Here is a 57,671-nt window from a genome sequence, read left to right on the forward strand (position 1 = left end):
TGCGGGAGGTGATGTGGGGCGGGGAGCCGGAGGTGCTGGATCGGACCGGGTTTGCGCAGCCCGCGTTGTTCGCGGTGGAGGTGGCGCTGTTCCGGTTGGTCGAGTCGTGGGGTGTGGTGCCGGATTATGTGGCCGGGCATTCGATCGGCGAGGTCGCGGCGGCGCATGTGGCGGGGGTGTTCTCGCTGGGGGATGCCTGCCGTCTGGTGGCGGCTCGGGCGCGGTTGATGGATGTGCTGCCGGTCGGTGGGGCGATGGTGGCGGTCGAGGCGGCCGAGGATGAGGTGGCGCCGCTGCTGACCGGACGGGTGTCGGTCGCGGCGGTGAACGGTCCGGGGTCGGTGGTGGTGTCCGGGGATGAGGGTGCCGTCCTCGAAATCGGGGCCCATTTCTCGGAGCTGGGCAGGCGGACGAGCCGTTTGCGGGTGTCGCATGCGTTCCACTCGCCTTTGATGGACCCGATGTTGGACGAGTTCCGCCGGGTGGCCGGGGAGCTGGAGTTCCGTGAGCCGCGGCTGGCGGTGGTGTCGAACCTGACCGGCACGCTCGCCACGGCCGGTGAGCTGTGCTCGCCGGAGTACTGGGTCCGGCACGTCCGGGAGACGGTCCGCTTCGCCGACGGTGTCCGGGCCCTGCACGACGCGGGCGTGGGCGCGTACGTCGAACTCGGCCCCGACGGGGGGCTCTCCGCCGCGACGGGGCAGCTGGTCGAAGGCCCGCTGGTGGTGCCGGTGCTGCGCCGCGACCACGGTGAGGAAACCGCGCTGGTGACCGCCCTGTCCCGGCTGCATGTGCACGGCACTTCCATCGACTGGCGCGCCTTCTTCGCCGGGACGGGTGCGGGATGCGTCAGCCTGCCGACGTACGCCTTCCAGCGTCGGCATTTCTGGCCCGAACCGGCGACGCCGAGCGCGTCGGCCGACCCGGTGGACGCCGAGTTCTGGTCGGCGGTGGAGAGCGAGGACCCGGAGGCGCTGGCCGCGACGCTCGGCCTCGACGGCGAAGCGGCGACGGCGATGGCCCCGGCGCTGTCGGCGCTCTCGTCGTGGAACCGCCGCAGGCGCGAGGTCGCGGTCGCGGATGGCTGGCAGTATCGGGTGAGCTGGGTACCGGTGCCGGTGCCGGTGCCGGACGTGGTCGCCGATCAGCCGGGTCGGTGGCTCGTGCTCGCGGAGGCGGGCGACCCTTGGGCTTCCGCCGCCGTCGATGCCCTGGGTGGTGACGCGCCGGATGCTGAGGCCGTCTGCGTGGTCCGCCGGGTGTCCGACGCCGACCGTACGGACTTCACCGGTGTGGTCTCGCTGCTTTCGTCCGAACCCGGTCCGCTGGAGCTGCTGGATGCGCTGGCGGAGGCCGGGATCGCCGCGCCGCTGTGGTGCGTTACGCGGGGCGCCGTGAAGACGGGCCCCGATGACCGTGTCGATGACGCCCGCCAGGCGGCGGTGTGGGGTGCGGGGCGGGTGGCCGCGCTCGAGCGGCCCGAACGGTGGGGTGGCGTGATCGACTTGGCCGAGGCGCCGGATGCGCGGTTCGCCGCGCTGCTCGGCTACGCCTCCGCCGGACCTCTTGCGCTGCCCGCACCGGAGGACGAGCTCGCGGTGCGGCCCTCCGGGGTGTTCGCGCGGCGCCTCGTCCGGGCCACGGCGCCCGCCGGGAGCTGGACCCCGTCCGGCACCGCGCTCGTCGTCGGCACCGGACCGATGGGCGTCCGGGTCGCCCGCTGGCTGGCCCGGGAGGGCGCCGGGCATCTCGTCCTCATCGGGCGCGACACAGCCGGCCTGACGGATGCGGATCTCGCGGCCGAGTGGGGAACCCCGGTCACCGTACTGGCCTGCGACACCGCCGATCGCGACGAGCTGGAGGCCGTACTCGCCGTCCTCCCGGCCGGTGAGCTGACCGCCGTCGTGCACGCCGAAGAACCCGTGGGTGCCACGCTCTCCGAAGCGCTCGTCGGGGTGACGAACCTCGACGATCTGCTCGCCGACCGGGAGTTGGACGCGTTCGTGCTGTTCAGCTCGGTCGCCGGAGTGTGGGGTGTACGGGGCCGAGGCGCCGAGGCGGCCACGGGGGCCGTTCTGGAAGCCATGGCGCAGCGGCGCCGCGACCGTGGCATGGCCGCGCTGTGCCTCGCGTGGGGCGCGTGGGCGGAGGTCACCGAGCGGTCGATGACCGGCCACCTCCGGGCGAGCGGGCTGCCCGTGCTGGACACGGAGGTGGCGCTCGCGGCCCTCGGCCGTGCGGTCGCGGGCGGCGAGGCATCGCTGACCGTGGCCGACGTGGAGTGGGACAGCTTCGCGCCCGCTTTCACCGCGGCTCGGCCCGGCGCGCTGCTGGCCGGCCTGCCGGAGGCGCGCGCGGCGCTCGACGCCGCGCTACGGGACCGCGAGACCGCGGACATCGCAGGGATCACAGGGATCGCGGGCACCGAGGGATCCGCCGCGACCGAGCTTCGGGGCAGGCTGCTCGGCCTGCCCGAAACCGAGCGATTCGGTGAACTGCTCGCCGTGGTGCGGGAGAAGAGCGCCCTGGTGCTGGGGCACGCCGACGCCGGTGCCGTCGAGGCCGATCTGCCGTTCCGGGACCTCGGGTTCGACTCGCTGACCGCCGTCGACCTGCGCGGCCAGCTCGCCAGGGCGACCGGACTGAGCGTTCCCGCCACCGCCGTATTCGACTTCCCGACCCCGAACGAACTGGCCGACCACCTGCTGGCCACCCTGCTCGGCGAGCGGACCGTCCCGGCAGCCCCGGCTGTCCCGGCGGCGCTGTCCGCCCGTACGGCCGACGATCCGATCGCGATCGTCGGCATGAGCTGCCGCTTCCCCGGTGGGGTGCGGTCGCCGGAAGACCTCTGGGAACTCGTCGTGGCCGGCACCGACGCCGTCGGAGACATGCCGGTGGACCGGGGCTGGGACTTCGACGCCCTTCTGAACGGCGGTACGGGAGGCAACGGCGGAAGCGTCACCCGCAGTGGCGGCTTCCTGCACGACGCGGCCGACTTCGACCCCGGCTTCTTCGGGATCTCTCCGCACGAGGCCCTGGTGATGGACCCGCAGCAGCGCCTCGTACTCGAATCGGCCTGGGAAGCCCTGGAGCGGGCGGGGATCGACCCGGCCGCGCTGCGCGGGACCGACGCCGGAGCGTTCGTCGGCGGCGGCAGCGGCGACTACCGCCTGCCCGAGCACCTCGGCCGGTGGGAGACCGCGCAGTCGGCGAGCCTCCTCTCCGGCAGGCTGGCGTACACCTTCGGGCTGCAGGGCCCCACCGTCTCGGTGGACACCGCCTGCTCGTCGTCGCTGGTCGCCCTCCACCTGGCCGCGCAGGCGCTGCGGTCGGGGGAGTGCTCGGTGGCTTTGGCCGGCGGTGTGACCGTGATGGCGACCCCGGTCGGTTTCGTGGAGTTCAGCGCACAGGGTGCGCTCTCGCCCGACGGCCGCTGCAAGGCGTTCTCCGAGGACGCCGACGGTACGGGCTGGGCCGAGGGCGTGGGCATGCTGGTGATCGAACGCCTCTCGGACGCGCGCCGCAGCGGTCACCCCGTGCTCGCCGTGCTCCGTGGCTCGGCGATCAACCAGGACGGTGCGTCCAACGGCCTCACCGCGCCGAACGGGCCGTCGCAGCAGCGGGTGATCCAGCGCGCGCTGGCCGGCGCCGGACTCTCGCCCGCCGACATCGACGCGGTGGAGGCACACGGCACGGGCACCTCGCTGGGCGATCCGATCGAGGCGCAGGCCCTGCTGGCAACCTACGGGCAGGACCGGAAGCGTCCGCTGCTGCTCGGTTCCCTGAAGTCCAACATCGGGCACACCCAGGCCGCCTCGGGCGCGGCGGGGGTGATCAAGATGGTGCAGGCGATGCGGCACGGCCTGCTGCCGAAGACCCTGCACGCGGAGACGCCTTCGTCCCATGTGGACTGGAGCGCCGGTGCGGTCCGGCTGCTGACCGAACCGGCCCAGTGGCCGGACTCCGGCCGCCCGCGCCGGGCGGGCATCTCCTCCTTCGGCGCCAGCGGAACGAACGCGCACGTGATTCTTGAGCAGGCACCGCCGGCCGAGGACCCCGTGCGACCGTCTCCCGCCGACGGTGAGATCGTTCCGGTCCTGTTGTCCGCCAGGACGCCGGACGCCCTGCGGGCGCAGGCACGACGCCTGTTCGCCCACGCCGAAGCGCGGCCCGAGCTCGGGTTCGCCGACGTGGCCTACTCGCTGGCCACCACCCGCTCGCTGTTCGAGCACCGGGCCGCGCTGCTGGCCACCGACCGAAGCGAGCTGCTGGCCGCGCTGGCCGCCCTCGCCGACGGCGAAGACGGCCCGCGCATCCTCCGCGCGGACGCGCCACGCCCCGGGAAGCTGGCGTTCCTGTTCTCCGGGCAGGGCAGCCAGCGGCTGGGTATGGGGCGGGAGTTGTACGGGCGTTTCCCGGTGTTCGCGGAGGCGCTGGACGCCGTACTGGCACGACTCGACCCCGCACTGCGGGAGGTGATGTGGGGCGGGGAGCCGGAGGTGCTGGATCGGACCGGGTTTGCGCAGCCCGCGTTGTTCGCGGTGGAGGTGGCGCTGTTCCGGTTGGTCGAGTCGTGGGGTGTGGTGCCGGATTATGTGGCCGGGCATTCGATCGGCGAGGTCGCGGCGGCGCATGTGGCGGGGGTGTTCTCGTTGGAGGATGCCTGCCGTCTGGTGGCGGCTCGGGCGCGGTTGATGGATGTGCTGCCGGTCGGTGGGGCGATGGTGGCGGTGCAGGCGGCGGAGGATGAGGTGGCGCCGCTGCTGAGTGAACGGGTGTCGGTCGCGGCGGTGAACGGTCCGGGGTCGGTGGTGGTGTCCGGGGACGAGGACGCCGTCCTGGCGATCGGAGCCCACTTCTCGGAGCGGGGCCGGCGGACTACGCGGCTGCGGGTGTCGCACGCGTTCCACTCGCCGCTGATGGATCCGATGTTGGACGAGTTCCGGCGGGTGGCCGGGGAGCTGGAATTCCGTGAGCCGCGGCTGACCGTGGTGTCGAACCTGACGGGTACGCTCGCCACCGCCGATGAGCTGTGCTCGCCGGAGTACTGGGTCCGGCACGTGCGCCAGGCCGTCCGCTTCGCCGACGGGGTACGCGCCCTGGCGGACCGCAAGGTCACGGCGCTACTGGAACTCGGCCCGGGCAACGTACTGCTGGGCATGGCCCGCGACACACTGCCCGACGATGCTGCGACGGTGCCGACGCTGCCCCCGGAGCGGCCGGAGCAGGCGTCCGTCGCGGCGGCCCTGGCCCGGTTGCGGCTGCGCGGTGTCACCGTCGACTGGCCGGCGTACTTCGCGGGCGCCGCGCGGCAGGTGGACCTGCCGACCTACGCCTTCCAACACGAACGGTTCTGGCCGGACGCCACGCCCGCGCCCGCGACCCGTACGAGCGAACGGGACGGGGCAGGCCAGGCGGACGACGCCTTCTGGTCCGCCGTCGAGGGCGAGGACTTCGCCTCGCTCGAAGCGGCGCTGAACGTCGAGGGCGACGCGCTGTCGCGGGTGCTGCCCGCGCTGCTGGACTGGCGCAGGCAGCGCCAGGAGGAGTCCACGGTGAACGGCTGGCGCCACCGCATCGTCTGGAAGCCGGTCTCCGGTGCTCCCGCCGACACCCCGACGGGGACGTGGCTCGCCGTCCTCCCTGCCGCCTACGCCGATGATCCGTGGGTCACTGCGACCCTGGACGCCCTGGGCACCGATGTGGTGCGCGTGCCGGTCACGGCGTACGACCGCGAGAAGCTGGCGGCCCGCCTCCGTGACCACGCCGACGCGCCTTCCGATGCCTACGCCGGTGTGCTCTCGCTGCTGGCACTGGACGAAGCGGATTCCGGCACCGGTGTCCCGTCCGGCACGGTCGGCACCGCGACGCTCGTGCAAGCGCTGGGCGACGCCGGTATCACCGCCCCGCTGTGGTGCGTCACGCGCGGTGCGGTGTCGGTCGGGCGCTCGGATGCCGTGACCGGGCCGGTGCAGGCGGCCGTCTGGGGCCTGGGCCGGGTCGTCGCGCTGGAGTACCCGGACCGCTGGGGTGGCCTGATCGACCTCCCGGGCGAACTCGACGAGCGGGCCGCCGCCGGATTCGCCGCCGTGCTGGCCGGATGGGACGGCGAGGACCAGGTAGCGGTCCGCAAGAGCGCGGTCTTCGGCCGCAGGCTGATCCCGTCCCCCGACGGCCGGTCCACCGAACAGCCCGACCGGCACGGCGCCGCGCCTGCCGGCACGGGGGCCTGGGAGCCGACCGGCACGGTCCTGATCACCGGTGGCACCGGTGCGCTCGGCGGGCAGGTCGCCCGGTGTCTCGCCCGCGCGGGTGCGCCGCATCTGTTGCTCGTCGGGCGACGGGGCTCGCAGGCGCCGGGGATGGGCGCATTGTGCGAGGAACTGGCCGCGCTCGGGACACGGGTCACCGTCGCCGCCTGCGATGTCGCCGACCGGGCGCAGCTGACCGCGCTGCTGGAGGGCGTTCCGGCCGAGCACCCGCTGACCGGGGTGGTGCACGCCGCCGGTGTGCTGGACGACGGCGTGCTCGACCGGTTGACCCCGGAGCGGTTCGGGACCGTGTTCCGGTCCAAGGTCACCTCCGCGTTTCTGCTCGACGAGCTGACACGAGGGGCGGACCTGTCGGTGTTCGCGCTGTTCTCCTCCGCGTCCGCCGTCGTGGGCAACCCCGGTCAGGCGAACTACGCGGCGGCGAACGCCGTGCTGGACGCCCTGGCCGAGCAGCGGCGGGCGCATGGCCTGCCCGCGACCTCGATCGCCTGGGGTGCCTGGGGCGGTGGCGGCACGGCGGGGAAGGCCGAGGCCGAAGAGGCGGCCCGCCGGGCGGGGGTCCACGCGATGGACCCGGAGCTGGCGAGCGAGGCGCTGCGCCGGCTGGTGACGGAAGCGGAGCCCACCGCGCTGGTCGCCGAGATCGCCCCGGAACGGTTCGCCCAGGCGTACAGCGGGGTCCGGCCGAGCGCGCTGCTCCGGGAACTGCCGGGCTACCAGGAACTGGTGGCCGCCCGCGGCGAACCCGCGGAATCCGCGGGCGACGCGCTGCGGGAGCGGCTGGTGAGGCTTCCCGCGGGCAGGCGCCTGGAGGCCGTGCTCGACCTGGTCCGCACCCGATCCGCGTACGTACTCGGCTACCGGGACACCGACGCGGTCGGCGCCGAGCGGCCGTTCCGGGACCTCGGGGTGGACTCCCTCGGCGCCGTCGAACTGCGCAACCAGCTCGGTGCCGCGACCGGCCTGAGCCTGGCGGCGACGCTGGTGTTCGACTACCCGACGCCCCTGGCGCTGGCCGAGCACATCACCGGACGGCTGGCGCCCGACGGCTCCGGGGCCGGGGCCTCGGCCGCCGAGGCCACCGAATCGGCCGAGGACGCGGAGATCCGGTCGGTGCTCGCCTCGGTGCCGGTCGGCCGACTCCGCGAGATCGGTCTGCTGGAGCCGCTGCTCCAGCTGGCGGGCGGCGGGACCGGGGCCGGGGCATCGGACGCCGAGCCGGATGAGGAGTCCATCGACGCGATGGCTCTGGACGACCTGGTACGAGCCGCCCTCCAAGGACAACCCGACGGTGAGTCACGCCGAGGACCCGACGACGGCGCGTTCCCCGACGACGAGTCACCCGAACGACGGAGGCAGTCATGAGCACGCCCAGCGAGCAGGTCGTCCAGGCACTGCGCGCAGCGATGAAGGAGACCGAGCGCCTCCGGCGGCAGAACAGGCATCTGGTCGCCGCGGCCACCGAACCGGTCGCCGTCGTCGGCATGGGCTGCCGCTATCCCGGCGGCGTGCGTTCCCCGGAGGACCTGTGGCGGCTGGTGGCGGCCGGCACCGACGCGATCTCCGGATTTCCCACCGACCGTGGCTGGAACCTGAGCGCCCTGCACGGCGCCCAGGTCGACGAGCGCGGCAACGAGATCAGTCGGCAGGGCGGATTCCTCGACTGCGCCACGGAGTTCGATCCCGGTTTCTTCGGGATCTCGCCGCGTGAGGCGCTGCGGATGGATCCGCAGCAGCGGCTGCTGCTGGAGACCTCGTGGGAGGCGATCGAACGGGCGGGCATCGACGCGAACCGCCTGCGCTCCAGCCGGACCGGCGTGTTCATGGGCACGAACGGCCAGGACTACGCGTACCTGATGGTGCGCTCGCTGGACGACGCGACCGGCGAGGTCGGCACCGGGATCGCGGCGAGCGCGGTGTCCGGGCGGTTGTCGTACACCCTGGGGCTGGAGGGGCCCGCGCTGACCGTCGACACGGCGTGCTCGTCCTCGCTGGTCGCCCTGCACCTCGCCACGCAGGCGCTGCGCGGCGGCGAGTGCTCGCTGGCGCTCGTCGGTGGGGTCAACGTGATGTCCACGCCGGGGCCGCTCATCGAGTTCAGCCGTCAGGGCGGCCTCGCCCGTGACGGGCGGTGCAAGGCGTTCGCCGACTCCGCCGACGGCACCGGCTGGTCCGAGGGCGTCGGCGTGCTGGTGCTGGAGAAGCTGTCCGACGCGCGGCGCAACGGGCATCCGGTGCTCGCCGTGGTGCGCGGCAGCGCGGTCAACCAGGACGGCGCGTCGAACGGGTTCACCGCGCCCAACGGCCCCGCGCAGCGGCGCGTCATCCGGCAGGCGCTGGCCGCCGCCGGACTCGCCCCGGCCGACGTGGACGTGGTGGAGGCGCATGGCACCGGCACCCCGCTGGGCGACCCGATCGAGGCGCAGAGCCTCCTGGAGACCTACGGCCAGGAACGGGATACGCCGCTGCTGCTGGGGTCGGTCAAGTCGAACCTCGGGCACGCCCAGGCCGCGGCCGGGGTCGCCGGGGTGATCAAAACGGTCATGGCGATGCGGCACGGCACCGTGCCGAAGACCCTCCACGCCGACACTCCGTCATCTCGTGTGGAGTGGTCCGCCGGAGCGGTGGACCTGCTGAGGGAGTCGCGCGAGTGGCCGGACACGGGCCGCCCCCGGCGCGCGGGAGTGTCGTCGTTCGGGGTGAGCGGCACCAACGCGCACGTCATCCTCGAACAGGCGCCGGACGCCCCCGCCGAGGAGACCCCAGGGACCCCCGGGACCTCCGGGGCCTCCACGACGGCGGAGCGGCGGCCGACCGCGCTGCCCTGGGTGCTGTCCGGAGCCACCGAGGCCGCCCTGCGGGACCAGGTCACCGCTGCGCTCTCCCTGCTGGACGAGGTATCCGGACCGCGCCCGCTCGATGTGGCGTTCTCCCTGGCGACGTCCCGGACGAGTCTCGAACACCGGGTGGCCGTCGTCGCGGACGGCCGCGAAGCGCTCCGGGACGGGCTGGTGGCCTGGGCCGAGAACGGCACGGCGCCCTCCGTGCTGGACGGCACCGTCCCCGGCCGCACGAAGCTGGCCATGCTGTTCTCCGGGCAGGGGGCGCAGCGGCTCGGCATGGGGCGGGAACTGTACGACCTGTTCCCGGCGTTCGCCGAGGCTCTGGACGCCGTCCTCGCCGCACTCGATCCGGGTCTGGACCGCCCGCTGCGCGATGTGATGTGGAGCGGACACGCCGACGAACTCGACCGGACCGGATACGCGCAGCCCGCGTTGTTCGCCATCGAGGTGGCGCTGTTCCGGCTGCTCGAATCGTGGGGGGTGCAGCCCGATTTCGTCGCCGGGCACTCGATCGGTGAGGTCGTCGCCGCGCACGTCGCCGGTGTGCTGTCGCTGACCGACGCGTGCACGCTGGTGAACGCGCGGGCGCGGCTCATGGACGACCTGCCCGCCGGCGGGGCGATGGTCGCGGTATGGGCCACCGAGGACGAGGTCACGCCCCTGTTGACCGAGCGGGTGTCGGTCGCCGCGGTGAACGGGCCGTCCACGGTGGTCGTGTCCGGCGACGAGGAGGCCGTACTGGAGATCGCGGCGCGGCTGGAGGCGCGGGGCCGCCGTACCAAGCGGCTGCGGGTGTCGCACGGCTTCCACTCGCCGCTGATGGACCCGATGCTCGCTGCCTTCCGTCAGGTCCTCGCCGGGCTGGAGTTCCACGAGCCGCGGATCGCGGTGGTGTCGAACCTGACCGGCCAGATGGCCGACGCGGGCGAACTGTGCTCACCGGAGTACTGGGTGCGGCACGTACGGGAGACCGTGCGCTTCGCCGACGGGGTACGGGCGCTGGCCGACGCCGGTGCCGGAGTGCTCGTGGAGCTCGGGCCCGACGGGGTGCTCTCGGCGGCGGCCCGCGAGTCGGTGCCGGAGAAGGCCGCGGTGCTTCCCCTGCTCCGTAAGGACCGCGGTGAAGAGGCCGCGCTGGTGACCGGGGTCGCCGGGCTGCATGTGGGCGGGGTCGCGGTGGACTGGGCGGCATTCTTCGCGGGGACCGGGGCCCGCCGGGTCGACCTGCCGACGTACGCCTTCCAGCACGAGCGGTTCTGGCCCTCGGGGACCGACCTGTCCGTGGACCTGTCCGGGACGGGGCTGGAGCCCGCCGGGCACCCGCTGCTCGGCGCGGTGATGGTCGTGGCCGGTGCGGACGAGCTGGCGCTGACCGGCGTGCTGTCCCCGGCGGCGCAGCCCTGGCTCGCCGACCACAGGGTCGGCGGCGTGATCCTTTTCCCCGGCACCGGGTTCCTGGAACTGGCCGTCCGGGCCGGCGATCAGGCGGGTTGCGACCAGGTTGAGGAACTCACCATGGTCGTACCGCTCGTGCTGGCCGAGGACAGCGGGACGCAGGTCCAGGTGCGGGTGGGCGAACCCGACGACGGGGGCCGCAGGGAGATACGGTTCTTCGCGCGCCCCGCGGAGGTGCCCGAGGCGGCCTGGACGCTGCATGCCGTCGGACGGCTCGTCCCGGGCGAGCGGGTGGCCGAATTCGACGCCACGCGGTGGCCGCCGCCCGGCGCGACAGCCATGGACATCGACGGGTTCTACGACCGGTACGCGGCATCCGGCCTGGACTTCGGGCCGACGTTCCGCTGCCTGCGGGCGGCCTGGCGACGGGGCGACGAACTCTTCGCCGAGGTGGCCCTGCCGCAGACCGCACGCGACGCCGGGGATTTCGGCGTCCACCCCGGACTGCTGGACTCGGTGCTGCACGTCGCGGCGGACTCCGGCGACGGCGAGCGGCTGGTGCCCTTCGAGTGGACCGGGGTCTCGCTGCACGCCTCCGGTGCCGACGTGCTGCGGGCCAGGGTACTCAGGACCGGCCCCGACACCGTCGTCGTCGACGGGGCCGACGTACACGGCGCGCCCGTGATCTCGGTGGACTCGCTGGTCCTGCGGGCGCCGTCGGCCGCGCCCGCCACCGTGCCCGCGGGCCCGGACCCGGCCGACTCGCTGTTCCGCCTGGACTGGGTCCCGCAGACCGCCCCGGACGCCGTGGACGGGGCCTGGGCCGTGATCGGTGCGGACGACTTCGGGCTGGGTGCGGCGCTGGACTCGGTGGGTACCGTCCGCCAAGGTGTGCCGTCCCTGGCCGAGTTGGCCGAGTTGGCCGACGTACCGCGGGTCGTCGCCGTACCGCTGGCGGGGGGCGGCGGTCCCGAGGCCGTGCACGCGCTGACGTGCCGCGTGCTGGGCCTGATCCAGGATTGGCTCGGCGAGGAACGCTTCGCCCGCTCCCGCCTGGTGTTCGTGACCCGGGGTGCGATCGCGGCGGACGGCGAGGACGTACGCGACCTGGCCGCCGCGGCGGTGTGGGGCCTGGTGCGGTCCGCGCAGTCGGAGAACCCGGGCCGGTTCCTGCTGGTGGACCTCGACGACGCGGCGGCGGCCGGGCCCGTACTGCCGGGCGTGCCCGGGTTGCTGGACCTCGACGAGCCGCAGGCGCTGATCCGGGCCGGGTGGCTGAGGGTCGGCCGGCTGGCGCGCGCGGCGTCGGGCGGCGGGCTGGTGCCGCCGGCGAACCGGCCGTGGCGACTGGACAGCCGCGCGAAGGGCAGCCTCGACGCGCTGGCCCTGACGGAGTGCCCCGAGGTTCTCGAGCCGCTGACCGGGCGCCAGGTGCGGGTGGCCGTGCGGGCCGCCGGGATCAACTTCCGCGACGTGCTGAACGCCCTGGGCATGTACCCCGGCGAGGCCGGACTGTTCGGCTCCGAGGCGGCGGGCGTGGTCGCGGCGGTCGGCCCGGAGGTGACCGGCCTGCGGCCCGGCGACCGGGTGCTGGGCATGGTGTCCGGTGGGTTCGGACCGGCCGTCGTGGTGGACGAGCGGCAGCTGACGGCCGTGCCGGAGGACTGGTCGTGGGAGACGGCCGGCTCGGTCCCGCTCGTGTTCCTCACGGCGTACCACGCGCTGGTGGACCTCGCCGCGACACGGCCGGGCGACAAGGTGCTCGTGCACGCGGGCGCGGGCGGCGTCGGCATGGCGGCGATCCAGCTGGCGCGCCATCTCGGCGCGGATGTGTTCGCCACCGCGAGCGAGGGCAAATGGGACACCCTGCGTGAACTGGGCGTCGCCGAGGACCACATCGCCTCCTCCCGCAGCACCGGCTTCGAGGCGGCCTTCGCCGCCGTCGCGGGTGACGGCGGGATCGACGTCGTACTCAACGCGCTGTCCGGTGAGTTCGTGGACGCGTCGCTGCGGCTGCTGGGCCCCGGCGGCCGGTTCCTGGAGATGGGCAAGACCGACGTACGGAACCCGGACAGAGTGCCGGAGGGCGTGCGTTATCACGCCTTCGACCTGGGCTGGGTCGCCCCCGACGGCATCCAGCGGATGCTCGCCGCGCTCATGGAGCTGTTCGGCGCGGGCGTGCTGAAGCCGCTGCCCGTACGTGCCTGGGACGCGCGGCGGGCGCCGGAGGCGTTCCGCCATATGAGCCTGGCGCGGCACGTCGGCAAGCTCGTCCTGACCCTGCCGCCCGCGTGGGACCCCGAAGGCACCGTCCTGATCACCGGTGGCACCGGCGGCCTCGGCGGGGAACTCGCCCGCCACCTGGTCGCCGAGCGCGGAATGCGGCACCTGGTGCTGGCCGCGCGCCGCGGGCCGGACGCGCCCGGCGCGCACGACCTGCGTGCCGAACTGACCGCGTACGGCGCCGAGGTCTCCGTGGTCACCTGCGATGTCGCCGACCCGGACGCCGTACGGGCACTGGTGGCCGCGATTCCCGGCGAGCATCCGCTGACCGCGGTGGTGCACACGGCGGGCGTGCTCGACGACGGCGTCGTCGGCTCGCTGACCCCGCGGCGCCTCGGCACCGTACTGCGGCCCAAGGTGGACGCGGCCTGGCACCTGCACGAGGCGACGAAGGACATCGGCCTCGCCGCGTTCGTCCTGTACTCCTCGACCGCCGGTGTGATGGGCGCCCCGGGGCAGGCGAACTACGCGGCGGGCAACGCGTTCCTGGACGCACTCGCGCACCACCGCAGGGCCGTCGGGCTGCCCGCCGTGTCGCTGGCCTGGCCCGCGTGGGAGCAGGGCGTCGGCATGACCAGCGGCCTGGAGGACCAGGACCTGCGCCGCGCCGCCGCCCTCGGCCTGCCGCTGCTCTCGACGGCGCGCGGACTGGCCCTGTTCGACGCCGCCACCGTCGGCGACGACGCGCTGGTGGTCCCGTTGCCGGTCGCCGAGGGCACGGGCGGGGGAGAACTCCCCGCGCGGGCAGAGGTCCCGGCGCTGCTGCGCGGACTGGTCCGCACCGGCCGTCGCGCCGCGGCCAGCGGCGGGGGCGGAGCGTCGCGGGCGGCCTTCGCCGAGCACCTGCGCGGGCTGCGGCCCGAGGAGCGGGCGCCCCATCTGGTGAACCTGGTGCGCGACGAGGCCGCGCGCGTGCTCGGGCACGCGTCGCCGGACTCCGGCTCGGGCGGCTCGGCCGTTTCCGCGGACAAGGACTTCCGCCGGCTGGGGATCGACTCGCTGACCGCCATCGAGCTGCGCAACCGGCTGTCCTCGGTCACCGGGCTCACCCTGCCCGCGACGCTGGTCTTCGACTACCCCACGCCGCGCGGGCTCGCGGGGTTCCTGCTGGGGGAGCTGGTGGAGGAAGGCCAGGACGCGGACGCTCCGGCCTCGCTCGTGCCGGTCGCGGTGGCCGACGACCCGATGGTCATCGTCGGAATGAGCTGCCGGTTCCCGGGCGGGCTGGACTCGCCGGAGGATCTGTGGCGGTTCGTCGAATCGGGCGGCGATGCCATCTCCGGCTTCCCCGAGGACCGGGGCTGGGAAGGGGACGCCGGGGCCGGCAGCGGGGCCATGGGCGGATTCCTGCGCGGCGCGGCCGACTTCGACGCGGGCTTCTTCGGGATCAGCCCGCGTGAGGCGCTGGCCATGGACCCGCAGCAGCGGCTGCTGCTCGAAGTGTCCTGGGAGGCCGTCGAGCGGGCGGGAATCGACCCGGTGGAGCTGCGGGGCAGCAGGACCGGAGTGTTCGTCGGACTCAGCGGCTATGACTACTCCACCCTGGTCATGCGGTCCTCCGTGGACGTCGAGGGCCACGCGACCACGGGCCTGTCGGGCAGTGTGGCGTCAGGTCGGCTGGCCTACGTCCTCGGGCTGGAAGGCCCGGCGGTCACGGTGGACACGGCGTGCTCGTCGTCGCTGGTGTCACTGCACCTGGCCACGCAGGCCCTGCGCGCCGGGGAATGCTCGCTGGCCCTCGTGGGGGCGGTGATGGTCATGGCCACCCCGGTGACCTTCGCGGGATTCTCCCGGGTCGGCGGCCTGGCGCCGGACGGCCGTTGCAAGGCGTTCGCCGAGGCCGCGGACGGCACCGGCTGGTCCGAGGGCGTGGCGACGCTGGTGGTGGAACGGATGTCCGACGCGGTGCGCAACGGGCACGCCATCCTCGCGGTGGTGCGGTCCTCGGCGGTGAACCAGGACGGTGCCTCGAACGGTCTGACCGCGCCCAACGGCCCCTCCCAGCAGCGGGTGATCCGCCAGGCGCTGGCCGGCGCCGGACTCTCCCCGGCGGAGGTCGACGCGGTGGAGGCACACGGCACCGGCACCACCCTCGGTGACCCGATCGAGGCGCAGGCGCTGCTGGCGACGTACGGGCAGGACCGGGAGCACCCGCTGTACCTGGGCTCGGTGAAGTCGAACCTCGGTCACGGGCAGGCGGCGGCAGGCGCCGCCGGGCTGATCAAGACGGTCATGGCGATCCGGCACGGGGTGCTGCCGCGAACGTTGCACGTGGACGAGCCGTCGTCCCATGTGGACTGGTCGGCGGGGGCCGTCGAGCTGCTGACGGAGAACGTCGCGTGGCCCGAGACGGACCACCCGCGCCGGGCGGGAGTGTCCTCGTTCGGGATCAGTGGCACCAACGCGCACGTGATCCTCGAACAGGGCCCCGATCCTGTGGTGGAGCCCGCCGAGGAGCCGGAGACCAGGCCGACCGTGGTGCCGTGGCCGGTGTCGGCCACGAGCGATGCGGCGCTCGACACGCAGCTGGAGCGGATCACGTCCTTCGCGGACGGACGGCCGCCGCTGGACGTCGGCTTCTCGCTGGCGACGGGCCGGTCGGTGTTCGACCATCGGGCGGTGTTGCTGTCCTCGGCGGACGGTGTGGCCGAGGCGGCCCGGGGCGTGGCGGCCGAGGGCTCGCTCGCTGTGGTGTTCTCCGGGCAGGGTGCGCAGCGGATCGGGATGGGGCGGGAGTTGTACGGCCGGTTCCCGGTGTTCGCGCAGGCGTTGGACGCGGTGCTGGCCGAGTCCGATCCCGCGCTGCGCGAGGTGATGTGGGGCGAGGACGTCGAGGCGCTGAACCGGACCGGGGCCGCTCAGCCCGCGCTGTTCGCGGTCGAGGTGGCGCTGTTCCGGCTGATCGAGTCGCTCGGTGTCGTACCGAAGTTCGTGGCCGGGCATTCGATAGGTGAGGTGGCCGCGGCGCATGTGGCGGGTGTGCTGTCGCTGGATGACGCGTGCCGGCTGGTGTCGGCGAGGGCCCGGCTGATGCAGGCGTTGCCGGTCGGCGGGGCGATGGTGGCGGTGGAGGCGACCGAGGACGAGGTCCGGCCGTTGCTGTCCGGTGAGGTGTCGGTGGCGGCGGTGAACGGGCCGTCGTCGGTGGTGCTGTCCGGTGAGGAATCGGCGGTCATGGAGGTCGCCGGGCGGTTGGAGGGCCGTCGTACGAGCCGTCTGCGGGTCTCGCACGCGTTCCACTCGCCGCTGATGGACCCGATGCTGGACGAGTTCCGTACGGTGGTCGGGGAACTCACTTTCCACCAGCCCACGATGCCGGTGGTATCGAACCTGACCGGACGCCTGGCAGACGCTTCGGAGCTGTGCTCGCCGGAGTACTGGGTGCGCCACGTCCGCGAGACCGTACGGTTCGCCGACGGGATGCGGACGCTGTCCGGCGCGGGCGCGGCGGCGTTCCTGGAACTGGGCCCGGACGGCGTGCTCTCGCCGGTGATCCGCGAGTCGGTGGCCGACGCGGCCACGGTCGTCCCGGTCCTGCGCAAGGACCGGGACGAGGAGACCACAGCCCTGACCGCCCTCGCGCGCCTGCACGTGGCCGGGGTCGACGTGGACTGGCCGGCCTTCTTCGCGGGGACCGGTGCGCGCCGGACCGACCTGCCGACGTACGCGTTCCAGCGTGAGCGGTTCTGGCCGGAGGCGGCCGAACCCGTGGCCGCGGGCGACGGCATCGACGCGGAGTTCTGGGCGGCGGTGGAGCGGGAGGACCTGGAATCCCTCGCGTCGAGCCTCGATGTGGACGCCGACACCCTCGGCGGCATCGTGCCCGCGCTGTCGTCCTGGCGCGGTCGCCGCCGGACGAGGTCGACGGTCGACTCCTGGCGCTACCGGGAGAAGTGGCGGCCCCTGGAGGGTTCCTTCCGGGCCGTACTGCCGGGCACCTGGCTGGTGGTGCTCCCCGCCGAGGGCGACGGCTGGGCGCGGGGCGTCGCCGACGCGCTGGGTCCGGACGTGATCCGCTTCGTACCGGAGGACGTCGGTCGTACGGTACTCACCGCGCAGTTGGCCGAACTCACCGCCGACGGAACCGAGTTCACAGGAGTGGTCTCACTCCTCGCCGCGTCGCCGGACGGCCTCGCGGACACGGCGGCGCTGCTACGGGCCATGGGTGACGCGGACATCGCGGCGCCCGTGTGGGCGGTGACCCGCGGTGCGGTGTCCGCGGATCCCGGCGGCACGGCGATCGATCCGGGACAGGCCGCGTTCTGGGGACTCGGCCGGGTCGCGGCACTGGAGTACCCGGACCGCTGGGGCGGCCTTGTCGACGTACCGAACGCGGAGGCACCGAACGCGGAGGCACCGAGCGCGGACGCGCTGAACGCGGACGTCGCGCGGCGGCTGATCGGCGTGCTCGCGGGAGCACTCCCCGGGGACGGTGACGGTGACGAAGACCAGGTCGCGGTGCGGGCCTCAGGGGTGTTCGGCCGGCGTCTGGTGCCCGCGCCCGCGGGGGACGCGGCACGGCGGTGGCAGCCGACCGGCACGGTGCTGATCACCGAGGGCACCGGGACGGTGGGCGCGCACATGGCGCGCTGGCTGGCCGGGCACGGCGCGGAACACCTGCTGCTGCTCGCCCGCCGGGAGCCGGACGCGTCCGGTGCGGCGGAGCTGGAGGCCGAACTGACCGCGCTCGGCGCGCGGGTCACGATCGCGGCCTGCGACGCGACGGACCGGGCCGAACTGGAAGCCGCGCTGGCGGCGATCGGGCCAGAGTTCCCGCTGACCGGTGTCGTGCACGCGGCCGGTCACCTGGAAGAGCCCACCGCGCTCGACGGTCTGCCCGCGCGGCGTTTCGAGGACGTGTTCCGGGCCAAGGTCCAGCCCGCCCTGCTGCTGGACGAGCTGACCCGCGATCTCGACTTGTCGGTATTCGCGCTGTTCTCCTCGGTGGCCGCCGCCGTCGGCAGCCCCGGCCGGGCGGACCACGCCGCCGGGAACGCGGTCCTGGACGCGCTCGCCGAGCGCCGCCGAGCCCAGGGCCTCCCGGCGACGTCGATTGCCTGGGGTGCCTGGCGAGGGGCCGGAGCGCCGGAGGCGGCCGGATCGACCGTGCTCGATCCACGGCTCGCGATGGAGGCGATGGCCGAGCTGGTGGCCGAACCGGACGCGACCGCGGTCGTCGCGGACCTCCGGCAGCCGCAGTTGCTGAAGGCCCTGCTCAGCCTCCGAACCAGTGCCGCGTTCACCGGACTGCCCGGCGCCCGCGCGGCCGCACGGGCGGCGCGGAAAGCCCGGCGCGACGGCGAGTCCACGGCGTCGAAGCTCCGTGAGCGCCTGCTCGCCGCCCCGGCGGCCGAGCAGGGGACGGTGCTGCTGGACGTCGTACGGACCCATGCCGCCGCCGTGCTCGGACACGCCGACGCGGAGGCCATCGGCGTGGACCGGGCGTTCCAGGACCACGGGTTCGACTCGCTGACCTCGATGGAACTGCGCAACCAACTGGCCCATGCCACCGGCCTGGCACTGCCCGCGAGTCTGCTCTTCGACTACCCGAGGCCGCGGGTGCTGGCCGAACACCTCGTCGCCGAGCTGCTGGGGCGGGGGGAACGGGCCGACACGCCGGTCCTCACCCCGGTTTCGGCCGGCCCCGCGGACGACCCGGTGGTGATCGTCGGCATGGCCTGCCGGTTCCCCGGCCAGGTGCGTACCCCGGAGGAGTTCTGGGACCTCGTCGCGTCCGGCCGAGACGGCATCGCCGGGTTTCCCACCGATCGCGGCTGGGACCTGGAGACCCTTGCCGGGAATCAGCCCGGCTCCAGCGCGACCTCCGAGGGCGGTTTTCTCTACGACGCGGCCGACTTCGACCCCGGCTTCTTCGGGATCAGCCCGCGCGAGGCGCTGGCCATGGACCCGCAGCAGCGGCTGCTGCTCGAAGTGTCCTGGGAGGCTATCGAGCGGGCGGGCATCGACCCGGAGGGCCTGCGCTCCAGCCGGACCGGGGTCTTCGTGGGCACCAACGGCCAGGACTACGTGCACCTGGTGACCCGCGCGCGGGAAGACCTCGGCGGCCACATCGGCACCGGGCTGGCGGCGAGTGTGCTCTCCGGTCGGCTGTCCTACGTATTCGGCCTGGAAGGCCCGGCGTCCACCGTCGACACGGCGTGCTCGTCGTCGCTGGTGTCATTGCACCTCGCCGCGCAGGCCCTGCGTGCCGGGGAGTGCTCGCTGGCGCTTGCCGGTGGCGTCACCGTGATGACGACCTCCGTGAGCTTCGCGGGGTTCAGCATCCAGGGCGGGCTGGCGCCCGACGGACGGTGCAAGCCGTTCGCCGAGGCCGCCAACGGGACCAGCTGGTCCGAGGGCGTCGGCATGCTGGTGGTCGAGCGGCAGTCCGACGCGGTGCGCAACGGGCACGACATCCTCGCGGTGGTGCGGTCCTCGGCGGTGAACCAGGACGGTGCCTCGAACGGTCTGAGCGCGCCGAACGGCCCCTCTCAGCAGCGGGTGATCCGTCAGGCGCTGGCCGGTGCCGGGCTGAGCCCGGCGGAGGTCGACGCGGTGGAGGCGCACGGCACCGGCACCGCCCTCGGCGATCCGATCGAGGCGCAGGCGCTGCTGGCGACGTACGGGCAGGACCGGGAGCATCCGCTGCTGCTGGGTTCGGTGAAGTCCAACATCGGCCACACGCAGGCCGCGGCGGGCGTCGCCGGTGTCATCAAGTCCGTACTGGCGATGCGGTACGGGGTGCTGCCGCAGACGTTGCACGTGGACGAGCCGTCGTCCCATGTGGACTGGTCGGCGGGGGCCGTTGAGCTGCTGCTGGAGAACGTCGCGTGGCCGGAGACGGACCACCCGCGCCGGGCGGGAGTGTCCTCGTTCGGGATCAGTGGCACCAACGCGCACGTGATCCTCGAACAGGGCCCCGATCCTGTGGTGGAGCCCGCCGAGGAGCCGGAGACCAGGCCGACCGTGGTGCCGTGGCCGGTATCGGCCACGAGCGATGCCGCGCTCGACGCGCAGCTGGAGCGGATCATGTCCTTCGCGGAGGGGCGGCTGCCGCTGGACGTCGGGTTCTCGCTGGCGACGGGCCGGTCGGTGTTCGACCATCGGGCGGTGTTGCTGTCCTCGGCGGATGGTGTGGTCGAGGTGGCCCGGGGTGTGGCTGCCGAAGGTCCCCTGGCTGTGGTGTTCTCGGGGCAGGGTGCGCAGCGGATCGGGATGGGGCGGGAGTTGTACGGCCGGTTCCCGGTGTTCGCGCAGGCGTTGGACGCGGTGCTGGCCGAGTCCGATCCCGCGCTGCGCGAGGTGATGTGGGGCGAGGATGCCGAGGCGCTGAACCGAACTGGGGCCGCTCAGCCTGCCCTGTTCGCCGTCGAGGTGGCCCTGTTCCGGCTGATCGAGTCGCTCGGCGTCGCGCCGAAGTTCATGGCGGGGCATTCGATAGGTGAGGTGGCCGCGGCGCATGTGGCGGGTGTGCTGTCGCTGGACGACGCGTGCCGTCTGGTGTCGGCGAGGGCCCGGCTGATGCAGGCGTTGCCGGTCGGCGGGGCGATGGTGGCGGTGGAGGCGACCGAGGACGAGGTCCGGCCGTTGCTGTCCGATCGGGTGTCGGTCGCGGCGGTGAACGGGCCGTCGTCGGTGGTGCTGTCCGGTGAGGAGACGGCGGTCGCGAAGCTCGTGGCGCGGTTCGAGGGCCGTCGTACGAGCGAACTGGCGGTCAGCCACGCGTTCCACTCGCCGTTGATGGACCCGATGCTGGCGGAGTTCCGTACGGCCCTCGGGGACCTCACCTTCCACGAGCCCACGATGCCCGTGGTGTCGAACCTGACCGGTGCGCTCGCGACGGCCGACGAGCTCTGCTCACCGGAGTACTGGGTACGCCACGTCCGCGAGACCGTACGGTTCGCGGACGGGGTACGGACCCTCTCCGAGAGCGGTGTGAAGACCTTCCTCGAGCTCGGGCCCGACGGCGTGCTCTCGGCCATGATCCAGGGTTCGGCGCCGGACGGGACCACCGTCGTTCCCGCGCTGCGGGGGGACCGGTCCGAGGAAGCCGCCATGGCCACCGCACTCGCGCGCCTGCACGTCACCGGCACCCCGGTGGATTGGCGGGTGTTCTACGCGGGCACCGGGGCACGCCGGATCGACCTGCCGACGTACGCGTTCCAGCGCGAGCGGTTCTGGCCGACGGCGTCGCTGCGCTCCGCGGACGCGGCCGGCCTCGGCCTGGCCGCAACGGAACACCCCGTGCTCGGCGCCGTGATGGCCGTCGCGGGCTCGGCGGAACTGGTCCTCACCGGCACCCTGTCGCTCGCCCTCCACCCCTGGCTCGCCGAGTACACCGTCGACGGTGCGGTGATCCTGCCGGGCACGGCCTTCCTGGAGGCCGCGATCCGCGCGGGCGACCAGGTCGAGTGCGAGCGAGTGGCGGAACTGACCCTGGCCGAGCCGCTGGTGGTGCCGGAGCGGGGCGCGGTGCGGCTTCAGGCGCGGATCGGCGAACCCGACGACGCCGGGCGCCGGGAGCTGTGGTTCCACGCGCGCCCCACCGACGACCCCGACGCCGCGTGGACGCCGCACGCCCACGGGTGGCTCGTACCGGGGGAGAGGGTGGCCGACTTCGACGCGGCACAGTGGCCGCCGGCCGGCGCGACCGGGATCGGGCTGGACGACCTCTACGAGCGCTTCGCCGACGCGGGCCTGGACTACGGGCCTGCGTTCCAGGGCCTGCGGGGGGTCTGGCGGCGCGGCAAGGACCTCTATGCCGAGGTCGCGCTGCCCGACGAGGTACGCGACGCCGACGGCTTCGGCGTGCACCCGGCACTGCTGGACTCCGCGCTGCACGCGGCGGTGTTCACCGGCGGCGAGGAGGACGGCGAACGGCTGCTCCCGGCCGAGTGGCGCGGGGTGTCGCTGCACGCCGCGTCCGCGCGGGTGCTGCGGGCCCGGCTGACCCGCGACGCGGACAGGCTTGTCCTGGCCGCGGCCGACGCGCAGGGCGCGCCGGTCCTCTCGGCGGACGCGGTGGTGCTGCGGCCGCCGACGGCCCGGCCGGACGCACCGGCCGGCCCGGACCACCGGAAGTCCCTGTTCCATCTCGAGTGGGTGGAACGGCCGGAGCCCAGGACAGCCGCCGACGACTCTGCCTGGTTCGTCCTCGGGCCCGACGAGCTCGGGCTGGCCGACGCGCTCGGTCAGGCCGCGGAACCAGTGAAGTCCCTAGCCGAAGTGCGCGATCGTGGCGGCGCGGTGGCACCGCAGATTCTCGCGGTACCCGTCGCGGGCCGTATGGATGGCGGCCCGGAGACGGTGCACGAGGTGACGCACCGGGTGCTGGCGCTGATGCAGGAGTGCCTGGCCGAGGACCGGCTGGCCCGCACCCGCCTGGTGTTCGTCACCAGGGGAGCGGCCGCGCCGGAGGGCGAGGACGTACCGGGCCTGGCCGCCGCGGCGGTGTGGGGCCTGGTGCGCTCCGCGCAGATGGAGAACCCCGGCCGGTTCCTGCTCGCCGATCTCGACGGTTCGGCCGCCTCCGCGGCCGTGCTGCCGAGCCTGCCGGGTACGGACGAGGAGCAGTTCATGGTGCGGGAAGGGACCGTTCGGGTCGCGCGCATGATGCGCGCGCCCGAACCGTCCGCGCCCGCCCGGAACGGCTCCCCATGGGGTCCCGAGGGCACGGTGCTGATCACCGGTGGCACCGGCGGCCTGGGCCGCGAGCTGGCCCGGCACCTGGTGACCGAGCGCGGGGCCCGGCATCTGGTGCTGGCGAGCCGCCGGGGCGCCGAGGCGCCGGGCGCCGCCGGACTGCGCGACGAGCTGACCGCCCACGGCGCGGAGGTGTCCCTCGCCGCCTGCGACTTCGCCGACCCCGTCGCCGTACGGGAACTCCTGGCCGCGGTTCCGGTCGCACACCCGCTGACCGCGGTGGTGCACACGGCCGGTGTGCTCGACGACGGTGTGCTCGACGCGCTGACCCCGGAGCGGGTGGACGCGGTGCTGCGGCCGAAGGTCGACGCCGCGTGGAATCTGCACGAGGCGACGCGGACGGCGGACCTCTCGGCGTTCGTCGTCTACTCCTCGGTGGCGGGCGTCATGGGCAGCCCCGGGCAGGCGAACTACGCCGCCGCCAACGCCTTCCTCGACGCACTGGCCCAGCACCGCAGGCGTGCGGGGCTGGCCGCGACCTCGCTGGCGTGGGGCCCCTGGGCGCAGGGCACCGGCATGACCAGCGGGCTGAGCGATGCCCACATCGAGCGCATGAACCGGTCCGGGACGCCGCCGCTGACCCTGGAACAGGGCCTCGCCCTCTTCGACGCCGCCACCGGCCGCGACGAGGCGAACCTGATCGTGATGCGCACGGCGGGCAAGGCCGGTCCCAGCACGACGATGTTCGCCGGCGCCGTGCCACCGATCCTGCGCGGCCTGGTCCGCGCCGGTCGCCGGACCGCCGCCGCCGACAACCGGGCTGCCGACCTGGCGGCGCGGCTGGCGGACACCCGCGAGCACGAGCGGGTGCGCTTCCTCACCGATCTGGTACGGGGCGAGGCCGCGGCCGTACTGGGGCACGGTTCGCCGGACCAGGTAGGCGCCGAGCGGGAGTTCGACCGGCTCGGGTTCGACTCGCTCACCGCGATCGAGCTGCGCAACCGGCTCACCGCCACGACAGGGCTGCGGATGCCCGCGACCCTGATCTTCGACTACCCGACACCGGCCGCTGTCGCCGACCTCCTGGCCACCCGCCTCGGCGAGCCCGCCCAGGCGGCGGGTCCCGCCCTGCCCGCCGAACTCGACCGGCTGGAAACGGCACTGTCCGCAGCGCTGTCGGCGGAAGACCTCGGCGAGGCCGCCAGGGCCGGGGCCGCGGCGCGGCTGCGGAAGATGCTCGCGCGGGTGACCGGCACCGGCCCCGGCACCGAGACCGGCGAACAGGACGTACAGCAGCGGATCGAGGCGGCGAGTGCCGACGAGGTCCTCGCCTTCATCGACAGTGAGCTCGGCCGACCGACGGACCACTGATCCCCGATCCCCGGTCGATCTCTCAAGCGGAAGCGGAAAGGCGCCTTGACCATGGCGGACGAAGAGAAGCTCGTCGAATACCTGAAGTGGGTCACCGCGGATCTGCACCAGACGCGGCGGCGGCTTGAGGAGGCCGAGTCCGGTCGGCACGAGCCGGTGGCGATCGTCGGCATGGCGTGCCGGTTCCCCGGCGGGGTGCGCTCGCCTGAGCAGCTGTGGGACCTGGTGGCCTCGGGCGATGACGCGATCTCCGGCTTCCCGACCGACCGCGGCTGGGATGCCGCGGTGCTCGGCGGGGACGGCCGCGGCCGCAGCGTCACCGGCGAAGGCGGATTCCTCTACGACGCGGCCGACTTCGATCCGGGTTTCTTCGGGATCAGCCCGCGCGAGGCGCTGGCCATGGACCCGCAGCAGCGGCTGCTGCTCGAAGTGTCCTGGGAGGCGATCGAACGCACCGGGATCGACCCGCTCTCGCTGCGCGGCAGCCAGACCGGCGTGTTCGTCGGCACCAACGGCCAGGACTACGTCCGGCTGGTGGCCGAGGCGCGGGAGGACATGGACGGCCACGGTGGGACCGGGCTCGCGGCGAGCGTGATCTCCGGGCGGCTTTCCTACGTGTTCGGCCTCGTGGGCCCCGCCGTCACCGTGGACACGGCGTGCTCGTCGTCGCTGGTGTCGCTGCACCTGGCCGCGCACGCGCTGCGCAGCGGGGAGTGTTCCCTGGCGCTCGCGGGCGGGGTCACCGTGATGACGACCCCCGCCAGCTTCGCCGGGTTCAGCCTGCAGGGAGGGCTGGCGCCCGACGGCCGCTGCAAGCCCTTCGCCGAGGCCGCGGACGGCACCGGCTGGTCCGAGGGCGTCGGCGTGCTCATGGTGGAACGGCTGTCCGACGCGATTCGCAACGGGCACGAGGTCCTCGCCGTGATACGGGGCTCCGCCGTCAACCAGGACGGCGCGTCCAACGGTCTCACCGCGCCCAACGGCCCCTCCCAGCAGCGGGTCATCCGCCAGGCCCTCGCCAGTGCCGGGCTCTCCCCGGCGGACGTGGACGCGGTGGAGGCGCACGGCACCGGCACCACCCTCGGCGACCCGATCGAGGCGCAGGCCCTGCTCGCGACGTACGGGCAGGACCGGGAGCAGCCGCTGTACCTGGGCTCGGTGAAGTCGAACCTCGGACACACGCAGGCCGCGGCGGGCGCCGCCGGACTCATCAAGACGGTGATGGCCATGCGGCACGGAGTGCTGCCGCGCACGCTGCACGTCGACGTCCCCTCGTCCCATGTGGACTGGACCGAGGGCGCGGCCGAACTGCTCACCGCCAACACCGACTGGCCCCGGACCGACCGCCCGCGCCGGGCGGGCGTGTCCTCGTTCGGGATCAGCGGCACCAACGCCCACGTCATCCTCGAACAGCACACGCCGGACGAACCGGAGGCCGCCGAGGGCCCCGCCCCGGTGCCCAGCGCGGTGCCCTGGCCCGTCGCGGGCAGGACCGAGGCCGCGCTGGCCGCGCAGGTGGAGAGCCTGAAGCGGTTCGCGGCACAGCACCCGAAGTGCTCGCCGCTCGACGTCGGTTTCTCCCTCGCCACCGCCCGGTCGGCCTTCGAGCACCGCGCCGTGCTGCTGGCCTCCGACGAGGGGCTCCTCGAAATCGCCCGGGGCGAGGCGGGGGACGCGCCGGTGGCCGTCGTCTTCTCCGGGCAGGGCGCACAGCGCCTCGGCATGGGGCGCGGCCTCTACGACCGCTTCCCGGCCTTCGCGGAGGCGCTGGACGCCGTGCTCGCGGAATTCTCCCCGCCCCCGGCCACGGCCTCGGAAAGCCTCGCCGGATCGCAGCCGGAACGGCTTCGCGAGGTGATCTGGGGCGAGGACGCGGACCTGCTGGATCGGACCGGCCACGCCCAGCCCGCCCTCTTCGCGGTCGACGTGGCGCTGTTCCGCCTGGTCGAATCGCTGGGAGTGCGCCCGCGGTTCGTAGCCGGGCACTCGATCGGCGAGGTGGCGGCTGCACACGTCGCGGGCGTACTGTCCCTCCCCGACGCCTGCCGTCTGGTCGCGGCCCGCGCCCGTCTGATGCAGGCTCTGCCCGCCGACGGCGCCATGGTGGCGGTCGAGGCCACCGAGGACGAGATCCGGCCGCTGCTCACCGACCAGGTGTCGATCGCGGCCGTCAACGGTCCCTCGTCGCTGGTCGTCTCCGGCGAGGAGGACGCCGTCGCCGAGGTGACCGCCCACCTGAAGGGGCGCCGCGCCAGCAGGCTGTCGGTCAGCCACGCCTTCCACTCGCCGCTGATGGACCCGATGCTGGAAGAGTTCCGCGCCGTCGCCGCGCGCCTGACCTTCCACCAGCCCGAGATCGACATCGTCTCCAACCTGACCGGCGCGCTCGCCACGTCCGACGAGCTGCGCTCGCCCGACTACTGGGTGCGGCACGTCCGCGAGACCGTACGGTTCGCCGACGGTGTACGGGCGCTGGCCGCCGCCGGTGCCGGTGTGCTGCTCGAGCTCGGCCCGGACGGGGTGCTCGCGCCGCTGATGCGCGAGTCCGCGCCGGAGCGCATCGCCGTGGTTCCCCTGCTGCGCAAGGACCGCGACGAGGAATCAGCGGCCGTCACCGGCCTGGCCCGGCTGCACGTGGCCGGGGTCGGTGTGGACTGGCGGGCGTTCTTCGCGGGCACCGGCGCCCACCGGACCGACCTGCCGACGTACGCCTTCCAGCGCGAGCGGTACTGGCCGGAGGCGGCCGGGTCCGTCCCGCTCTCCGGCGCGGTGGACGGGGCGGATGCCGAGTTCTGGGCCGCGGTGGAGCGCGAGGACCTGCCGTCCCTGGCGGCCCGCCTGGACATCGACACCGACGCGCTGGGCGGCGTGGTGCCCGCGCTGTCGGCCTGGCGCGGCAAGCAGCGGGCCCGTTCGCTCGCCGACTCGCTGCGGTTCCGGGAGAGCTGGCAGCCGCTGCGCGGCGCGTCCGCGGCCGCCCTGCCGGGCGTATGGCTGGTGGCGCTGCCCGCTGACGGGCCGGAGGCCGACACCCCGTGGGTGCGGTCGGTGCTGGACGGCCTCGGCCCGGACGTGGTCCCGGTGACGCTGGGGAAGCGGCCCGACCGTTCCGAACTGGCGCAGCAGCTGGGTGAGTTGAGGAAGGGCGGCATAAGGTTCGCCGGAGTGGTCTCGCTGCTGGCGGCGAACGAGGCACGCCGCTGGTCGAGTGTGCCGGTGGGGCTGGTCGACACCGCCGTACTCGTACAGGCCCTCGACGACGCCGGGATCCACAGCCGGGTATGGGCGCTGACCCGCGGCGCCGTCTCGGTGGACGAGAACGACCCCGTCGCCAGCCCGCGGCAGGCCGCGCTCTGGGGACTCGGCCGGGTCGCCGCCCTGGAGTACCCGGACCGCTGGGGCGGCGTGATCGACCTGCCGCCGGAGCCCGACGACCGTACGCTCCGGCGGCTGATCGGCATCCTCGGCGGGCCCGGCGACGAGGACCAGGTCGCCATCCGCGCCTCCGGCGTGTTCGGCAGGCGGCTGCTGCCCGCCCCCTCCCGCGACGCGGCGCCGACCTGGCAGCCCGCCGGCACGGTGCTCATCACCGGCGGCACCGGCGCGCTCGGTGCGCACTTGGCCCGCTGGCTGGCCGAGCACGGCGCGGAACACCTGCTGCTGCTCAGCCGCCGAGGTCCCCAGTCGCCGGGCGCGGCGGACCTGGAGGCGGAACTGACCGCGCTGGGCGCGCGTGTCACCATCGCCGCCTGCGACACCGCGAACCGCACCGAGCTGACGGCCGCCCTGGCGGCCATCCCCGAGGGATTCCCGCTGACCGGGGTCGTGCACGCCGCCGGTGTGCTGGACGACGCCGTGCTCAACGGGCTGACGCCGCAGCGGTTCGGCGCGGTGTTCCGGGCGAAGGTCTCCCCGGCGATGCTGCTCGACGAACTCACCCGCGACCGGGACCTGTCCGTATTCGCCCTGTTCTCCTCGGTGGCCGGTGCCGTCGGCAACCCGGGCCAGGCGAACTACGCCGCGGCCAACACGGTGCTCGACGCGCTGGCCCAGCAGCGTCGGGCGCAGGGCCTGCCCGCGACCTCCATCGCCTGGGGCGCCTGGGAGGGCGGCGGGATGGCCGCCGGCATCGAGGACGTGCTGCACGAGACCGGCACCACGGTGCTGGAACCCGGGATGGCCCTCGGTGTGCTGGCCGAACTGGTCGCCGCACCCGACCCGGTCACGGTGGTCGCCGACCTGGGGCAGCAGGACGTACTGGAGGCGCTGTTCAGCCTGCGGCCCAGCGCGTCGCTGAGCGCGCTGCCCTCCGCCCGCGAAGCGCAGCGGTCGGCCCGCGACGTCCGGCGCGAGAGCGAGTCGGCGGCCTCCGCCCTGCGGCGGCAGCTGTACGCGGCGCCGGAGTCCGAGCGTACGACGCAGCTGCTGGACCTGATCCGGACGCACGCGGCCGGGGTCCTCGGGCACGCCGGCCCGGACGCCATCAGCGTGGATCGGGTCTTCCAGGACCACGGCTTCGACTCGCTGACCTCGATGGAGCTGCGCAACCAACTGGCCCGCGTCACCGGCCTCGCGCTCCCTGCGAGCCTGCTCTTCGACTACCCGAGGCCCCAGGCACTGGCCGACCACCTCGCGGCCGAACTGATGGGCCGCCGGGCCGAGGCTGACGAAGCGGCGCTCGCCGTGGCACCCGCCGGTGTCCCCGACGACGCCGACGACCCGATCGTGATCGTCGGCATGGCCTGCCGCTTCCCCGGCGGCGTCGGCTCGCCCGACCAGCTGTGGGACCTGGTCTCCTCCGGCCGCGACGCCATCTCGGACTTCCCCACCGACCGCGGCTGGGACCTGCAGGGCGAGGGCGGATTCCTCTACGACGCCGCCGACTTCGACACGGAGTTCTTCGGCATCTCGCCGCGCGAGGCACTGGGCATGGACCCGCAGCAGCGGCTGCTGCTGGAGACCGCGTGGGAGGCGATCGAGCGGTCCGGTATCGACCCCGTCGGGCTGCGGGGCAGCAGGACCGGCGTATTCGTCGGCAGCAACGGCGTGGACTACATGCATGTGATCGCCCGCGCCCGGGACATGGAGGGCCGCGGCGTCATGCTCGGCCCCAGCGTGATGTCGGGCCGGGTGTCCTACGCGTTCGGCCTGGAAGGACCGGCGGTCACCGTCGACACGGCCTGCTCGTCGTCGCTGGTGTCGCTGCACCTGGCCGCCCAGGCGCTGCGGGGCGGTGAGTGCTCGCTGGCGCTGGCCGGTGGCGTGACGGTCATGACCACCTCGGCCAGTTTCGCCGGGTTCAAGCACCATGGCGGGCTCGCCCCGGACGGGCGGTGCAAGGCGTTCGGGGACTCCGCCGACGGCACCGGCTGGTCCGAGGGGGTCGGCGTGCTGGTCGTGGAGCGGCTGTCCGACGCGCGGCGGGGCGGCCACCCCGTCCTCGCGGTCGTGCGGGGCAGCGCGCTCAACCAGGACGGCGCGTCCAACGGACTGACGGCGCCCAACGGCCCCTCCCAGCAGCGCGTGATCCGACAGGCCCTGGCGAGCGCGGGCCTGACCCCGGCGGACGTGGACGCGGTGGAGGCGCACGGCACCGGCACCACCCTCGGCGACCCGATCGAGGCGCAGGCGCTGCTGGCGACCTACGGCCAGGACCGCGAACGCCCGCTGCTGCTGGGCACGGTGAAGTCCAACATCGGCCACACCCAGGCCGCCGCCGGCGCGGCCGGGCTGATCAAGACGGTCATGGCGATACGCCACGGCGTGCTGCCGCGCACCCTCCACGTGGACACACCGTCGTCACACGTGGATTGGTCGGCCGGCGCGGTCCGGCTGCTGACCGAGAACGCCGCATGGCCGGAGGCGGGACGCCCCCGCCGCGCCGGGGTGTCCTCGTTCGGCATCAGCGGTACCAACGCGCACGTGATCCTCGAACAGGCCCCGCAGGAGCCGGCGGAGGATGCCGAACCGCCCACCGTCACGCCCGGCGTAGTGCCGTGGGTGGTGTCGGCCAAGAGTGAGACGGCCCTCGAAGCCCAGGTGAACCGGGTGCGGTCCGCGGTCGGGACCGCGGACCGCGCTCCGCTGGACATCGGGCTCTCGCTCGCCACGGAAAGGTCGGCGTTCGACCACCGGGCGGTGCTGCTGGCCTCCGAGGACGGAGTGGCCGAGGCGGCCCGGGGCGTGGCGGCCGAGGGCTCGCTCGCTGTGGTGTTCTCCGGGCAGGGTGCGCAGCGGATCGGGATGGGGCGGGAGTTGTACGGCCGGTTCCCGGTGTTCGCGCAGGCCCTGGACGCGGTGCTGGCCGAGTCCGATCCCGCGCTGCGCGAGGTGATGTGGGGCGAGGACGTCGAGGCGCTGAACCGGACCGGGGCCGCTCAGCCCGCGCTGTTCGCGGTCGAGGTGGCGTTGTTCCGGCTGATCGGGTCGCTCGGTGTCGTACCGAAGTTCGTGGCCGGGCACTCGATCGGTGAGGTGGCCGCGGCGCATGTGGCGGGTGTGCTGTCGCTGGATGACGCGTGCCGTCTGGTGTCGGCGAGGGCCCGGCTGATGCAGGCGTTGCCGGTCGGCGGGGCGATGGTGGCGGTGGAGGCGACCGAGGACGAGGTCCGGCCGTTGCTGTCCGGTGAGGTGTCGGTGGCGGCGGTGAACGGGCCGTCGTCGGTGGTGCTGTCCGGTGAGGAATCGGCGGTCATGGAGGTCGCCGGGCGGTTGGAGGGCCGTCGTACGAGCCGTCTGCGGGTCTCGCACGCGTTCCACTCGCCGCTGATGGACCCGATGCTGGACGAGTTCCGTGCGGCAATCGACGGGCTCACCTTCCACGAGCCGCGCATCCCGGTCGTCTCGAACCTGACCGGGCGGCTCGCCACGGCCGGTGAGCTGCGCTCGCCCGACTACTGGGTGCGCCACGTCCGCGAGACCGTACGGTTCGCCGACGGCGTCCGGACACTGGCCGACGCGGACGTGCGAACGTTCCTCGAACTGGGCCCGGACGGCGTGCTGTCGGCCATGGTCCAGGAGTCGGCGCCGGACGAGGCCGTGGCCGTGGCCGTACTGCGCGCGGACCGCCCGGAGGAGACGACGGCCGTCACCGCGCTCGCGCGGCTCCACGTGAGGGGTGTGCCCGTGGACTGGCAGGCGTTCTTCGCGGGCACTGGCGCCCGGCGGGTGGACCTGCCGACCTACGCCTTCCAGCGCGAGCGGTTCTGGCCGTCGGGCTCGACCGTCCCGACGGACCTGTCCGGCGTGGGCCTCGCCCCGACCGACCACCCGCTGATCGGCGCGACGGTGAACGTGGCGGGCTCGGACGACATCGTGCTGACCGGGACCCTGTCCCAGTCCACCCACTCCTGGCTGGCCGAGCCCCGGTCCGGCGGCTCGGCGTACTTCCCCGGCACCGGCTTCCTGGAACTGGCCATCCGCGCCGGCGACCAGGCCGGCTGCGACCGGGTCGAGCAGCTCACCATCACCACGCCGCTGGTGCTCCCCGCGCAGGGCGCGACCCAGATCCAGGCACATGTGGGCGAGCCCGATGAGAGGGGCCACCGGGACACCCGGCTCTACGCACGGCCCGCCGACGCCGCGAGCGGGGACTGGCACCTGCACGCGACCGGCGTGCTCACCTCCGGTGCCTTGGGCGCCCCAGCCGCGGAGTTCGACGCGACGGTCTGGCCACCGCCCGAGTCGACCCCGGTCGACCTCGACGGGCTCTACGAGCGCCACGCCCGGGCGGGCCTGGAGTACGGACCGGCCTTCCGCGGCCTGCGGGCCGTCTGGCGCCGTGGCGAGGAGGCGTTCGCCGAAGTCGTCCTGCCGGACGAGGCAGCGGACGCGGACGGCTTCGGGATGCACCCGGCGCTGCTCGACGCGGTGCTGCACGCTGCCGCGTTCGCCGGTGAGGACAACGACGAGTGCGCCCTGCCCTTCTCGTGGAACGGCGCCGTACTGCACGCCTCCGGCGCGTCCGTACTGCGCGCCCGGCTGGTGCGCACCGGCCCGGACACCGTCACGCTGGCCGCGACCGACGTCGAGGGCACACCGGTGATCTCGGTGGACTCGCTGACGCTTCGGCCGCCGTCGGCCCAGCCGGATACGCCGGCCGGACGTGATCCGCTCGACTCGCTGTACCGGGTCGAATGGGTCCCCGCCCCGACCGAGCCCACACCCCTCGCCGGGGCACGGTGGGCCGTCATCGGAGATGACCAGCACGACCTGGGCAACGCGATGGCCCTGGGCGGCGAGACCATCGCCGCCTACGCCGCGACCCTGGCCGGCGCGATCGGCGAGAGCGGCGACAACGGACCCGTGCCGAACGGCTTCGTGGTCCCGGTCGCGGAGGGCCCCGGCCCCGAGGCCGTACACGAAGCCACACAACGCGCGCTGGCGCTGATGCAGGAGTGGCTGGCCGAGGAGAGGTTCGCCCGCTCGCGGCTCGTCTTCGTCACCCGTGGCGCGATGGCCGCGGACGGCGAGGACGTAACCGACCTGGCTGCGGCGGCGGTGTGGGGCCTGGTGCGGTCCGCACAGTCGGAGAACCCCGGCCGCTTCCTGCTGGTCGACCTCGACGACGCGCACATATCGGCCGGGGCGCTGTCCGGTCTGCTGGCCGCCGACGAGGAGCAGTGGTTGCTGCGGAAACGGACCGCACGGGTCGCCCGGCTCACGCGGGTGCCCGCACGGCCCCCGTCCGGGCGGTCCTGGAACCCCGACGGCACGGTGCTCATCACCGGCGGCACCGGCGGCCTCGGCGAGGAACTGGCCCGGCACCTGGTGGCCGAACGCGGCGTACGGCGGCTGCTGCTGGCCAGCCGCCGGGGCGCCGAGGCGCCGGACGCGGCAGAGCTGCGCGACGAACTGACCGCTCATGGCGCTCAGGTGTCCTTCGCCGCCTGCGACTTCACCGACCCCGCCGCCATAGCCCGCCTGCTGGCCGACGTGCCGGCCCAGCATCCGCTGACCGCGGTGGTGCACACCGCCGGCGTGCTCGACGACGGCGTGATCGCCTCGCTGACCCCCGAGCGCGTGGACACGGTACTGAGGCCCAAGGCCGACGCCGCCTGGCACCTGCACGAGGCGACCCGCGAACTCGACCTGTCCGCCTTCGTGCTGTACTCCTCGGTGTCCGGGGTGATGGGCAGCCAGGCCCAGGCGAGCTACGCCGCGGGCAACGCCTACCTCGACGCCCTCGCGGCCCACCGGCGCGGCCAGGGGCTGCCCGCCACCTCGCTGGCGTGGGGCTTCTGGGGCCGCCGCACAGGAATGACCGGCCACCTCACCGAGACCGACATCCAGCGTATGAGCCGGTCCGGCACGCCACCGCTGACCCCGGAGCTGGGCCTGGCCCTCTTCGACGCGGCCCTCACGCGCGACGAGGCCCAGCTGGTCCCGCTCCGGGTGGACCGGTCGAGGGCGCTCCAGCAGGTGCACCCGCTGCTGCGCAACCTCATCCCCAGCTCCCGGCCCACGGCGGCCGGGACGGCGAGGTCGCTGGCCACCGTACGGGACCGGCTCCGCGGCCTCGACCCGGACGAGCAGGAAAAGCTGCTGGTGGACTTGGTGGTCGGCACCTCGGCCGTGCTGCTCGGCCAGCGCGACGCGGACGCGATCGATCCGCAGCGCGCGTTCCTCACCATGGGCTTCGACTCGCTGATCGCGCTCGAATTGCGCAACCAGCTCGGTGAGGCGCTCGGCATGCGGGTGCCGACCTCGGTGGTGTTCGAGACCCGGACGCCCGCCGGGCTCGCCCAGTGGCTGCGCGACCGGCTCGCGCACCAGGGCGGCATGAGCGCGGCGGCCGAACCCGGAGCGCTCACCGCCGTCCGGGAGAACGCCCAGGACTCGCTGGTCGGCATGTTCTTCGACACCGTGAACTCCGGCAGGCAGCTGGAGGCGATGCGGCTGCTGATGGCCGTCGCCGCCACCCGCCCGTCCTGCGAGGTGTCCGCCGAGGTCGAAGAGCTGCCCCAGCCGGTGACCCTGGCCGTGGGCCCGGGCAAGCCCCGGCTGATCTGCATCAGCGCCCCCGGCGCGAACGGAGGCGTCCACCAGTACGCCCGGATCGCCTCCCGGTTCCGCGGCAACCGGCACGTCTCCGCGCTGCCGCTGCTCGGCTTCGCCGAGGGCGAGCCGCTGCCCGCCACCAGCGAGGTTGCGGCCCGGCTGATCGCGGAGAGCGCGCTGCTGGCCAGTGACGGCGAGCCGTTCGTCCTCGTCGGCTACTCCACCGGCGGCACCTTCGCCTACCGGGCCGCGGGCGTGCTGGAGGAGGTCTGGGGGGTCCGCCCCGAGGGCGTCATCATGCTCGACACCCTCAGCCTCCAGTACGAGGCCGGGGAGCAGGTCGACTGGGACGTGGTCCAGAGCAACTACCTCGCCGGCATCGACTCCCCGTCGGTGAAGCTGAACAGCGCCCGGCTGTCGGCGATGGCGTACTGGTTCATACGGATGACCACCGGCGGCGCGGAGCGGTACACGACCTCGGTGCCCAGCCTGCTCGTCCGGTGCGCGGAGTCGCTGCCCGGGGTCGGGCACGGGGACGAGGTGCCCGCGGTCCCGGCCTCCACCACGCGCCTGATCGACGCCGACCACCTGACGCTGATCGCCGACGACTCCGGGGAGACCGCACGCCTGATGGAGGAATGGCTCACCACCCTGGACCCCGACGGTGGCGCGTAGCGCCGTCCGCCGCAGGCGGCGCCCGGCCACGTCCACCGCAAGGTCTAAGGGAATGTAAAGATCCCGCGGCCTTAGCCTCCGGGCTGAACTCCACTCGTCCGACTTCCTCAAAGGCGGTGCGGCGTCATGACGGTCACGCCCGGCACTGAGCCCTCCGGCGATCCGGTAGTGATCGTCGGAATGGCGTGCCGATACCCAGGCGGGATCCATTCTCCCGAAGACCTGTGGAACCTCGTCGTGTCCGGGCAGGACGCGACCGGCGGCCTCCCCGCCGACCGCGGCTGGGACCTGGCCGCCCTCGCCGGCGACGGCCCGGGCCGCAGCGCGTCCCAGCGGGGCGGCTTCCTGCGCGGCGCGGCAGAGTTCGACCCCGGCTTCTTCGGGATCAGCCCGCGCGAGGCCCTGGCCATGGACCCGCAGCAGCGGTTGCTGCTCGAGGTGTCCTGGGAGGCGGTCGAACGGGCGGGAATCGACCCGCTGTCCCTGCGCGGCAGCCGCTCGGGTGCGTTCATCGGCACCAGTGGCGAGGACTACGCACTCGTCGTCCAGCGGGCGGAGGAGGACCTGGCCGGGCACGCCGTCACCGGCACCTCGCCGGGCGTGGCGACCGGCCGGCTCGCCTACTTCCTCGGCCTGGAGGGCCCGGCGATCACGGTGGACACCGCGTCGTCGTCCTCGCTGGTGGCGCTGCACTGCGCGGTGCGGGCGCTGCGGGCGGGAGAGTGCTCGCTGGCGCTGACCGGCGGCGCGACCGTCATGTCCACCCCGCGGTCTCTCGTCGGCTACTCCCGGCAGGGCGGGCTCGCGCCGGACGGCCGGTGCCGGGCCTTCTCCGACGACGCGAACGGCACCGCGTGGGCCGAAGGCGTGGGCGTACTGCTGCTGGAGCGGCTGTCCGACGCGCGGCGCCACGGCCACCCCGTGCTCGCCGTCGTGCGCGGCAGCGCGGTGAACTCCGACGGCGCCTCACGCGGGTTGACCGCGCCGAACGGCGCCTCCCAGGAACAGGTGATCCGGCAGGCACTGGAGGACGCCGCGCTGGGCACCTTTGAGGTGGACGCGGTGGAGGCGCACGGCACCGGCACCCGGGCGGGCGACCCGGTAGAGGCGCGGGCCCTGCTCGCCACGTACGGCCAGGGCCGGCCCCGCCCGCTGTACCTCGGCTCGCTGAAGCCGAACCTCGGCCACGCGCAGGCGGCGGCGGGCGTGGCGGGCGTGATCAAGACGGTGCTGTCGCTGCGGCACGGGACGCTCCCGCGCATCCTGCACCTGAACGTGCCCACATCCCAGGTGGACTGGGCGGCGGGGGCGGTCGAACCGCTGCGTGAGAACACCGCGTGGCCGGATACCGGTCGCCAGCGCCGCGCCGGGGTGTCCTCGTTCGGCATCAGCGGCACCAACGCGCACGTGATCCTCGAACAGGCGCCGCCGGTCGCCCCGGTCGACGAGCCCGAGCGGAACCCGGATATGTCTCCGGCCGTGGTGCCCTGGGTGGTGTCGGCCAGGACCGAGGCCGCGCTGGACGTCCAGCTGGACCGGATCCGGTCCACTCCGGTGTCCACGACGGATCCCCACTCCGCCGTCGATGTCGGATTCTCCTTGGCCACCGGCCGTTCGGCGTTCGACCACCGGGCGGTCCTGCTCGCCGCCGGCGGGAGCCGGTCCGAAGTGGCGCGCGGCGTCGCCGGGAAGAGCCGGACGGCGGTGGTGTTCTCGGGGCAGGGCACTCAACGGCTCGGCATGGGAAGGGAGTTGTACGGCCGTTTCCCGGTGTTCGCCGAGCGGCTGGACGCGGTGCTGGCGGAGTTCGAGCGCCAGACGGACCTGCCGCGGATGAACGTGCCGCTGCGGGACGCGCTGTGGGGCGAGGACCCGGACCTGCTCGACCGCACCGGGTTCGCCCAACCCGCGCTGTTCGCCGTCGAGGTTGCTCTGTACGGGCTCGTGGAGTCTCTGGGCGTGACGCCGGACCTCCTGGCCGGGCATTCGATCGGCGAGGTGACGGCGGCGCACGTGGCCGGGGTGTTCTCGTGCGCCGACGCCTGCCGCCTGGTGGCCGCGCGCGCTGGGTTGATGCAGGCGCTGCCGGACGGCGGAGCCATGGTCGCGGTGCGGGCCACCGAGGAAGAAGTGCAGCCCTTACTGACCGACCGCGTGTCGATCGCCGCGGTCAACGGCCGGTCGCGGGTGGTGCTCGCCGGAGTGGAGCGCGAGGTTTTGAGGATCGCCGGTACGCTGGCGGCCGAAGGGCGCAGGACCACCCGGCTGTCCGTGTCGCACGCCTTCCACTCGCCGCTGATGGACCCGATGCTCGCGGAGTTCCGGCGCATAGTGGAGCGCCTGGAGTTCCAGGAGCCGCGCGTCCCCGTGGTGTCGAACCTGACCGGGCGGCTCGCGACGGACGGGGAGCTGTGCTCGCCGGAGTACTGGGTGCGCCACATCCGCGACACCGTCCGCTTCGGCGACGGCCTCGCCACCCTCCGCGCGGCGGGCGCCACCGTCCTGTTGGAACTGGGTCCGGACGGCGCGCTGTCCGCCATGGCCGGGGACAGCCTGGCCGGTACGCGGGTGACCGTGGTGCCCGCCCTGCGCAAGGACCGCGGTGAGGAGACCGCACTGGTGACCGCACTGAGCCGGCTGCACGTGGCCGGGGTGCCGGTGGCGTGGCGCGCGTTCTTCGCGGGCACGGGCGCACGCCGGGTGGACCTGCCGACCTACGCCTTCCAGCACGAACGCTTCTGGCCGACCGTCCCGGCGGACGGCAGCGGCACGTACCGGAACGGCTCGGGACACCCGCTGCTGGGCACGGTCGTGGAACTCGCCGAGGACGCCGGCCTGGTGTGCGGTGGCCGCGTCTCGGTGGCCGCGCAGCCATGGCTGGCCGACCACCACGTGTGCGGCCGGGTCGTGCTGCCCGGCACGGCCCTGGCGGAACTGGCCGTCCGGGCCGGTGACGAGGCCGGGTGCGCCCACCTCGAAGAGCTTGTCCTCACCTCTCCGCTCGTCCTGCCCGAATCCGGTGTGGTGGAACTTCAGCTGCGGGTCGGGGCCGCCCGGGAATCGGGACGGCGGCCGGTGACCGTACACGCGCGGCCCGTCCCGGCCGTCGGGGCGCCGTGGATCGAGCACGCCTTCGGTGTGCTCGCCCCCAAGAGCGGCGCGGACCCCGGGCTCGACACGGCCGCATGGCCGCCTCCGGGGGCCGAGCCGGTCGAGGCGGAGAGTTTCCGGCGGCGGTGGGCCGAGGCCGGATTCTCCTACGGGCCGATGCTCCAGGGGCTGCGCGTGGCCTGGCGGCGCGGCGCGGACGTGTTCGCCGAAGTGGTCCTGCCACCGGGAGCCGACACGGCCGCGTTCGTCCTGCATCCAGCGCTGCTGGACGCCGCCCGGCACGCCACCCCGCCCGGCGCCGACATCGGCCTTCCCTCGTACCTGCAAGGCTTTTCCCTGCACGCGTCCGGTGCCACGGCACTGCGCGTGCGGCTCTCGCCCCAGCGGGACGGTTCGCTGGCGATCGAGGCCGTTGAACCGGGCGGGGCGCCGGTGCTGTCGGTCGACGCTCTGTTCGTACGCCCGGTGCCGCAGTTCGGTGACCCGTCCCCGGCGCCCGAACCCGCCGCCGAGTACGTCCCCGGCCGGCCCGCCGGGCGATCAGGAGTCGCCGCGCCGCGGCCGGAGAAGCTGCGGGGCATGCCCGCCGCTCGACGGGCCCGCCTCCTGCTCGACCTGGTGCGTGCCGAGGCGGCCGCGGTGCTGGGCCACGTGGACCCCGACCAGGTGGACGCGAACCTGGCCTTCCGGGAACTGGGTTTCGACTCGCTGACCGAGACCGAACTGCGCGCGCGGCTCGGCACGGTCACCGGGCTGCGACTGCCCGACACCCTCGTGTTCAGCCATCCGACCCCCGCGTCGGTCGCGGACCATCTGGCGGACCGCCTCGGGGACGGTCACGCGGACGACGACGCCGGCCCCGGTGCGAAACCGCCCGATCCGGCGCCCGATCGGGTCTCCACCGAGGACATCGATTCGGTGCCGGTGGACCGATTGCTCGACCTCATCGACGAGGAATTCGAACTCCAGTAAGCAGCCACTTTCGTTGAGCCGTGAGGACGGTCCGGTGCCAGAAGACCAGCAGGGCAAAATCGTCGAGTACCTCAGGCGGGTCACCGCCGACCTGCGGCGGGCGCGAGCGCGGGTCGAGGAACTGGAGCAACGCGCCGGCGAACCCATCGCGATCGTCGGCATGGGCTGCCGCCTGCCCGGCGGGGTCGGCTCCCCTGAGGAGCTGTGGGAGCTGGTCCGCGCCGACGGGGACGCCATCACGGGGTTTCCCACCGACCGCGGCTGGGACCTGGGCGCTCTGCACGGCGACGGCCCGGGCGGCAGCCCCACCCACGAGGGCGGATTCCTGGCCGGGGCGACCGAGTTCGACCCGGGCTTCTTCGGCATCTCCCCGCGCGAGGCCGCGGCGATGGACCCGCAGCAGAGGCTGCTGCTGGAGGTGTCCTGGGAGGCGCTGGAACGGGCCGGGATCGACCCGCTGACCCTGCGCGGCAGCCGCTCCGGCGTGTACGTCGGCACCTACCACTGGGGTTACCGGCAGCCACCGGACGCGGACGGCGACGACCAGCAGGGCCACGTGATGACCGGTACCGCGGCCAGCGTGCTGTCCGGCCGCCTCGCCTACACCCTGGGCCTGGAGGGCCCGGCCGTCACGGTGGACACAGCGTGCTCGTCCTCGCTGGTCGCGCTGCACATGGCGGTGCGGTCACTGCGCGGCGGGGAGTCCTCGCTCGCCGTCGTCGGTGGGGTCACGGTGCTGTCGGACCCGGCGATCTTCCCGGAGTTCGGCAGGCAGGGCGGGCTGGCCCCGGACGGGCGGTGCAAGGCGTTCTCCGAGCAGGCGGACGGCACCGGCTGGTCCGAGGGCGTCGGGGTGCTCGTCGTCGAACGGCTGTCGGACGCGCGGCGGCACGGTCATCCCGTACTCGCGGTGGTGCGCGGCAGCGCGGTGAACTCCGACGGCGCCTCGAACGGCCTGACGGCGCCGAACGGAACGGCGCAGGAGCGGGTCATCCGGCAGGCACTGGAGAACGCCGCGCTGACCACCTCCGATGTGGACGCGGTCGAGGCGCACGGCACCGGAACCCGGCTCGGGGACCCCATCGAGGCGCAGGCGCTGCTCGCCACGTACGGCCAGGGCCGGGAGCCGGACCGCCCGCTGTGGCTGGGCTCCCTCAAGTCGAACATCGGCCACACGCAGGCGGCCGCCGGAGTCGCCGGGGTCATCAAGATGGTGCAGGCGATGCGCCACGCCACGCTGCCTCGTACGCTGCACGCCGGAACGCCCTCGTCGAGGGTGGACTGGTCCGCCGGCCGGGTCGAGCTGCTGCGCGAGACCATCGCGTGGCCGGAGACCGGCCGGGCCCGGTGTGCGGGGGTGTCGTCGTTCGGGATCAGCGGTACGAACGCCCATGTCGTCCTGGAACAGGCCCCCGAGACACCCGAGGTCCCCGAGGGCCTGCGGGCGCCGGAGAGCGACGCCGACCCGGTGCGGGTCGTGCCGGACGCGGTGCCCTGGGTGGTCTCCGCCAGGACCGGCGCCGCCCTCGACGAGAATCTCCTCCGGGTGCGGTCCCTGCCGGGCGGGCCGGTTTCCCCGGTCGACACCGGATTCTCCCTGGCGAAGGGCCGGTCGGTCTTCGAGCACCGCGCCGTGCTCCTGGGCTCTGCCGAGGGCGCACCGGAACTCGCCAGGGGCGTCGCGGCCGAACGGCCACTGGCGGTGCTGTTCTCGGGACAGGGCAGCCAGCGGATCGGCATGGGCCGCGAACTGCACGCGCGCTTCCCGGCCTTCGCGGAAGCATTCGACGCGGTACTCGCGGAACTGTCCGAGCACCTGCCACCGCCCGGCACCACCGGTCTCCTCCGCGAAGTGATCTGGGGCGACGACGCCGAGCGGCTGAACCGCACCGGCTTCGCCCAACCCGCCCTGTTCGCCATCGAAGTGGCCCTGTTCCGCCTCGCGGAGACATGGGGCCTGAAGGCCGACTACCTGGCCGGGCACTCGATCGGTGAGATCGCGGCTGCTCACGTCGCGGGAGTGCTGTCCCTTCCGGACGCCTGTGTGCTGGTGGCGGCCAGGGCTCGGCTGATGCAGGGCCTGCCCGGCGGTGGGTCGATGGTGGCCGTCGAGGCGGCTGAGGACGAGGTCCGGCCGTTGCTGTCCGGTGAGGTGTCGGTGGCGGCGGTGAACGGGCCGTCGTCGGTGGTGCTGTCCGGCGAGGGGACAGCGGTCGAGGAGATCGTCGCGCGGTTGGAGGGCCGTCGGACGAGGAGCTTGGCTGTCAGCCATGCGTTTCATTCGCCGCTGATGGACCCGATTCTGGAGGAGTTCCGTGCGGCTGTCGGCGGGCTCACGTTCCATGAGCCGCGCATCCCGGTCGTGTCGAATGTGACGGGGAGGCTCGCGACGGCCGGTGAGCTGGGCTCGCCCGACTACTGGGTGCGCCACGTCCGCGAGACCGTACGGTTCGCCGACGGCGTGCGCGCGATCGCCTCCGAGGGCGCCGGTGCCTGGCTGGAGCTGGGACCGAACGGCGTCCTCACGGCCATGGCCCAGGAGTCCCTGGCACCCGACGCCGTCGTCGTTCCGTTGCTGCGCGAGGACATCGGCGAAGAGCTCGCGGCCGTGACCGCGCTGGCGCGGCTCCACGTATCGGGTGTGGCCGTCGACTGGCCCGAGCTGTTCGCGGACACCGGCGCGCACCGGGTCGACGTACCCACCTACCCGTTCCAGCACGAGCGGTTCGCGCCGCCGGTCGCGGACACACCCACCCGGGACGGCGGCGACGCCGAGACGGAGTTCTGGGCGTCGGTGGAGCGGGAGGACGTCGAATCGCTGGCGACGAACCTGGACGCCGACGCCGCGGTGCTGCGCGTCGTACTGCCCGCCCTGTCCTCGTGGCGGACCCGCCACCGCGAGAGGTCCACCGTGGACTCGTGGCGCCACCGCGAGACCTGGCGGCGGCGGAGCTTCCCGCCCGGGAAGGCATCAGGTACCTGGCTGGTCGTCACCCCGCCGGGCGGGCCGGACGAGGACTGGATCTCTGCCGTCGCCCAGGCCCTGGGACCGGATGCCGTCCGCGTCGAAGCCCGGGAAGCCGGGGAAGCCGGGGAAGCCGGGGACGCCGGCCGTACCGCCCTCGTCGAACGCCTCACCACCGCGGCCGACGGTCTCCCGTCCGTGGCCGGGGTGCTCTCCCTGCTGGCAGCGGACGAATCAGCGGACGACACGGGTGTACCCGCCGGGCTCATCCGCACGACCGCGCTGGTGCAGGCGCTGGGCGACGCCGGACTGCACTGCCCGTTGTGGTGCGTCACGCGCGGCGCGGTGGCCGTGAAGGACGCCGAGCACCCGGCCGACCCGGCGCAGGCGGCGGTGTGGGGACTGGGACGCGTGGCCGCGCTGGAGTACCCGGACCGCTGGGGCGGCCTGATCGACCTGCCCACCGAGCTGAACGAGCACTCGGCCGCCGCCTTCGCCGCTGTACTGGCGGGCCGGGACGGCGAGGACCAGGTCGCCGTACGGCCGTCCGGTACGTACGTACGCAGGCTGGTGCCCGCCCCGGCCCCGCGCCCCGCGGCGGAGTGGGAGCCGTCCGGCACCGTGCTGATCACCGGCGGGACCGGTGCGCTCGGCGCGCACGTGGCGCGCGCGCTCGCCCAACGCGGGTCGGCCACCTGCGGACCGGCCGGACGCGGACCGGCCGGGGGCGGCGGACCGCGCCTGCTGCTCGTCAGCCGGAGCGGACCCGCCGCCTCGGGCGCGGCGGACCTGCGCCGGGAGCTGACCGAGCTCGGCGCGGACGTCACCATCGCCGCCTGCGACGCCGCGGACCGGGCGGGGCTGGAGGCCGTACTGGCGGACATCCCGGCCGACCGGCCGCTGACCGGGGTGGTGCACGCGGCGGGTGTGCTGGACGACGGCGTACTCGACCGGCTGACCCCGGACCGGTTCGCCACGGTGTTCCGCGCCAAGGTCGCGTCGGCCCTCCTGCTCGACGAGCTCACGCGTGACGCGGACCTGTCGGCGTTCGTCCTGTTCTCCTCCGTGTCGTCGGTCGTGGGCAATCCCGGACAGGCCAATTACGCGGCCGCCAACGCCTCGCTGGACGCGCTGGCGCAGCGTCGGCACGCGCGGGGCCTGCCCGCGACCTCGATCGCCTGGGGAGGCTGGGGCGGCGCCGGCATGGCGGCCCGACCGGGTTCCGGAGCAGCCGGCAGCGTCGCGCTCGCAAGGCTGGATCCGCGGCTCGCGGTCTCGGCGCTGTCCGAGGCGGTCACCGAACCGCATCCGACGCTGGTGGTCGCCGACCTTCAGCACTTCGCGTCGCAGGCCCCGCCCTCCGGCCTGCGCCGAACCCCGCTGCTGGAAGAACTGCCGTACGCGCGGCGCGCGCCCCGCGAGGACAGCGCACCGGCGCCGCGGCTGCGCGAGCGGCTGCGCGACCTCCCGGCGGGCGAGCGGGCCGCGCGGGTGCTGGAGACGGTACGGGAGCGCGCGGTCGCGGTGCTCGGGCACGCGTCCGCGAACGCGACGCACCTGGTGCACGCGGACAGAGCCTTCCGGGACTCCGGATTCAATTCCCTGACCGCGGTGGAGCTGCGCAACCAACTCGCGGCCGAGACGGGGCTGGCGCTGCCCACCGGCGTCGTATTCGACTACCCGACCCCCCGGCTGCTGGCCGAACATCTGCTGGCCGGACTGGGCGGTGAGCGGGCCGCCCCGGACGTACCGGCCCCGCCCGCAGCGCCGGCCGGGGCCGCCGACGAACCGCTGGCGATCGTGGGCATGGCCTGTCGGCTGCCCGGCGGCGTGAACACCCCCGAGCAGCTGTGGGAGCTGCTGGCCGAGGGGCGGGACGCGATCTCGGACTTCCCCGCCGACCGCGGCTGGGACCTCGGCGCCTTCGACGGCGACGGGCCGTGGAGCGGCGCGCGCTTCGAGGGCGGATTCCTCTACGACGCGGCCGAGTTCGACGCCGCGTTCTTCGGGATCTCGCCGCGCGAGGCGGTGACCATGGATCCGCAGCAGCGGCTGCTGCTCGAAGTGTCCTGGGAGGCCGTCGAACGCTCAGGGCTCGACCCGCGTACCCTGCGCGGCAGCCGCACCGGGGTCTTCGTGGGCAGCAACGGGCAGGACTACGCGCACGTGGTGACCGGATCCCGCGAGGACGTGGCGGCCCACGCCGCCACCGGACTCGCGGCGAGCGTGCTCTCCGGCCGCCTCTCCTACACCTTCGGGTTCGAGGGCCCGGCCGTCACCGTGGACACCGCGTGCTCCTCTTCCCTGGTCGCCCTGCACCTGGCGACGCGGGCGCTGCGTGCGGGCGAGTGTTCGCTGGCCCTGGTCGGCGGAGCGACCGTGATGACCGACTCGGCCAGCTTCGCCCGGATCTCCCGGCTGGGCGCGATCGCCCGCGACGGCCGGGCCAAGGCGTTCTCCGACGACGCGGACGGCACCGGATACTCCGAAGGCGTCGGAGTGGTGGTGGTCGAGCGCCTGTCGGACGCGCGGCGCAACGGGCACCGGATCCTTGCGGTGGTACGGGGGAGCGCGGTCAACCAGGACGGCGCGTCGAACGGCTTGACCGCGCCCAACGGCCCCTCCCAGCAGCGCGTCATCCACCAGGCGCTCGCCGACGCGGGCCTGTCCGGCGCGGACATCGACGCCGTGGAGGCACACGGCACCGGCACCCGGCTCGGCGACCCGATCGAGGCGGGAGCGCTGCTGGCCACCTACGGCCGACAGCGGCCGGCGGACCGGCCGCTGTGGCTGAGCTCGCTCAAGTCCAACATCGGCCATACCCAGGCCGCGGCCGGGGTCGCGGGCGTCATCAAGACGGTGCTGGCTCTGCGGCACGGCACGCTCCCCCGGACCCTGCACGCCGACCCCCCGTCCTCGCGGGTGGACTGGTCCGCCGGCGCCGTGGAACTCCTCACCGAGCAGCGGCAGTGGCCCCGTGCGGACCGGCCGCGCCGTGCCGGGGTCTCGGCGTTCGGCATCAGCGGAACGAACGCACACGCCGTCCTGGAAGAGGCACCCGACACCCAAGAACACCCCACCCCCGAGACCGACGGCCCCGTGCCGTGGGTGCTCTCGGCGCGGTCCGCGACGGCGCTCGGCGAACAGGCCGCACGGTTGCGGGCGTTCGCGCGGGAAAACCCGACGTCCCCGCCCGCCGAGGTGGGATGGTCCCTGGCCACCACCCGCTCCGCCTTCGACCACCGCGCGGTCGTGGTCGGGAACAACCGCGACGAACGCTTGCGCTCCCTCGACACACTGGCGGCCCAGGGCAGCGCTTCCGGCCTGGTGCGCGGGACCGTGCTGGAGAACGAGACCGGCCCGGTGTTCGTCTTCCCGGGCCAGGGCTCGCAATGGTGGGGCATGGGCCGGGAGCTCTTCGTGGCCTCCCGCGTCTTCCGGGACACCGTGACCGCCTGCGCCGACGCACTCGCCCCGCACATCGACTGGTCGCTGACCGACCTGCTGACCGGGTCCGGTGATCCCGAAGCGCTGGGACGGGCCGACGTCGTACAGCCCGCGCTGTTCGCGACGATGGTGGCGCTGGCCGAACTGTGGCGCTCCCACGGCGTCGAACCCGGTGCCGTCGTGGGGCATTCACAGGGCGAGGTCGCCGCGGCTCATATCGCCGGCGCCCTGTCGCTCGAGGACGCCGCCGCGCTCATCGCGCTGCGCAGCAGGACGATGCTGAAGCTGGCCGGGCACGGCGGCCTGATGTCGGTGGCCGCCCCCGCCGGGCGGGTGAGCCCACTGCTGGAATCCTGGCCGGGGAGGCTGTCCCTGGCGGTGCTGAACGGGCCCTCGTCGGTGGTGGTCTCCGGAGATCCGGCGGCGCTGGACGAGCTGATGCGGGAGTGCGAGGCCCAGGGCCTGCGCGCCCGCAAGGTGCGATCCGACATCGCGGGCCACGGACCGCAGGCCGAAGCCGTACGGGACGAACTGCTGACCGTCCTGGCGTCGCTGCGCCCGGTGTCCTCGCGGGTGCCCTTCTACTCCACGGTGACCGGTGAGCGGTTGGACACGGCCACGCTGGACGCCGACTACTGGTACGCGAACCTGCGGCAGATGGTGCGCATGGAGCAGGCGACCCGGTCGCTGCTGGCCGACGGCCACCGGATCTTCGTCGAGACGAACCCGCATCCGCTGCTGGCCGGCGCGATCGAGGAGACCTGCGAGACGGCGGGCGCCGACGAGGCGGTCGTCCTCGGCTCGATCCGCCGGAACGACGGCGGCGCCCGGCGCTTCGTGACCTCGGTCGCCGAGGGCTGGGTGCGCGGGCTCCCGGTTGACTGGCGTACGGCGTTTCCGGACGGTTGCGGCGGTCCCGTCGACCTGCCCACCTACCCGTTCCAGCACCGGCGTTACTGGCCGGAGCCCACAGCGGAGCGTGCACGGGCCGTCGGCGGCGCAAGCGCCACCGACGGCGAGGACGCCGCCTTCTGGACCCTCGTGGAGAGCGGCGACCTCGACGCGCTCTCCGCGGAACTGGGCGTCGACGCCGGCGGCGGTCAGGATTCCCTCTCCGCCGTGCTGCCCGCGCTGTCCGCGTGGCGCGAGCAGTACCGGCGGCGGTCGGCCGTGGGTGCCTGGTGCTACCGGACCGACTGGACCCGGCTGCGGGAACCCGCGACCACCCCGCTCACCGGCAGGTGGCTCGCGGTGGTCCCGGCCGAATGCGAGGGCGACCCATGGGCCGAAGCGGTGCTCGACGCCCTGGGCCCGGACGCGGTGCGGATCGATATCGAGTCCACCGAGGACACCGACCGCGAGCAGTTGGCTGCCCGACTGGCCCATGCCGGTGAGACCTCTCCTCACCCCGCCACGGAGTTCACCGGAGTCATCTCGCTGCTGGGCCTCGCCGAGCGGCCGCACTCCGGGTTCACCTCCGTCCCGAGCGGACTGTCCGCGACCCTTGCCCTGGTCCAGGCGCTGGGCGACGCGCGGCTGCGCGCGCCGCTGTGGTGCGTCACGCGTGGCGCCGTCTCGGCCGCGCGGGACGACCGGGTCAGCCACCCGGTGCAGGGCGCGCTGTGGGGCTTCGGCCGGGTCGTCGCGCTCGAACAACCGGGCCTGTGGGGCGGCCTGGTGGACCTCCCGGAGACGCTGGACCAGCGCGCCGCCGCTCGCTTGGCCGGAGTGCTGGCGGGCCTGGACGGCGAGGACCAGGTCGCGGTCCGCGCGTCGGGCGCCTTCGGCCGCCGGCTGGTCCACGCCGAGCCCGCCCCCGCGCGGCCCGAGCGGCCGTGGCGTACACGCGGAACCGTGCTCATCACGGGCGGCACCGGCGGTCTGGGCGCGCATCTCGCCCGGTGGGCCGTCGAGCGCGGCGCCGGGCATGTCGTGCTCGCCGGCCGCCGCGGCCCGGGCGCGCCGGGCGTCACCGGGCTCCGTGCCGAACTGGAGGGCATGGGCGCGCGGGTGACGGTCGTGGCCTGCGACGCGGCCGACCGCGACGCGCTCTCCGCCGTGCTGTCGGCCATTCCCGCCGAGTTCCCCCAATTCCCGCTGTCCGCGGTGATCCACGCCGCCGGGGTGTCGGACGGCGACGGCGAAGCGGCGTCGCTGACCCCCGACCGGCTGGACGCGCTGATGCGGCCCAAGCTGACCGCCGCGCTCAACCTGCACGAACTGACCACGGACGCCCGGCTGGACGCGTTCGTGCTGTTCTCCTCGGGCGCCTCGGCCTGGGGCAGCGGCGGACAGCCCGGCTACGCGGCGGGCAACGCCTACCTCGATGCGCTGGCCGAACACCGCCGTGCCCGGGGCCTGACCGCCACGTCGATCGCCTGGGGCGCCTGGGGCGAGGCAGGTATGGCCACCGACCCCGGCCTGGTGGAACGGCTGGCGAAGCGCGGCGTTCTTCCGATGGAGCCGCCCAAGGCCATCGCCGCGCTCCAGCGGGTCCTTGACGAGGACCGGACCACCATGACGGTGTCGGCGATGGATTGGGCCAAGTTCGCCCCCAGCTTCACCATGTCCCGTCCCAGCCCGCTGCTGTCCGGCCTGCCGGAAGCCCGCGAACCGGCGCCCGCCGACAACGCGGGGAAGGCGGGGAAGGCCGGGGAGGCCGGAGACGCCGGGGACGAAACCCCCGACGGTACGCCGTCGTTGCCGCGCCGCCTCGCCGAACTGCCCGACGCCGAACGGCGCCGCGTCCTGCTCGACGCCGTACGGACCGAGGTGGCCGCGGCCCTCGGCCACTCCGGGACGGACACCGTCCCGGCCGACAGGGCCTTCCGCGACCTCGGCTTCGACTCGGTGAGCGCGGTGGAACTGCGGAACCGGCTCAAGGCGGTGACCGGGCTGCCCCTGCCCGCCGCGCTGGTCTTCGACTACCCGAACCCCACCGCCCTCGCCGGGCACATCGGGGCCGAGCTGTTCCCCGGCACGCGGGAGCCCGCCGAGGACCCCGAGGCCGAGGTCCGCCGGGTCCTGGCTTCCATCCCGCCGAGCAGGCTGCGCAAGGCCGGACTGCTGGACCTGGTGCTGCGACTCGCGGACAGCGGCGGTGACGACACCACTCGTGCGGCCCCCGCGCAGAGCGGTCCCGTAAACGACCTTGACGACCTTGACGACCTCGACGGCGAGAGCCTGCTGCGGCTGGCGGCCGAGAACACCACGGAATGACGCACGGCATGGCGCACGGCGCCAGAGCCGGACTCACGCCCGACCCGAGAGAGCGTGCATGAACACTCCCAACCAGTACATCGAAGCGCTCCGGTCCTCCCTCAAGGAGAACGAGCGGCTGCGTCGGCAGAACCAGCGGCTGACCGAGTCGGCGGTCGAGCCGATCGCCATCGTCGGCATCGGCTGCCGGTTCCCGGGCGGCGTGGCCTCGCCCGAAGATCTGTGGCGACTGGTCGTCGAGGGCCGGGACGTGATGTCGGACTTCCCGGCCGACCGGGGTTGGGACCTGGCCAGGCTCGGCGGCGACGGGCGCGGCCGCAGCCTCGCCCGCCAAGGCGGCTTCCTCGATCACGCGACGGAGTTCGATCCCGCCTTCTTCGGCATCTCGCCGCGGGAGGCGGTCGCGATGGACCCGCAGCAGCGGCTGCTGCTGGAGACGGCCTGGGAGGCGCTGGAACGGGCCGGGATCGCGCCGACGCGGCTGCGCGGCAGCCGGACCGGGGTGTTCGCCGGAACCACCGGGCAGGACTACGGCAAGGTGGTCGCGGCAGCCCGCGAGGACATGGAGATCTACTCCACCACCGGCCACGCGGCGGGCGTCATCTCCGGGCGGCTGTCGTACGTACTCGGTCTCGAAGGCCCTGCCGTCACCGTCGACACGGGCTGCTCGTCCTCGTTGGTCGCGCTGCACTGGGCGGTGCAGTCACTGCGGTCGGGCGAGTGCACTCTGGCGCTGGCCGGTGGTGCGACGGTGATGTCCACGCCCGGCATCTTCGTCTCGTTCACCGCGCAGGGCGGGCTGGCCTCCGACGGGCGCTGCAAGCCCTTCTCCGACGCGGCCGACGGAGTCGGCTGGAGCGAGGGCGCGGGGGTGCTGGTCCTGGAGCGGCTGTCGGACGCCCGGCGCAACGGACACCCCGTGCTCGCCGTGGTGCGCGGCACCGCGATCAACCAGGACGGCGCCTCCAACGGCCTGAGCGCCCCGAACGGCCCCGCGCAACAGCGAGTGATCCGGGCCGCCCTGGACAGCGCCGACCTCACCGCGGACCAGGTGGACGCGGTGGAGGCGCACGGCACGGGCACCACGCTCGGCGACCCCATCGAGGCGCAGGCCCTGCTGGCCACGTACGGGCAGGAGCGCGAACGCCCGTTGCTGCTGGGGTCGGTGAAGTCCAACATCGGCCACACCCAGGGCGCCGCCGGGGTGGCGGGCCTGGTCAAGACGGTGATGGCCCTGCGGCACGGGGAGTTGCCGCGCAGCCTGCACTCCGAGGTGCCCTCCTCCAACGTGGACTGGACGGCCGGTGCGGTCCAGTTGCTGGCGGAACACACCGCCTGGCCGGAGACGGGACGTCCCCGGCGAGCCGGAGTGTCGTCGTTCGGGATCAGTGGCACCAACACGCACGTGATTCTGGAGCAGGGGCCGTCGCTGGAGGAGCGGGTCGAGGAACCGTCGGTGGTGCCCGGCGTCGTGCCGTGGGTGGTGTCGGGACGGACGGCCGTCGCTCTGGAAGAGCAGCTGGACCGGCTCATGTCCGCTGCGGACGGCAGTGCCCCGTTGGATGTGGGGTTCTCGCTGGCGACGGGCCGGTCGGCGTTTGAGCACCGGGCGGTGCTGCTGGCGGGTGCGGGTGCGGGTGCGGGTGCGGGTGCGGGTGCGGGTGCCGGTGTGGATGGTGTGTATGAGGTGGCGCGTGGTGTTGTCGGCGACGGGCCGTTGGCTGTGGTGTTCTCGGGGCAGGGTGCGCAGCGGCTGGGGATGGGCCGGGAGTTGTATGGCCGGTTCCCGGTGTTCGCGGAGGCGCTGGATGCCGTACTCGCGCACCTGGACGACTCGGTGCGGGGGGTGATGTGGGGCGAGGACGCGGAGGCTCTGAACAGCACCGGGTCGGCTCAGCCCGCCCTGTTCGCGGTCGAGGTGGCGTTGTTCCGGCTGGTCGAGTCGTTTGGGGTGCGTCCGGACTTCGTGGCTGGCCATTCGATCGGTGAGGTGGCGGCAGCACACGTGGCGGGTGTGCTGCCGTTGGAGGACGCGTGTGCTTTGGTGTCCGCGCGTGCTCGGTTGATGCAGGCGCTGCCTGCCGGTGGTGCGATGGTGGCGGTGCAGGCCGCCGAGGATGAAGTCCTGCCGTTGCTGTCCGGTCGGGTGTCGATCGCGGCGGTCAACGGGCCGTCGTCGGTGGTCGTCTCCGGTGATGAGGATGCGGTATCGGAGGTTGCGGCGCGGTTGGCGGAGCAGGGGCGGAAGTCGAGCCGGTTGCGGGTCTCGCACGCGTTTCATTCGCCGTTGATGGACCCGATGCTGGACGAGTTCCGTACGGTGGTCGGGGAACTCGCCTTCCACGAGCCCACGATGCCGGTGGTGTCGAACCTGACCGGACGGCTGGCAGACGCTTCGGAGCTGTGCTCGCCGGAGTACTGGGTACGTCACGTCCGTGAGACCGTACGGTTCGCCGACGGGATCCGGACCCTGTCCGACGAGGGGGTACGGACCTTCCTGGAACTCGGCCCGGACGGGGTGCTCTCGGCGCTGGTCCGGGACTCGGCTCCGGACGACGCCGTCGCCATCCCGGCGCTGCGCAAGGACCGCGGAGAGGAATTCGCCCTCGTCACGGGGCTGGCGCGGCTGCATGTGACCGCCACGGTGGTCGACTGGTCCGTACTGTTCGCGGGCACGGGCGCGCGCCGCGTGGACCTGCCGACCACGGCGTTCCAGCGCCGACGGTACTGGCCCTCGGGCACCGCGCGCGTCCGGGACGCCGCCGGGCTCGGGCTGGGCGCCGCGGACCATCCGCTGCTGGGCGCGGCGGTGGAACTCGCTGACGGCGCGGGCGCCGTGTTCACCGGCCGCCTGTCCGTGCTGTCCCATCCCTGGCTCGCCGACCATGTGGTGCGCGGCCGCATCCTGGTGCCGGGCACGGCCTTCCTGGAGTTGGCGATCCGCGCGGGCGACGAGTTCGGCTGCGACCGGATCGATGAACTCACGCTGGCCGCGCCACTGGTGCTGCCCGAACAGGGTGCCGTACGGATCCAGGTGCGAGTGGGCGCCGAGCGCGGAGACGGCCGCCGCGCCATCACGGTCCACGCGCGGACCGAAGCGGCGGCGGATGCCACTCCGTGGACCGAGCACGCCTCGGGCCTGCTCGGCCAGAGCGGCGGCACGACCGAGGCGGGAACGGTATTCGACGCCACGGTGTGGCCGCCTGCGGGCGCCGAGCCGATCGAGCTCGGCGACTGCTACGCGCACCTCGCCGACCTGGGCTTCACCTACGGCCCGGCGTTCCAGGGTCTGCGGGCGGCCTGGCGCCGGGGCACCGAGCTGTTCACCGAGGTCGCCCTCCCCCGGGAGGCCGAGACGGGCGGCCTGGCGGATGCCGGTGCGTTCTGCCTCCACCCCGCCCTTCTCGACACCGCGCAGCACGCCTCGTCCTTCGCCGATCTCGGCGCGATCAGCGAGGGCGGCCTCCCCTTCTCCTGGCAAGGCGTGTCGCTGTACGCGTCCGGGGCGACGACGGTGCGGGCCCGGCTGTCGCGGATCGAGCACGACGCCGTGTCGATCGCCATCGCCGACACGGCCGGTGGCCTGATCGCGTCCGTTGACTCCTTCGTCACTCGCCCGGTCCCGGACGGTCGGCTGGGCGACGGCCCGACGGCCGTGGACGCGAATTCGCTGTTCGGCCTCGACTGGACGCCCGTACGGGCAGGGGCTGGCGCGGTCCAGGCGGGCTCCGTCGCTGTCATCCGGCCGGATGACCCCCTGGGGCCCGGCGCACAGCCGAATCCTGCCGGTCACGGTCTGACCGACGCTCTGCCGCAGGGCGACGCGGTGGTCGAGGTACACGCGGACCTGGACGCACTCGTGGAGCACCCGGTCCCGGACGTGGTGCTGGCCGAGCTCGCGCCCGTCCCCGGACAGAACACGATAGACGCTGTCCACGCCACGGTCGCGCGGGCGCTGAGGCTCGTACAGCACTGGCTGGCGGACGAGCGGTTCGCCGGTTCCCGGCTGGTCCTGGTGTCCCGGGCCCCCGGTGGCCTCGCTGCGGCAGCGGCGTGGGGCCTGCTGCGGTCCGCGCAGGCCGAACACCCCGACCGTGTCACCCTGCTCCACCTGGACCAGGCCCCGGGCGACGACGCGGTGCCGGGGGCACTGCTGTCGCGCGCGCTGACCGTGCCGGAACCGGAAATCCTCATCCGCGACGGGCAGATCCTCGCCGCCCGGCTGTCCCGGGTGCCACACGGAACCGAGGACCCCGCCTGGGACGAAGCCGGAACGGTCCTGATCACCGGTGGTACCGGCGGCCTGGGCGCGGTGCTGGCCCGTCACCTCGTGACCGAACACGGTGTACGGGACCTGCTGCTCGCGTCGCGACGTGGGGCCGAGGCTCCCGGCGCCGGGGCCCTCGCCGCCGAGCTGACCGGGCTCGGCGCGCGGGTACGTACCGTGGCCTGCGACGTCGCCGACCGCCCCGCCCTCGCGGAGCTGCTGACCCGGCACGACGTATCCGCCGTGGTGCACACCGCCGGGGTGCTCGACGATGGCGTGGTCGGCGCCCTCACCGAGGAACGCGTCGACGCCGTGCTGCGGCCGAAGGTGGACGCGGCCTGGCATCTGCACGAACTGACGCGTGACCTGGGCCTGGACCTGTCGGCCTTCGTGATGTTCTCCTCCGCCGCCGGTACCCTGGGCGGGCCGGGGCAGGCCAACTACGCCGCCGCGAACGCTTTCCTCGACGCCCTGGCCGAGCACCGCCGGAGCCTCGGGCTGCCCGGGGTGTCGCTGGCGTGGGGCCCATGGGCCCAGGCCGACGGCAGCGGGATGACCAGCGGTCTGACCGAGATCGACAAGGCCCGCCTGAGCCGCTCGGGTTTCCCGCCCCTGACCACCGGACAGGGCGTGGCCCTGTTCGACGCCGCGCTGGCCACCGGCCGGTCCGCGGTGCTCCCGATCCGACTGGACCTGCCCACCCTGCGTGCGCGCGGGGAGGTCCAACCGGTGCTGCGGGGCCTGGTACGCACCCCGATCCGCCGCGCTACCAGCCCGACCGTGAACGTTGGTGACGGTGATGGTGACGGTGGCGGCCTGGCCGACCGGCTGGCCGGACTGAGCCGTCCGGACCGTGACGCGGCGCTGCTGGAGCTGGTCCGCGGCCAGGTCGCGCTGGTGCTCGGCCACGAAAGCCCGGCAACGGTCGATCCGGTGCGGGCGTTCCGCGATCTGGGCTTCGACTCGCTTACGGCCGTCGAGTTGCGCAACGGGCTGAGCGCGGCGACCGAACTGCGACTCCCGGCAACCCTGGTGTTCGACTACCCGACGCCGAAGGCACTTGCCGACCACCTGAGCCAGGAGCTCTTCGCCGGGCCCGTCGAGGCGGTGGCAGATGCCCCGGTGGGCGCGCCGGTGCCGGTCGCCGACGACCCGGTGGTGATCGTGGGCATGGCATGCCGCTACCCGGGCGGGGTGGCGTCGCCCGATCAGCTGTGGGATCTGGTGACCGCGGGCGTGGACGCGGTGTCGGAATTCCCGACGGACCGGGGCTGGGATTCGGACGGGCTCTACCACCCGGACCCCGAGCGCCCCGGGACCTCGTCGACCCGTGCCGGTGGCTTCCTGCACGAGGCTGCGCAGTTCGACTCCGATTTCTTCGGGATGAGCCCGCGCGAGGCCCTGGCGACCGACGCGCAGCAGCGGCTGCTGCTGGAGACGGTGTGGGAGGCGATCGAGCACACGGGCATCGATCCGGTGTCGCTGCGCGGCAGCCGGACCGGCGTGTTCGCCGGGGTCATGTACAACGACTACCGGACCCTGCTCACCGGCGACGAGTTCGAGGCGTTCCGGGGCAACGGCAGTGCCCCGAGCGTGGCGTCGGGCCGCGTCTCGTACACCCTCGGGCTGGAGGGTCCGACGGTGACGGTGGATACGGCGTGTTCGTCGTCGTTGGTGGCGATGCATCTGGCGGCGCAGGCGTTGCGTGCGGGTGAGTGTTCGCTGGCGTTGGCCGGTGGTGTGACGGTGATGTCGACGCCGACGACGTTTGTGGAGTTCTCGCGGCAGGGCGGGCTGTCCCCTGATGGCCGGTGCAAGGCGTTCTCGGATTCGGCTGATGGTGTGGGCTGGGGTGAGGGTGTCGGCATGCTGGTGTTGGAGCGGTTGTCCGATGCTGAGCGGAACGGGCACTCTGTGCTGGCGGTGGTGCGGGGTAGTGCGGTGAATCAGGATGGTGCGTCGAATGGGTTGACCGCGCCGAATGGTCCTTCGCAGCAGCGGGTGATCCGGCAGGCGCTGGCCAGTGGCGGGATCTCCCCGGTGGATGTGGATGCGGTGGAGGCGCACGGGACGGGGACGACGCTCGGCGACCCGATCGAAGCACAGGCGCTGCTGGCCACGTATGGCCAGGGTCGGGATGTCGAGCGTCCGTTGCTGTTGGGGTCGGTGAAGTCGAATATTGGTCATACGCAGGCTGCGGCGGGTGTCGCGGGTGTGATCAAGACGGTGATGGCGATGCGGCACGGGGTCCTGCCGCGCACCCTGCACGTGGATGCTCCGTCGTCGCACGTCGACTGGACGGCGGGCGATGTCGAGCTGGTGCGGGACACCACCGCCTGGCCGGATTCGGAACATCCGCGCCGGGCGGGCGTCTCGTCTTTCGGCGTCAGCGGCACCAACGCCCACGTGATTCTGGAGCAGGCGCCGTCGCTGGAGCAGCGGGTCGAGGAACCGTCGGTGGTGCCCGGCATCGTGCCGTGGGTGGTGTCGGGGCGGACGGCCGTGGCTTTGGACGCCCAGTTGGAACGGCTTACGTCGGCTACAGATGGTAGTGGCCCGTTGGATGTCGGGTTCTCGCTGGCGACGGGCCGGTCGGCGTTTGAGCACCGGGCGGTGCTGCTGGCGGGTGCGGGTGCGGTTGTGGATGGTGTGTATGAGGTGGCGCGTGGTGTTGTCGGGGACGGGCCGTTGGCTGTGGTGTTCTCGGGGCAGGGTGCGCAGCGGTTGGGGATGGGTCGGGAGTTGTATGGCCGGTTTCCGGTGTTCGCGGAGGCGTTGGATGAGGTGTTGGCGCACCTTGGCGATTTGGTGCGGGGAGTGATGTGGGGTGCTGATGCGGAGGCCTTGAACGGTACCGGGTGGGCCCAGCCCGCCCTGTTCGCGGTTGAGGTGGCGCTGTTCCGGTTGGTCGAGTCGTTTGGTGTGCGGCCGGACTTCGTGGCGGGGCATTCGCTTGGTGAGGTGGCGGCGGCGCATGTGGCGGGTGTGCTGTCGTTGGAGGACGCGTGTCGGCTGGTGTCGGCGCGGGGTCGGCTGATGCAGGCGCTGCCGCCCGATGGCGGGGCGATGGTGGCGGTCGAGGCGACCGAGGACGAGGTGCGGCCGCTGGTGTCGGACCGGGTGTCGGTCGCGGCGGTGAACGGGCCGTCGTCGGTGGTGTTGTCCGGTGAGGAATCGGCGGTGCTGGAGATCGCCGGGTGTTTCAAGGATCGTAGGACGAGCCGTTTGCGGGTCTCGCACGCGTTTCATTCGCCGTTGATGGACCCGATGCTGGACGAGTTCCGTACGGTGGTCGGGGAACTCGCCTTCCACGAGCCCACGATGCCGGTGGTGTCGAACCTGACCGGACGGCTGGCAGACGCTTCGGAGCTGTGCTCGCCGGAGTACTGGGTACGTCACGTCCGTGAGACCGTACGGTTCGCCGACGGGATCCGGACCCTGTCCGACGAGGGGGTACGGACCTTCCTGGAACTCGGCCCGGACGGGGTGCTCTCCGCGCTGGTCCGGGACTCGGCTCCGGACGACACCGTCGCCATCCCGGCGCTGCGCAAGGACTGGCCGGAGGAGACCGCGGCCGTCAGCGCATTGGCGCAGATGTACGTGAGGGGTGTGCCCGTCGACTGGCGGGCGTACTTCGCGGGCACGGGCGCGCGCCGGGTCGAGCTGCCCACCTACGCGTTCCAGCACCGTCGGTACTGGCCTTCAGCACCGACGGCGATCCGGGACGCCACGGGCCTGGGGCTGACCTCGGCCCATCACCCGTTGCTGGGTGCGTCCGTTCCCTTGGCGGACTCGGATGGCGCAGTGTTCGCCGGTCGCCTGTCGGCGGCCTCGCATCCGTGGCTGGCCGACCATACGGTGATGGGCCGGATTCTGGTGCCGGGAGCCGCTTTCGTGGAGTTGGCCATCCGGGCCGGTGACGAGTTCGGCTGCGACCGGATCGATGAACTCACCCTCGACACGCCGCTCGTGCTGCCGGAGCGGGGCGCGGTGCAGATCCAGGTCCGCGTGGGCGCCGCCGATGCCGACGACCGGCGCGCTGTCACCGTCCACGCCCGGTCTGAAGGCGCGGCGGGAAGTGCGTCCGCGCCGTGGACGCAGCATGCTGCGGGCACGCTCTCCGCCGAGTACGCGGCCGCTGGTTTTGAGGCGCCCGGACTTGAGGGCGCCGCGTGGCCTCCGGCGGGCGCAGAGCCGATCGATCTCGACAATTTCTACACGGCCCGGGCAGAGTCCGGGTTCGACTACGGCCCGGTATTCCAGGGCCTGCGGGCGGCCTGGCGGCATGGCGACGACGTGTTCGCCGAGGTGGGCCTGGGCGAGGCGGGCCTGAACGAGGGTGTCGAGACAAATGGCTTTGGCCTTCACCCGGCCCTGCTGGACGCGGTGCTGCACGCGACGGCCTTGACCATCGAAGACGGCGTGCTCCCGTTCGTATGGGAGGGGGTCTCGCTGCACGCCGCAGGAGCGACGGCGGTACGGGTCCGGCTCTCCCACCCCGAGCCGGACAAGATCGCCATCGCGATCGCCGACGTGGCCGGGCAGCCGGTCGCCACGGTGGGCAGCCTGCTGGTGCGTTCGATCACGTCCGGGCAGCTGGACGCGGTGGCCGTGCCCGACCGGGACTCGCTGTTCCGGGTCGAGTGGGCCCCGGCCACGCCGAGTCGTGCGCCTTCCGATCCGGTGGCCGTGGTCGGCCCCGATGGTGGTCTGGCCGATGAACTGGCGGGCGGACGAATCACCGTAGGCGCGTATCCGGATCTGGCCGCGCTTGCTGAGGGCGCGGTGCCGGAAGTGGTGCTGGCGATTGTCTCCGGTGACCGGTCGGAGAGCATGGTGGATACGGTCCACGACACCGTGTCACGGACCCTGGATCTGACACAGCGCTGGCTGGAGGGGGAGCGGTTCGTCGATTCTCGGCTCGTGGTGGTGTTCCGAGGTGCGATCGACGACCCAGCCGTCGCGGCCGCGCGAGGCCTGCTGCGGTCGGCGCAGTCGGAGCATCCGGGTCGGATTGGTCTGCTGGATCTCGGGAGCGGGGATTGCTCGGGGGCGTTGCTGGCGGAGGCGCTGAGTGTGGCGGAACCCGAGGTTGCGGTGCGGGAGGGGCGGTTGGTGGTGCCTCGGTTGGCTCGGGTGGGTGTGTCCGACTCTGTGGTGCGGGTATGGGGTGGCTCCGGTGCGGTGCTGGTCACGGGTGGTACGGGCGG

At 73.7% G+C, this 57,671-nt stretch carries 5 protein-coding genes and 1 pseudogene (1 of these 6 running past the window's edge); all 6 read left to right on the top strand.

The features are described 5' to 3' along the window. A partial coding sequence (locus ACH4TL_RS44805; protein ID WP_398425498.1) for a type I polyketide synthase occupies positions 1-7,637 on the top strand: 7,637 nt, incomplete at its 5' end. 29 nt (positions 7,638-7,666) lie between these two features. Then, positions 7,667-23,806, top strand: coding sequence for a type I polyketide synthase (locus tag ACH4TL_RS44810; RefSeq protein ID WP_398425502.1), 16,140 nt, complete (start codon positions 7,667-7,669; stop codon positions 23,804-23,806). 45 nt (positions 23,807-23,851) lie between these two features. Beyond that, positions 23,852-34,480 (top strand): type I polyketide synthase, encoded by a 10,629-nt coding sequence (locus ACH4TL_RS44815; RefSeq protein ID WP_398331621.1) that lies wholly within the window; start codon positions 23,852-23,854, stop codon positions 34,478-34,480. 168 nt (positions 34,481-34,648) lie between these two features. Beyond that, positions 34,649-38,563, top strand: a complete 3,915-nt coding sequence (locus ACH4TL_RS44820; RefSeq protein ID WP_398331627.1) for a type I polyketide synthase — start codon at positions 34,649-34,651, stop codon at positions 38,561-38,563. Positions 38,564-38,597: 34 nt separating this feature from the next. Next, positions 38,598-48,194: pseudogene (locus tag ACH4TL_RS44825) on the top strand (type I polyketide synthase); the annotation flags it as partial. A gap of 58 nt (positions 48,195-48,252) precedes the next feature. After that, the coding region annotated (locus ACH4TL_RS44830) for an SDR family NAD(P)-dependent oxidoreductase (RefSeq protein ID WP_398425500.1) crosses the window boundary (this coding region is incomplete at its 3' end): on the top strand, positions 48,253-57,671 show 9,419 of its 10,408 nt. The annotated region continues 989 nt past the right edge of the window.

The organism is Streptomyces sp. NPDC021115 (assembly GCF_044333065.1).
In the GTDB taxonomy this organism is placed as follows: Bacteria; Actinomycetota; Actinomycetes; order Streptomycetales; family Streptomycetaceae; genus Streptomyces.